53 protein-coding genes (1 of these 53 only partly in view) are annotated in these 56,600 nt (G+C 70.5%); 16 read left to right on the top strand and 37 right to left on the bottom strand.

All coding sequences use genetic code 11. The features are described from left to right. On the bottom strand, positions 1-445 hold the 5' end (the start) of the coding sequence (locus FGW37_RS20790; protein ID WP_179082431.1) for a LysR substrate-binding domain-containing protein. 557 nt of this gene lie to the left of the window's left edge; only the first 445 of its 1,002 coding nucleotides appear in the window; its start codon is at positions 443-445; its stop codon lies off the left edge, out of view. Between the two features lie 138 nt (positions 446-583). Here FGW37_RS20790 and FGW37_RS20785 point away from each other — a divergent pair, with 138 nt between their 5' ends. Continuing rightward, on the top strand, positions 584-1,138 hold the full coding sequence (locus FGW37_RS20785; protein WP_030367520.1) for a peroxiredoxin: 555 nt from the start codon (positions 584-586) through the stop codon (positions 1,136-1,138). Positions 1,139-1,149: 11 nt separating this feature from the next. Further along, a complete protein-coding gene (locus FGW37_RS20780; RefSeq protein WP_179082430.1) occupies positions 1,150-1,689 on the top strand; it encodes an alkyl hydroperoxide reductase in 540 nt (179 codons plus the stop codon). 64 nt (positions 1,690-1,753) lie between these two features. Here FGW37_RS20780 and FGW37_RS20775 read toward each other — a convergent pair whose 3' ends face one another. From FGW37_RS20775 to FGW37_RS20760, 4 genes are all read right to left on the bottom strand, one after another. Then, complete coding sequence (locus FGW37_RS20775; RefSeq protein ID WP_179082429.1) at positions 1,754-3,208, bottom strand: AI-2E family transporter; 1,455 nt, start codon at positions 3,206-3,208, stop codon at positions 1,754-1,756. Between the two features lie 149 nt (positions 3,209-3,357). After that, positions 3,358-4,080, bottom strand: a complete 723-nt coding sequence (locus FGW37_RS20770; protein ID WP_425506562.1) for an aggregation-promoting factor C-terminal-like domain-containing protein — start codon at positions 4,078-4,080, stop codon at positions 3,358-3,360. Between the two features lie 477 nt (positions 4,081-4,557). Continuing rightward, a complete protein-coding gene (phoH2, locus tag FGW37_RS20765; protein WP_179082427.1) occupies positions 4,558-5,880 on the bottom strand; it encodes an RNA 5'-3' helicase PhoH2 in 1,323 nt (440 codons plus the stop codon). Between the two features lie 391 nt (positions 5,881-6,271). Further along, positions 6,272-7,033, bottom strand: coding sequence for an isoprenyl transferase (locus FGW37_RS20760; protein WP_058046023.1), 762 nt, complete (start codon positions 7,031-7,033; stop codon positions 6,272-6,274). 110 nt (positions 7,034-7,143) lie between these two features. On the opposite strand from FGW37_RS20760, the gene mgrA reads away from it, so the two are divergent. Then, positions 7,144-8,190, top strand: a complete 1,047-nt coding sequence (mgrA, locus tag FGW37_RS20755; RefSeq protein WP_179082426.1) for an L-glyceraldehyde 3-phosphate reductase — start codon at positions 7,144-7,146, stop codon at positions 8,188-8,190. Positions 8,191-8,520: 330 nt separating this feature from the next. On the opposite strand, the gene FGW37_RS20750 is transcribed toward mgrA, so the two are convergent. The 3 genes from FGW37_RS20750 to FGW37_RS20740 form a co-directional block, all read right to left on the bottom strand. Continuing rightward, a complete protein-coding gene (locus FGW37_RS20750; RefSeq protein ID WP_179082425.1) occupies positions 8,521-9,777 on the bottom strand; it encodes an MFS transporter in 1,257 nt (418 codons plus the stop codon). A 123-nt stretch (positions 9,778-9,900) separates the two neighbouring features. Continuing rightward, positions 9,901-10,482 carry a TetR/AcrR family transcriptional regulator gene (locus tag FGW37_RS20745; protein ID WP_179082424.1) on the bottom strand — a complete coding sequence of 194 codons (582 nt, stop codon included), beginning with the start codon at positions 10,480-10,482 and terminating at the stop codon, positions 9,901-9,903. Positions 10,483-10,532: 50 nt separating this feature from the next. Continuing rightward, entirely contained in the window at positions 10,533-11,435 is a 903-nt protein-coding gene (locus tag FGW37_RS20740; protein ID WP_246430477.1) for a PDDEXK family nuclease, read from the bottom strand. 136 nt (positions 11,436-11,571) lie between these two features. On the opposite strand from FGW37_RS20740, the gene FGW37_RS20735 reads away from it, so the two are divergent. Then, positions 11,572-11,934, top strand: a complete 363-nt coding sequence (locus FGW37_RS20735) for a DUF192 domain-containing protein (RefSeq protein WP_179082423.1) — start codon at positions 11,572-11,574, stop codon at positions 11,932-11,934. Here FGW37_RS20735 and FGW37_RS20730 read toward each other — a convergent pair. The 18 genes from FGW37_RS20730 to FGW37_RS20645 form a co-directional block, all read right to left on the bottom strand. After that, the gene (locus FGW37_RS20730; protein WP_179082422.1) at positions 11,918-13,243 is read right to left on the bottom strand and encodes a hypothetical protein; all 1,326 of its coding nucleotides are present in this window, start codon (positions 13,241-13,243) and stop codon (positions 11,918-11,920) included. The two genes, FGW37_RS20735 and FGW37_RS20730, sit on opposite strands and share 17 nt — an antisense overlap. A 96-nt stretch (positions 13,244-13,339) precedes the next feature. After that, a complete protein-coding gene (locus tag FGW37_RS20725) occupies positions 13,340-14,155 on the bottom strand; it encodes a prepilin peptidase (RefSeq protein ID WP_179082421.1) in 816 nt (271 codons plus the stop codon). Positions 14,156-14,269: 114 nt separating this feature from the next. Further along, the gene (locus tag FGW37_RS20720) at positions 14,270-14,839 is read right to left on the bottom strand and encodes a hypothetical protein (protein ID WP_179082420.1); all 570 of its coding nucleotides are present in this window, start codon (positions 14,837-14,839) and stop codon (positions 14,270-14,272) included. A gap of 53 nt (positions 14,840-14,892) precedes the next feature. Next, positions 14,893-16,860: a hypothetical protein gene (locus FGW37_RS20715; RefSeq protein WP_246430476.1), complete on the bottom strand. Its 1,968-nt coding sequence runs from the start codon at positions 16,858-16,860 to the stop codon at positions 14,893-14,895. Between the two features lie 104 nt (positions 16,861-16,964). Beyond that, positions 16,965-17,585, bottom strand: a complete 621-nt coding sequence (locus tag FGW37_RS20710; protein WP_179082419.1) for an OmpA family protein — start codon at positions 17,583-17,585, stop codon at positions 16,965-16,967. Then, the gene (locus tag FGW37_RS20705) at positions 17,578-18,126 is read right to left on the bottom strand and encodes a hypothetical protein (RefSeq protein WP_246430474.1); all 549 of its coding nucleotides are present in this window, start codon (positions 18,124-18,126) and stop codon (positions 17,578-17,580) included. The genes FGW37_RS20710 and FGW37_RS20705 overlap by 8 nt, the downstream gene beginning before the upstream one ends. A 108-nt stretch (positions 18,127-18,234) precedes the next feature. After that, positions 18,235-18,960, bottom strand: coding sequence for a pilus assembly protein TadG-related protein (locus FGW37_RS20700; protein WP_179082417.1), 726 nt, complete (start codon positions 18,958-18,960; stop codon positions 18,235-18,237). A gap of 11 nt (positions 18,961-18,971) precedes the next feature. Further along, positions 18,972-19,247 carry a Flp family type IVb pilin gene (locus FGW37_RS20695; RefSeq protein WP_246430473.1) on the bottom strand — a complete coding sequence of 92 codons (276 nt, stop codon included), beginning with the start codon at positions 19,245-19,247 and terminating at the stop codon, positions 18,972-18,974. Between the two features lie 215 nt (positions 19,248-19,462). Continuing rightward, positions 19,463-20,401 (bottom strand): response regulator transcription factor, encoded by a 939-nt coding sequence (locus FGW37_RS20690; RefSeq protein WP_218650595.1) that lies wholly within the window; start codon positions 20,399-20,401, stop codon positions 19,463-19,465. 51 nt (positions 20,402-20,452) lie between these two features. Then, positions 20,453-21,781: a sensor histidine kinase gene (locus tag FGW37_RS20685; RefSeq protein ID WP_246430826.1), complete on the bottom strand. Its 1,329-nt coding sequence runs from the start codon at positions 21,779-21,781 to the stop codon at positions 20,453-20,455. A 51-nt stretch (positions 21,782-21,832) separates the two neighbouring features. Next, positions 21,833-22,702 (bottom strand): DUF5936 domain-containing protein, encoded by an 870-nt coding sequence (locus tag FGW37_RS20680; protein ID WP_179082416.1) that lies wholly within the window; start codon positions 22,700-22,702, stop codon positions 21,833-21,835. Positions 22,703-22,751: 49 nt separating this feature from the next. Further along, positions 22,752-23,693 (bottom strand): type II secretion system F family protein, encoded by a 942-nt coding sequence (locus tag FGW37_RS20675; RefSeq protein ID WP_179082415.1) that lies wholly within the window; start codon positions 23,691-23,693, stop codon positions 22,752-22,754. 17 nt (positions 23,694-23,710) lie between these two features. Next, a complete protein-coding gene (locus FGW37_RS20670) occupies positions 23,711-25,048 on the bottom strand; it encodes a TadA family conjugal transfer-associated ATPase (protein WP_179082414.1) in 1,338 nt (445 codons plus the stop codon). 67 nt (positions 25,049-25,115) lie between these two features. Beyond that, on the bottom strand, positions 25,116-25,487 hold the full coding sequence (locus FGW37_RS20665) for a TadE/TadG family type IV pilus assembly protein (protein WP_179082413.1): 372 nt from the start codon (positions 25,485-25,487) through the stop codon (positions 25,116-25,118). 3 nt (positions 25,488-25,490) lie between these two features. After that, positions 25,491-25,925: a TadE/TadG family type IV pilus assembly protein gene (locus FGW37_RS20660; protein WP_343067141.1), complete on the bottom strand. Its 435-nt coding sequence runs from the start codon at positions 25,923-25,925 to the stop codon at positions 25,491-25,493. After that, positions 25,922-27,292: a CpaE/TadZ family protein gene (locus FGW37_RS20655; protein WP_179082412.1), complete on the bottom strand. Its 1,371-nt coding sequence runs from the start codon at positions 27,290-27,292 to the stop codon at positions 25,922-25,924. The genes FGW37_RS20660 and FGW37_RS20655 overlap by 4 nt, the downstream gene beginning before the upstream one ends. Before the next feature lie 8 nt (positions 27,293-27,300). Then, positions 27,301-28,026: a Flp pilus assembly protein CpaB gene (gene cpaB, locus FGW37_RS20650; protein ID WP_179082411.1), complete on the bottom strand. Its 726-nt coding sequence runs from the start codon at positions 28,024-28,026 to the stop codon at positions 27,301-27,303. A 157-nt stretch (positions 28,027-28,183) separates the two neighbouring features. After that, on the bottom strand, positions 28,184-29,074 hold the full coding sequence (locus tag FGW37_RS20645) for a zinc ribbon domain-containing protein (RefSeq protein ID WP_179082410.1): 891 nt from the start codon (positions 29,072-29,074) through the stop codon (positions 28,184-28,186). Positions 29,075-29,325: 251 nt separating this feature from the next. Here FGW37_RS20645 and FGW37_RS20640 point away from each other — a divergent pair, with 251 nt between their 5' ends. Together FGW37_RS20640 and FGW37_RS20635 are read left to right on the top strand one after the other, a co-directional pair. Beyond that, positions 29,326-31,341, top strand: a complete 2,016-nt coding sequence (locus tag FGW37_RS20640) for a hypothetical protein (protein WP_179082409.1) — start codon at positions 29,326-29,328, stop codon at positions 31,339-31,341. 86 nt (positions 31,342-31,427) lie between these two features. Next, positions 31,428-32,003 (top strand): hypothetical protein, encoded by a 576-nt coding sequence (locus tag FGW37_RS20635; protein WP_179082408.1) that lies wholly within the window; start codon positions 31,428-31,430, stop codon positions 32,001-32,003. A gap of 21 nt (positions 32,004-32,024) precedes the next feature. Here the strand turns inward: FGW37_RS20635 and FGW37_RS20630 are convergent, their stop codons facing one another. Further along, the gene (locus tag FGW37_RS20630) at positions 32,025-32,453 is read right to left on the bottom strand and encodes a DUF3592 domain-containing protein (RefSeq protein ID WP_179082407.1); all 429 of its coding nucleotides are present in this window, start codon (positions 32,451-32,453) and stop codon (positions 32,025-32,027) included. A gap of 171 nt (positions 32,454-32,624) precedes the next feature. Here FGW37_RS20630 and FGW37_RS20625 point away from each other — a divergent pair, with 171 nt between their 5' ends. Further along, entirely contained in the window at positions 32,625-33,986 is a 1,362-nt protein-coding gene (locus FGW37_RS20625; protein ID WP_179084815.1) for a chitinase, read from the top strand. Between the two features lie 109 nt (positions 33,987-34,095). On the opposite strand, the gene FGW37_RS20620 is transcribed toward FGW37_RS20625, so the two are convergent. Continuing rightward, a complete protein-coding gene (locus FGW37_RS20620) occupies positions 34,096-35,037 on the bottom strand; it encodes a trypsin-like serine peptidase (RefSeq protein WP_179082406.1) in 942 nt (313 codons plus the stop codon). 373 nt (positions 35,038-35,410) lie between these two features. Between FGW37_RS20620 and FGW37_RS20615 the strand changes: the two genes are divergently transcribed. Further along, positions 35,411-36,724, top strand: coding sequence for a M14 family metallopeptidase (locus FGW37_RS20615; RefSeq protein ID WP_179082405.1), 1,314 nt, complete (start codon positions 35,411-35,413; stop codon positions 36,722-36,724). 105 nt (positions 36,725-36,829) lie between these two features. On the opposite strand, the gene FGW37_RS20610 is transcribed toward FGW37_RS20615, so the two are convergent. The 5 genes from FGW37_RS20610 to FGW37_RS20590 all read right to left on the bottom strand — a co-directional run bounded on the left by FGW37_RS20610 (position 36,830) and on the right by FGW37_RS20590 (position 41,598). Continuing rightward, a complete protein-coding gene (locus FGW37_RS20610) occupies positions 36,830-37,339 on the bottom strand; it encodes an RICIN domain-containing protein (RefSeq protein WP_179082404.1) in 510 nt (169 codons plus the stop codon). Between the two features lie 128 nt (positions 37,340-37,467). Beyond that, positions 37,468-39,066: a GntP family permease gene (locus FGW37_RS20605; protein WP_179084814.1), complete on the bottom strand. Its 1,599-nt coding sequence runs from the start codon at positions 39,064-39,066 to the stop codon at positions 37,468-37,470. Positions 39,067-39,129: 63 nt separating this feature from the next. After that, positions 39,130-39,543: a RidA family protein gene (locus FGW37_RS20600; protein WP_179082403.1), complete on the bottom strand. Its 414-nt coding sequence runs from the start codon at positions 39,541-39,543 to the stop codon at positions 39,130-39,132. A 7-nt stretch (positions 39,544-39,550) separates the two neighbouring features. After that, positions 39,551-40,330: an IclR family transcriptional regulator gene (locus FGW37_RS20595; protein ID WP_179082402.1), complete on the bottom strand. Its 780-nt coding sequence runs from the start codon at positions 40,328-40,330 to the stop codon at positions 39,551-39,553. After that, positions 40,327-41,598: a sugar kinase gene (locus FGW37_RS20590; RefSeq protein ID WP_425506655.1), complete on the bottom strand. Its 1,272-nt coding sequence runs from the start codon at positions 41,596-41,598 to the stop codon at positions 40,327-40,329. Before FGW37_RS20590 ends, FGW37_RS20595 begins: the two co-directional genes overlap by 4 nt. Before the next feature lie 285 nt (positions 41,599-41,883). On the opposite strand from FGW37_RS20590, the gene FGW37_RS20585 reads away from it, so the two are divergent. From FGW37_RS20585 to FGW37_RS20570, 4 genes are all read left to right on the top strand, one after another. Then, positions 41,884-43,173: an amino acid deaminase gene (locus FGW37_RS20585; protein ID WP_179082401.1), complete on the top strand. Its 1,290-nt coding sequence runs from the start codon at positions 41,884-41,886 to the stop codon at positions 43,171-43,173. Between the two features lie 129 nt (positions 43,174-43,302). After that, positions 43,303-44,934 carry an N-acyl-D-amino-acid deacylase family protein gene (locus FGW37_RS20580; protein WP_179082400.1) on the top strand — a complete coding sequence of 544 codons (1,632 nt, stop codon included), beginning with the start codon at positions 43,303-43,305 and terminating at the stop codon, positions 44,932-44,934. Between the two features lie 76 nt (positions 44,935-45,010). Continuing rightward, entirely contained in the window at positions 45,011-46,222 is a 1,212-nt protein-coding gene (locus FGW37_RS20575) for a pyridoxal phosphate-dependent aminotransferase (RefSeq protein ID WP_179082399.1), read from the top strand. A gap of 112 nt (positions 46,223-46,334) precedes the next feature. Then, positions 46,335-46,748 carry an SCO4983 family protein gene (locus FGW37_RS20570; protein ID WP_179082398.1) on the top strand — a complete coding sequence of 138 codons (414 nt, stop codon included), beginning with the start codon at positions 46,335-46,337 and terminating at the stop codon, positions 46,746-46,748. A gap of 75 nt (positions 46,749-46,823) precedes the next feature. Here the strand turns inward: FGW37_RS20570 and FGW37_RS20565 are convergent, their stop codons facing one another. Then, on the bottom strand, positions 46,824-48,656 hold the full coding sequence (locus tag FGW37_RS20565; RefSeq protein ID WP_179082397.1) for a phosphoenolpyruvate carboxykinase (GTP): 1,833 nt from the start codon (positions 48,654-48,656) through the stop codon (positions 46,824-46,826). A gap of 278 nt (positions 48,657-48,934) precedes the next feature. Between FGW37_RS20565 and trhA the strand changes: the two genes are divergently transcribed. The 3 genes from trhA to FGW37_RS20550 all read left to right on the top strand — a co-directional run bounded on the left by trhA (position 48,935) and on the right by FGW37_RS20550 (position 52,031). Beyond that, on the top strand, positions 48,935-49,693 hold the full coding sequence (gene trhA / locus FGW37_RS20560; RefSeq protein WP_179082396.1) for a PAQR family membrane homeostasis protein TrhA: 759 nt from the start codon (positions 48,935-48,937) through the stop codon (positions 49,691-49,693). A 165-nt stretch (positions 49,694-49,858) separates the two neighbouring features. After that, complete coding sequence (locus FGW37_RS20555) at positions 49,859-51,397, top strand: MFS transporter (protein WP_179082395.1); 1,539 nt, start codon at positions 49,859-49,861, stop codon at positions 51,395-51,397. Positions 51,398-51,407: 10 nt separating this feature from the next. After that, on the top strand, positions 51,408-52,031 hold the full coding sequence (locus FGW37_RS20550) for a TetR/AcrR family transcriptional regulator (RefSeq protein WP_179082394.1): 624 nt from the start codon (positions 51,408-51,410) through the stop codon (positions 52,029-52,031). A gap of 69 nt (positions 52,032-52,100) precedes the next feature. On the opposite strand, the gene FGW37_RS20545 is transcribed toward FGW37_RS20550, so the two are convergent. The 3 genes from FGW37_RS20545 to mca all read right to left on the bottom strand — a co-directional run bounded on the left by FGW37_RS20545 (position 52,101) and on the right by mca (position 55,985). Further along, on the bottom strand, positions 52,101-54,164 hold the full coding sequence (locus FGW37_RS20545) for a thioredoxin domain-containing protein (RefSeq protein ID WP_179082393.1): 2,064 nt from the start codon (positions 54,162-54,164) through the stop codon (positions 52,101-52,103). A gap of 722 nt (positions 54,165-54,886) precedes the next feature. Then, positions 54,887-55,111 carry a hypothetical protein gene (locus tag FGW37_RS20540; RefSeq protein WP_179082392.1) on the bottom strand — a complete coding sequence of 75 codons (225 nt, stop codon included), beginning with the start codon at positions 55,109-55,111 and terminating at the stop codon, positions 54,887-54,889. 4 nt (positions 55,112-55,115) lie between these two features. After that, positions 55,116-55,985 (bottom strand): mycothiol conjugate amidase Mca, encoded by an 870-nt coding sequence (gene mca, locus FGW37_RS20535; protein WP_179082391.1) that lies wholly within the window; start codon positions 55,983-55,985, stop codon positions 55,116-55,118. A 125-nt stretch (positions 55,986-56,110) separates the two neighbouring features. Between mca and FGW37_RS20530 the strand changes: the two genes are divergently transcribed. After that, a complete protein-coding gene (locus FGW37_RS20530; protein WP_179082390.1) occupies positions 56,111-56,521 on the top strand; it encodes a DUF4307 domain-containing protein in 411 nt (136 codons plus the stop codon). The last annotated feature ends 79 nt before the right edge of the window (positions 56,522-56,600 follow it).

Raw genomic sequence — 56,600 nt, 5'->3', positions numbered from 1 at the left:
GGTCGAGGTCGGGGTAGGCGTCGTGGACCAGGCGCAGGACCGTGGGCAGGAGGTAGGGCGCGACGGTCGGGATCACCCCGAGGCGCAGGACGCCGGTGAAGGGCGCGCGGGCCGCGTCGGCCTCCTCCATCAGGGCGGCGACGGCGTCGAGGACCGTGCGGGCCCGGGCGGCGAGCCGCTCCCCCGCGGGACTGAGCAGCACCTTTCTCGTCGTACGCTCGAGGAGCTGGACGTCGAGGATGTCCTCCAGCGCGGAGACGGCGCCCGAGAGCGCGGGCTGGCTCATTCCGAGGGCGGTGGCGGCGTCACGGAAGTGCAGGTGCTCCGCGACGGCGACGAAGGCCCGCAGCTGGGCGAGGCTGGGCTGGCGGGGGCGCGCCCCCGGGGCTATGGACGACACGGCCGGCACGGCCGGCGTCTGTGGTGCGTGCGGTGCAGACGACATGACTGATAAGCACCTCCGATCAACATCTCCCAGTCTAGCTATTTCCGTTATCAATGGCTCCTGTGGCAGGGTTGCTCATGTCCAACCCCGAGGGAAACTCCTGTCACGGGAGCTTCCCGCTCGCTGCAAGGAGAGCGCGTGCTCACTGTCGGTGACAAGTTCCCTGAGTTCGACCTGACCGCTTGTGTGGACCTCGACGCGGACAAGGCTTTCGCGCAGATCGACAACAAGACCCACGAGGGCAAGTGGAAGGTCGTCTTCTTCTGGCCCAAGGACTTCACCTTCGTCTGCCCGACCGAGATCGCCGCGTTCGGCCAGCTGAACGACGAGTTCGCCGACCGTGACGCCCAGATCCTCGGCGTCTCCGGCGACTCCGAGTTCGTCCACCACGCCTGGCGCAAGGACCACAAGGACCTCCGCGACCTGCCCTTCCCGATGCTGGCCGACGCCAAGCACGAGCTGATGCAGGCCTGCGGCGTCGAGGGCGAGGACGGCTACGCCCAGCGCGCCGTCTTCATCGTGGACCCGAACAACGAGATCCAGTTCGTCATGGTGACCGCCGGCTCCGTCGGCCGTAACCCCAAGGAGGTCCTGCGGGTCCTCGACGCCCTGCAGACGGACGAGCTGTGCCCCTGCAACTGGTCCAAGGGCGAGGAGACCCTCGACGCGGTCAAGCTCCTCGCGGGCGAGTGAGCTGATCTCCCATGGCGCTCGATGAGCTGAAGTCCGCCATACCGGACTACGCCAAGGACCTGAAGCTGAACCTCGGCTCGGTCATCGGCAACTCCGTCCTCCCGCAGCAGCAGCTGTGGGGCACCGTCCTCTCCTGCGCGATCGCGACCCGCTCGCCGATCGTGCTGCGCGAGCTGGAGCCGGAGGCCAAGGCGAACCTGTCGCCGGAGGCGTACACGGCCGCCAAGGCCGCCGCCGCCGTCATGGCGATGAACAACGTCTACTACCGCACCCGGCACCTGCTGTCGGACCCGGAGTACGGCAACCTGCGTGCGGGCCTGCGGATGAACGTCATCGGCAACCCGGGCGTGGAGAAGGTCGACTTCGAGCTGTGGTCGCTGGCCGTCTCGGCCATCAACGGCTGCGGCCTGTGCCTCGACTCGCACGAGCAGGTCCTCCGCAAGGCGGACGTCTCGCGCGAGACGATCCAGGAAGCGTTCAAGATCGCCGCGGTCCTCCAGGCCGTCGGCGCCACCCTGGACGCCGAGAAGGTCCTGGCGGACAACGCCTGATCTGCTCTCCTCCTCACATACGTGTGGGCCCCGGCCGTTACGGCCGGGGCCCACACGTATGTGCTCAGCCGGGTGGTCCCGAGGGAGCCCCGCCCGGGCGGGGGCCGTCCGGAACGGGCCCGCCGGGAACAGGTTCCTCCGGTGGCGCCGCGGCCAGGGCCTTGTCCTTGGCGTAGGCGCGCAGATAGCCGACGACCGTATTGGTCACCGCGGCCAGCGGAACCGCGACCACCGCGCCGCCGATGCCGGCGACCAGGGAGCCCGCGGCCACCGACAGGACCACCGCGAGCGGGTGGACGCGCACGGCGCGGCCGAGGATGAACGGCTGCAGCACGTGACCCTCGATCTGCTGCACCGCGAGCACCACGGTCAGCACCATCAGGGCCGTGAAGACGTCCTTCGTCACCAGCGCCACGACCACCGCGAGCGCGCCGGAGACCACGGCACCGACCAGCGGGATGAAGGCGAACAGGAAGATGAAGACGGCCAGCGGCACCGCCAGCGGCACCTTGAGGAAGAACAGCCCTATGCCGATGAAGATCGCATCGATCAGGGCCACTATCACCGTGCCCCGCACATAGGCGGTCAGCGTCGCCCACGCGCGCGGGCCCGCGCCCGCCACGCCCTCGCGCGCCGCCGCCGGGAACAGCTTCAGCAGCCACTCCCAGATCCGCGGCCCGTCGTAGAGCAGGAAGAGCGTGCTGAACATCGCCAGCAGGATGCCGGTCAGCACCTCCAGGATCACCTGGACGCCCTCGATGCCGGCGGTGGTGATGTCCTTGGTGTTGGCGCCGATGGCCGTGCTGAGGTTGTCGGCGATGTTGTTGATCTGGTTCTCGGTGACGTGGAACGGGCTGGTGAGCAGCCAGTGCTTCAGGTCCTTGATGCCCTGCTGCACCTGTCCTGACAGGTCGTCGAGGTTGTCCGTCACCTGCCACACCACGAACCAGCCGACCAGGCCCATGACGACGAAGCCGGAGATGAAGGTCATGGCCGTGGCGAGCCCCCGCGGCACGCCACGGCGCTTGAGCCAGGCGACGGTGGGCTGCAGCAGCGCGGTGATCAGCAGGCCGGCGACGAAGGACAGCACCACCAGGCGGACCGAGCTGATCACGCGCATCAGCACCCAGAGGGTGCCCGCCAGGATCAGCAGCCGCCAGCCGACCTCGGCCGCGACCCGCACCCCCCAGGGCACGGCGTCCACGGGGTCGGGGCGCGCGGCGACCGCGGGCGCGTACCCGGGGGGTGGCGGTACGTGCTCGGGCACGGGGTCGCCTGCGGCGGGCGCGGGGTCGCCCGCGGGGCCCGGGCCCGCGGAGTCACCGGCGGCGCCGGAATCCATCGGCAAGGAGGCGCGTGCGGGGTCGGCGGCACGGCCGGACTCGGGCGCGCCGACGGCACCGGTGGTGTCGGCGGCCGGTGCCGCGCCCTCCACCTCGGCCGTGCGCTCCTCGAGTCGCCGGGCGAGACGGGTCAGACCCGCTCCCACGCCGCCAACCCATCGTGGCAATCTGGACATTTCTCTTCCTCTACCCCCACTCCCCCGTGGCCAGGGTGAACGTTACCCCCGACGAGTGACGCGGGAAGACAGCCAAGCCCCCGGCCTGGTGAGGGCCGGGGGCTTGCGAGGGCGGGGAAGTGACCGGCGCTAGGCGCGGCCGGTGCGCCCTAGTACCACTGGTTGGCCTGCCAGAACGACCAGGCACCGCAGGGGCTGCCGTAGCGCTCGTTCATATAGCCGAGGCCCCACTTGATCTGGGTGGCGGGGTTGGTCCGCCAGTCGGCGCCGGCGGAGGACATCTTGGAGCCGGGAAGCGACTGCACCAGGCCGTAGGCACCGGAGGAGGGGTTCTCCGCCGTGTAGTCCCAGGTGCTCTCGTTGTTCACGATGTTGCTGAAGCACTGGAACTGGTCGCCGGGGACCATGGAGCGGGCCATCGCCTTGACCTCGGCGACGGAGTAGGAGCTCTTGGCGGGGAAGGCCGAGGCGTCGCGCGTCGCGGAGCGACTGCTGACCTCTTCCTTCTCCTCCTTCTCGCGCTCCTTGGCCTTCTCCTCGGCCTCCTTCTTCTTGGCGGCCTCGTCCGCGGCTTCCTTCTTCGCGGTGGCGTCCTCGGCGGCCTGCTTGCGCGCGGCCTCCTCGGCGTCCTTCTTGGCCGCGCTCTCGGCCGCCTCGGACTGCGTGTCCGCCTGCTGGGTCAGGGAAGCGGCCTGTGCCCGGACGTTCTGTCCTGCGGGGATGTCCGCGAGGAGCGTCGTGTCCGCTGCGGTCGCCTCGACCCGGTCGTTCGTACCCTGGTCATGGCCTGCAGCGACACCCACGACGGCGCCGACGGTGGTGACCGCGGTGGCGGATGCCACGGCGAATCCCCGGACCGAAATCCGGCTCACACGTTTTCCTTCCAGCATCGCCCGCATGGGTGACCTCGCGAGCGCGATCGTGCCCCTGGCGCTGGCCTCCGTAATCGGTCACAGAAGGCACGGGCCCGTGGGGCCTCCCGCGAGGGAGGTCCGCGTGACGCTCGGGCGGCATACGGCGACGCTGTTCAGTTCTGGATCTGCTCTGCACCGCCCCGAGGAGGGGACGAAGTGCCGTATGCGGGGCCTGACAGGACCCAGACTCTGCCCGACCTGGTTGCCCGGAGGCAATTCCGGGTTACGTGGGAAAGGTCACACCTCGTTTATGCCTGGGCTTTTCCGGAAAGCCCGACGCGCAACAGCGGCGCGCGGCTAAGCTCCTTGGCTTTGCCGCGCGCCGCCGGGCAACGGCCTTCCGGGAAGGGCCTTCGGGCAACGGCCTTCGGGGAAGGGCCGGATGGGCAAGCCGTCTCCTCTCCGTAGCGGACGAGCCCTATCCGGCGAGCCGCATCAGATCCGGCCTTCCTCCAGCATTTCGGTCACCAGCGCCGCAATCGGCGAACGCTCCGAACGCGTGAGCGTGACGTGTGAGAAAAGCGGATGCCCCTTCAGCTTCTCGACCACGGCGACCACGCCGTCATACCGCCCCACACGGAGGTTGTCGCGCTGGGCCACGTCGTGCGTGAGCACGACGCGCGAATTGGCGCCGATACGGGAGAGGACGGTCAGCAGCACGTTCCGCTCCAGCGACTGCGCCTCGTCCACGATCACGAAGGCGTCGTGCAGCGACCGGCCGCGGATGTGGGTGAGCGGCAGCACCTCCAGCATGCCGCGCTCGGTGACCTCCTCGATCACCTCGGAACTCGTCACCGCCGAGAGGGTGTCGAAGACGGCCTGGGCCCAGGGGCTCATCTTCTCCGCCTCGCTGCCCGGCAGATACCCCAACTCCTGCCCGCCGACCGCGTACAGCGGCCGGAAGACCATCACCTTGCGGTGCTGCCGCCGCTCCAGGACGGCCTCCAGCCCCGCGCACAGCGCCAGCGCGGACTTGCCCGTGCCGGCCCGGCCGCCCATCGACACGATCCCGATCTCGGGGTCGAGCAGCAGGTCGAGCGCGACGCGCTGCTCGGCGCTGCGGCCGTGGATGCCGAACGCCTCGCGGTCGCCGCGCACCAGCCGCACCGAGCCGTCGGCCCCGACCCGGCCGAGCGCCTTGCCGCGCTCGGACTGCAGCACCAGACCGGTGTGCACGGGCAGTTCCGCGGCCTCCGGGATGTGGACGACCTCGGCGGCGAAGAGCTCGTCCACGTGCTCGGCGGTGACGGTGAGCTCCGCCATCCCGGTCCACCCGGAGTCGGTGATCGCGAGCTCCGCCCGGTACTCCTCGGCGAGCAGGCCGACCGCCGACGCCTTGATCCGCAGCGGCAGGTCCTTGGAGACGACCGTGACGTCGTACCCCTCGGCCTGGAGGTTGCGGGCGACCGCGAGGATGCGCGAGTCGTTGTCGCCGAGGCGGAAACCGGCGGGCAGTATGCCCGTATCCGAGTGGTTGAGCTCGACCCTGAGCGTCCCGCCCAGATCACCGATCGGAATCGGGGAATCCAGTCGGCCGAATTGCACCCGGTACGCGTCCAGCAGACGCAGCGCCTGCCGCGCGAAGTAACCGAGCTCGGGGTGGTGCCTCTTGGCCTCCAACTCCGTGACCACCACCACGGGCAGCACGACCTCGTGCTCCTCGAAGCGGGACATGGCGCCTGGGTCGGCCAGCAGGACGCTGGTGTCGAGGACGTAGGTGCGCCGGTCGTTCTCACGGCGCTTCTTGCTGGTCACCACGGGTGGACGAACCCCCTCGGGGAGGTCGGGGCGCGACGGCGTCGCCGGGGAATGGGCCGGGATCGGAGCCCTTCGAGGGCCCGGCTGCGGCCCTCCGCGGGCGGCCGCGCGACCTGACAGGGCCGCTCGGTCCGCACGGTCGTCGTCCGTGTGCAAAGGGCCTCCCGGGCGGGCGGCCCCATGCCGCCCGCTGGCAGAGCGACGGTCTTAGGACAGACCGTCGGCCTGCAGGGGATATTCCCGCTGGACCGCTTGACCATGCAACGGCATATGCGGTGGCGTGGTGAGCCACCGGTCCGTCAGGAGCCGTACCTGCGGTGGCGCGCCGCGCAGCGCCCTGTGGGGGATAACCCCCACACCCCCAGCCGGATCCCTTCCCGCCGCAAACGCCTCAGGAACCGTACCGGCGGTGGCGCGCCGCGTAATCCCGCAATGCGCGCAGGAAGTCGACCTTCCGGAAAGCCGGCCAGAAGACTTCGCAGAAGTAATACTCCGAGTGCGCGCTCTGCCAGAGCATGAAGCCGGAGAGCCGCTGTTCACCGCTGGTGCGGATGATGAGGTCCGGATCGGGCTGGCCGCGCGTATAGAGGTGCTTGGTGATGTGCTCGACGTCGACCGTCTCGGCCAGTTCCTCGAAGGACGTGCCGTTCTCCGCAGCTTCGAGGACCAGCGAGCGCACCGCGTCCGCGATCTCCTGCCGGCCGCCGTAGCCGACGGCCACGTTGACCAGTATTCCGCTGGTCCCGAGCGTGTCCTGCTCGGCCTCCTTGAGCACCGACTGCGTCCGGGCGGGCAGCAGGTCCATCGTGCCGACGTGGTGCACGCGCCAGCGGCCGTCCGCGGCGAGGCCGCGCACCGTGTTCTCGATGATGCCGAGCAGCGGGTTGAGCTCCACGGCCGGGCGGTCGAGATTGTCGGTGGAGAGCATCCAGAGGGTGACGACCTCGACGTCCGTCTCGGCGCACCAGCCGAGCAGCTCGGAGATCTTGTCCGCGCCCGCCTGGTGGCCCTGCTCGGTCGTGCGGCCGTCGGCCCGCGCCCAGCGGCGGTTGCCGTCGAGGATGACGCCGATGTGCTTGGGCACCTGCGCATGGTCGAGGCGGCCTTCCACCCGGCGTGCGTAGAGCCTGTACACCAGGTCGCGCAACTTCACGTTTCCAGCCCCTCCAAGCCACGGCGGTCGCCCCGAGGGCGCCACATTACTGCCCGCGTGTCACGGGAACCCAACTCGGTCTGTCACAAGTCCGTGATAGTCAGATGCGCATGACCGATTCCACACATTCCGCTCACTACCGTGCGGCCGATTCCCGCTACGACGCGATGGAGTACCGGCGAACGGGCCGCAGCGGGCTGAAGCTGCCCGCCATCTCCCTCGGACTGTGGCACAACTTCGGTGACGACCGCAGCCTGGAGTCGCAGCGCGCCATTCTGCGCCGTGCCTTCGACCTGGGTGTCACGCACTTCGACCTGGCCAACAACTACGGCCCGCCGCCCGGCTCCGCCGAGCTGAACTTCGGCAAGATCTTCGCACAGGACTTCCGGCCGTACCGCGACGAGATCCTGATCTCGACGAAGGCCGGGTATCTCATGCACCCCGGCCCGTACGGCGAGTGGGGCTCGCGGAAATACCTGCTGTCCTCGCTGGACGCGTCGCTGCGCCGGACGGGTGTCGACTATGTCGACATCTTCTATTCGCACCGGTTCGACCCGGAAACCCCGCTGGAGGAGACGATGGGCGCGCTCGCGTCCGCCGTGCAGCAGGGCAAGGCGCTCTACGCGGGCGTGTCCTCCTACAGCGCCGAGCAGACCGCCGAGGCGGCCCGGCTGCTGCGCGCGATGGGCGTGCCCGCGCTGATCCACCAGCCTTCCTACTCGATGATCAACCGGTGGACGGAGGACGACGGCCTGCTCGACACCCTGGAGGCGGAGGGCATGGGCTGCATCGCGTTCGCGCCGCTCGCGCAGGGCCTGCTCACCGACAAGTACCTGCACGGCGTCCCGGAGGGCTCGCGCGCATCGCAGGGCAAGTCGCTGGACCCGGGGCTGCTGACCGAGGACGTGGTGGGCCGGCTGCGCGGCCTGAACGCGATCGCCGGGCGGCGCGGGCAGTCGCTCGCCCAGCTGGCGCTCAGCTGGGTGCTGCGCGATCCGCGGATGACCTCGGCGCTGATCGGCGCGTCGAGCGTCGGCCAGCTGGAGGCCAATGTGGCCGCGCTGGGGGCGCCGAAGCTGACCGATGAGGAACTGGCGGAGATCGATTCCCTCGCGGTAAGCACCGAGGGCGTCAACATCTGGGCCCGGCGCAGCTGACCCGGGGGCGGGCCGGCCCCGACATGCACACATCGTCACCGTGGGTGACGAGGGGGAAAGAAAACGGGCCGGTCCGTGGGGGGGATACGGACCGGCCCGAGGGGGGGTTTCCACCTTAACCGGTCTGAGGCCGTGCTCGTTGCACCGACAGGGGTGACGGCGCGCGGGATGCTGACACTGGGTGACCTTTTTGATCTTGAACGCGTAGTCGCGGCCGGTGCGTCCGGAGGCCCGAGGGGCCTGTCAGCACTGGGCCTACAGCGTAGAACCAGCCATTCGGCGGACAGCTCCGGTCGGCGCTTGGGAACACTTCGATAACGTCCGGAAAAATCACGGCCGACTTGACGCCGCGACGGGCCCGGGCGCGTCGATGGGCCGTTCGGCGGAGTGGGCGGCGGGACCGGCGGCGGGGCCTCCCCCGGCGGCCTCCGCAGTCTCCGCCCGCCGGGGGAGGCCCCGCCGGGTGAGATCGGGAACGAGGGTGAGGACCCCGACGACGGCCATGGCGGCGCCGAGCCACAGCGGGGAGCGCAGGCCGTAGGCGTCGATGGCCAGCCCGCCGACCGACGAGCCGATGATGATCCCGAGGGTGATGAACGAGGAGTGGATGGAGTTGACCAGCGGGCCGGCGTTGCCTGCGCGCTGGACGCGGGTGACCATCGCCGGGTTCATGGTGACGCCGACGAAGCCGACGCCCAGCAGGAAGGCCACCGTCGGGACGGGCAGGTGCGCGGTCAGAGCGAAGCCGGCGAGGAAGACCGCGTTGAGGACGAGGCCGCACAGCAGGACACGGACGGGGTACCGGTCCGCGAGGCGCCCGACGACCCAGTTGCCGACGACGGTGGCGGCGCCGTAGGCGATGAGCAGCAGGGGGACGGAACCGGCGGAGAAGCCGGTGACCTCGGTGAGGACGGGGTTGACGTAGCTGAAGGCCGAGAACGTCGCCCCGATGACGAAGGTGCTGGTCAGCAGCGCGAGCCAGAGCTTGCGGCGCTTGAAGACGGCCAGCTCCCGGCGGATGTCGCCGCTCTCGGCGGGGCGGTCCGCATCGGGGATGCCGAGGGCGGTGCAGAGCGCGGCGAACAGAGCAAGGGCGGAGATGGCCCAGAAGGCGGCGCGCCACCCGAAGTGCTCGCCGACGAGGGTGGACAGCGGCAGGCCCAGCAGGGTGCCGAGCATCAGGCCGTTCATGGCCACGGCGATGGCGCGGCCGCGCACCTCCGGACGGGTCAGCTGGGCGCACAGGGACAGCGAGACGCCGAAGAAGGCCTGCGAGGCGACGCCCGTGACGATCCGCGCGGCCATCATCGCGCCGTACGTGGTGGCGGTGGCGGCCAGGACGTTGCCGGCGAGGAAGACGGCGAACAGCGTCAGCAGGGCGGTCCTCGGCCGCAGCCGCATCACGGCGACGGTCAGGAACGGGCCGCCGGCGGCCATGGCGACCGCGAAGGCGGTGATGAGGTAGCCGATCTGCGGAACGGTGACTCCCAGCCCGTCGGCCATCTGAGGCATCAGTCCGGCGACGACGAATTCGCTGGTCACCATCGCGAAGATGCCCAGGGCTAGCAGGTACACGGCGCGGGGCATGGTGGGGTGCTCCTTGGTTCTTGGTGGGGCGGGCGTTTTGGATTGCTCAGTACAAAATCAAGGCATGCGAAGAAAAGGCATGCGAAGAAAAGAGAGAAAAGGAAAGAGAGAAGACGCGCCCCGTCAAAGGGCGTCGATCGTGGTCCGCATGATCCCTTCAAGCGCCTGCCGCCCGACACCGGCCCGGGCGGAGACGCGCATGCCGCCGATGGCCGCGATCACGAAGTGCGCGAGGGCGCCGGCGTCCTTGGCCCGGTCGATGTCACCGTCCCGCTGCCCGGCCTCGATGGCGGCCTTCAGCGCCTCGAACCGCCGCCGGTAGTCCCGCTCCAGCACACCGGCCACCTCGGGGTCCCTGGACCCCAGCTCGATACAGGTGTTGACGACCAGGCAGCCGCGGCGGTCCTCCGCATGGAGCTGCTCCTCCTCGACGATGACGCCGAGGAGCGCCCGGATCTTCTCCCGCGCGGGCATCGCGCTCTCCAGCACCGCGTCGATGTTCCCGTTCTTGCGCTCCATATAACGGAGCAGGGCCCGCCGGAAGAGGTCGTGCTTGCTCTTGAAGGTGTTGTAGATGCTGCTGCGGCCCAGGCCGGTGGCATCGCACAGATCCTGGGTCGAGGTCGCCTCGTACCCGGCGGTCCAGAACGCCTCCAACGCGGCGTCGACCGCCCGCTCCTCGTCGAACTTCCTCGGTCGGGCCATGACGGGAACCGTAGCAGTTTTGGATCAGCCATTCCAATACCTTCGGCCGCTCAGGAGCGGAGGCCGTCGAGGGCCCGCCGGATGGTGCGGATCATGAGCCGGGGCCGGTGGAAGACGTCATCCCGCGTGAAGCGGAGGACACGGCGGACCTCCGGGCAGCCGGCGAGGTCGTTGAAGCGCATGGTGTCGTTCTGGTGGGCTGCCCGCGTGCCGTGCCAGGCGAACCCCTCGATCTCGATGCCGAGCCCTGCCGCCCGGAAGAGGAAGTCCAGCCGGACCGTACGCCCGCGCGCCGTGGTGACCTCGGCCTGCGACTCCGGGTGCAGCCCCGCCCGGCCCATCTCCAGGCGGGCCTGGGACTCGGCCGGGGACCCGCTGGCCGGGTCGGTGAGCGCCAGCGCCTGCCGCGCCGCCCGGGTGCGCGGGCGGCGCGGCGCCGCTTCGAGGGCCCGCGCGACGTCGTCACGGCCCACCAGGCCGTGGGCGAGGGCGGAGTCCGCGGCGATGACGGCCTCGTCGGCGGGCAGCGCCCGCAGCAGATCGGACAGGGTCCGTACGGCCGTGGTGACCCGGACACCGCAGACCACCGTCACCTCGGCCTCCGCCAGCGGGAGGCGGTGGACGACGGCGTCCACCGCGCGCCTGCGCCCCACGCGGGAGGTGAACTCGGGCCTGCACGGCCGTATGAGCACAACGCCGTGCGTGGCGGCGGCCGAGCTGTGGCTCACGACCAGATCCGGGCGGTTCAGCTGCAAAGCCCGTAACCGCAGCCTCAGATCGGCCTTCCGGCCGGGCTCCGCCCAGGCCCCGGCGTGCAGCCGCGTCCAGCCCGCGCGGCGCAGCGACCGGGCCGCTCCGCCACGGGACAGCCCGGCGGCCACGGCCTGGGCGGTCAGCACGAATCCGCCTTGCGCGACGGCCAGTTCGCGCAGGCACGGGTGATCTGCCTTCACCCGTCAAGGACAGCGCATCTCCGCCCGTCCGGCGACCCCTGTGGACAACGGCGGCCTCTGTGGACGACGCGGAGCGGACACCGCGACCGGCGGAGTGATACAACCCTCGAACACGGAGCCGACGGAAGGACAGCACATGGGCCGCTGGCAGGACGGCCGGGCGACACTGCGCATCGCCGACAGCGCGGCCGCCACGGGACCGATCCTCCTGGAGATCGCCGCCTCGTACCGGGCGCGCACCCGCGGACTCCTAGGCCGGGACGGCATCGACGGCGCCCTCCTGCTGACGCCCGCCGGCAGCGTCCACACCTTCCGCATGCGGTTCGCCATCGACGTCGCCTACCTGGACCGCCACTTGCGGGTCCTGGCGGTCCGCACGATGAAACCCGGCCGCCTCGGCGCCCCACGCCTGCGCTCCCGGCACGTGCTGGAGGCGGAGGCGGGCGCGATGGAGCGGTGGGGGCTGCGGGCCGGGGGGCGGGTCACCGTCGAGGCATGAGGCTGCCGGTCCGGACGCGGAACCGGGCCGGGGACCGGCGGACCGGCTGCCGTGCGGCCAGCCACCACCCGCCGAGCCAGCACAGCAGGGCGCTCCCGGTGGAAACGCCCGCATAACCGATGGCGCGCAGGGTGGCCCGTTCCGTGCTGCCGTCGTCGGCCACGGCTTCGGGGTCCGCGGTGACGCCGAAGCCCGCTGCCACGGCGTCGCCGTCGTAGGCGGGTGCGGCCCCGGGCATCCCGTCGACCGCGATGCGCAAGGTGACCGGCACCGGGTGGCTCACGACTTCGCCGACCTTCGGGTGCAACCCCACCTGCAGGTAGTACCAGCCGGCGACGCGCATCGCGTTCGCCGCGTCCGACCGCCCGCGAAGGCGGTTCTCGTAGGCGACCGGAGCGGTGCTCAGCGACACCGACTTCGGCATGCCCCGGTAGTCCTCGACGGACTCCCCCACGTAACCTCGCGCCGGATTGTTGAGCCCGACCCGTACGCCGCCCGGGGCGTGAAAGGCCGGGGGCGCGAAGGCCTTGGGAACGTCTGCGACCACGGAGAGCCGCTGGCCCCAGGAGACGGGGATCCGGTAGAAGCGGGTCTGGCCGGGGAGCAGGTCGTCCTTCCAGACGCCGTTGGCCACAGGCGGGGCGTCGTTGAAGCCGGTGCCGCCGGCGACCCGGCCCGGGCTCCTGCCCGTGACCGTTGACGGGGCCGGGCCCCACTTACCGGACTTACCGGTCCCGGACGTGACGGCCAGGGTCCCTTCCTTCAGCCCCGGTTCCGTCATGTACTTGATCTCGGTCGGATAGGTGTCCCCGGTCGGCCCGGTCCGCTCCACGACCACGTGGTACCGGCCTGCGTACCCGCACCCGCCCGGATCCGGCCGGGGCCTGCGGACCGCGTAATCGGCCAGGGGCCGGCCGCTGTCCGCGTCGCGGAACTTCGCCTCACCGAAGCCGCATTCCCGCCCGTCCTCCTGCCGCAGCGCCACATGGATCCCGTCCTCGGGGCTGACGGCGGCGCCGGGTGCGGGCGCCCCGACCACCGAGACGTAGGCGTCCGACCTCGCGTCCAGGTCCACGGCGTAGAACTTCTTCTCGCCGGGGCCGATCGTGTCCGTGTACGTACCCGGACGCAGCAGCGGCCCTTGCGCGGCGGACGCGGAGCCGCTGACCCCCTTCGCGCTCGCCGCCGGCCTGTAGGCCGACCAACTACCGGCTTCCGCGGCTCCTGCCGGCCTTCCCTGCCCGAGCGGAAGCACACAGAGCGCCGCCGCGGTCGCGAGGGCAGTCCTGTGCCTGCGCCGGTACCGCATCACACGCCTCCCCGGCATCGCGAATTCGGCCCGGCCCCATCCTGCACGTGCCGGTGTCATCCGCGCAGGAATTCCGCATGGCTGCGTTCCCCGGCCTCAAGCGGAAACGCTCGCAGCCCCCAGAAGCATCCCGAGGAAGGCGCCGATCAGCATGAACGGCCCGAAAGGCATGGCCGACTTCCGGCCCGCGCGCTTCAGCACCATCAGCCCGACACCGTAGGCCGCTCCCAGCGAGATCCCCAGGAAGAAGCCGATGAACAGCACGGCCCAGCCGTACCAGCCCAGGGCGGCACCCACGACGAGCGCCAGCTTCACGTCTCCGAAGCCCATGCCGTTGGGGTGGATCAGGAAGAGGACGAAGTACACGCCGGCGAGAGCGAGCGCACCGGTGACGGCCCCGGCCCACGAGCCGCCGTGACCGGAGGCCAGGCTCGCCGCACCGAGCAGCACCACGGCTGCGCCCGCCAAGGGAAGCGTCAGGATGTCCGGCAAGCGGTGCACGGTGGCGTCGACCACGGCCAGGACGGCCGCGAACGGCGTGAGCAGCAGCCACACCACCAGCTCCGGCCGCGGCCCGGCCGCCGCCGCGAGGGCGGCGCACACCAGCGCGCAGATCAGGGGCGCCGCGACCACTGCGGGCCCGTAGGCGGGGCAGCGCCCGGACGCCTCCGGGGCGGAGGCTGGTATGGCGCCTGGCCCGCTGCCTCGTGCAGTGCCCGGCCCGCTGCCTGGTGCGGCACAACGCGCCGGGCCGAGCCATCCTCCCGCCACGCCGGTGATCGCGTGCCCGGCGGGGCACGCCGCCCGCCACGGCTCTTCGGGCTCCACGGCGAACCGGTAGGCGGCGCGGGGAACCAGGAATCCGCTCAGGGCGCCGAAGACGGCGGCGAGGAGGATGACAGACAGATGCACGTCACGACCCTACGGACCGGGTGGGGGCGGAGTCATGGGCCCGGGGGCCCAAGGGAACGCGGGGGCCGGGGGGCCGAGGGCCGGTCACCCGGTCACACGTCACCCGTCACCCGGTCACCCGGTCACCCGGACCGATTCGACGATCTTACTGATGTCGCCCTCGGACAGCTTCCCCTTCACGGCATTGATCCGCACCAGGAAGGCCTCGTCCTTCTTGTCCATGCCGACGATGTCCACGCCGGTCATCCGCGTCCCCTTCGAGGGCGTGTTCTGCTGCCCGGTGGACGTGAATTCGTAATCGATGCGCCGGGCGTCATCGGTCCCCCGGACGTCGATCTTCTTCTGTCCGCCGAGGGTCGACCCGAGCTGGACGCTGGCCTCGGCTCCGATGGCCGCCATCTCGGCCGACCTGGCCGTGGTGAAGTTGATCTGCACACCGACCTTTCCGACCGTCTCGGCCCCCTCCTTCAGGGCGGCCGCGGCCGCCGTGTGAGAGCCCCGGTCGGCAGCGCTGAGCTCGGTGAATCCCGGCGGGTAGGAGACGGTGAGCCGCTGGGCGTCCAGCGACTTCCATCCTTCGGCGGCGGAGGAGCCCGCTTCCTTCTCGCTCCCGCAGCCGGCGATCAGCACCGCCGCCAACGCGCCGGCCCCGACGCCCTTGAGGGTGCGCAGCACACGCTTCACGTCCATTTCCCTTCTCGTCTCCCGACCCCGCCGGTCACGCCGCGCCCCACCGGTCACTTCGCGCAGTAGCTGTACGGTACGTATCCGCGCTTCCCGTCCGCAGGCGCACCGAGGAACTCGGCTTCGTCCAGCTTCTGATCGCTGTGTTCCGTGGACACCTTGAAGCCCAGGCTGAGTCCCAGCGTCAGGTCGAAGCCGTACTCCGCGGCGCTCGATTCGCCGGTGTAGTGCATCTTGCTGGACATACCCTTGTCGAAGAGCAGCCGGCCGAAGGCGTCGTCATCACCGGGCCGGTTCGTCGGCGCGTGGTCGCCGAACATATAGGTGAACGGCGCGGTGTTGTCCCCGGATCCGTCCAGCCACTTCTCGGCGGTGGCCCGGTCGGCGTCTCCCTTGTCCCCCTCGGCGAACACGATCGAGTTGGTGACGACGTCGACGTCGCTCGTCTTGGAGCTGCCGCCGGCCTTGGCGCCGCCGCTCTTCTTGGCGTCCCCGTCCTTGCCGTTGTCCTTGGAGCCGCTCGCCTTGCCGCCGTCGTTGCCCTTCCTGTCGATCGTCTGGGTCATGTCGATGCGGGTGAGCTTCCCGGTCTTCTTGTCCCGGGTGACGGTCATGGTCCCGGTGCGGGCGACCGTCCCTTCGGAGGAGCCGCTGAGGCCACCGGCTTCGACGCCCGCCTTACCGCCGTACTCCATGCCGGCGGAGTACGTGTAGGCCTTGGTCCCGTTGATGTCGTTGTTCGTGAAGGTGACCTCGGGCGAGAACTTGAACTTTCCGCCCAGCTGCGCGGACAGCTTCTTCTCGTCCGCAGCGGAGAGCTTCAGGCCTGCTTCGGCGGTGGCCTCCAGACCGAGCTTGCCGTAACCGATGTGCCGGTCCCCGAGCTTCTTCTCGATCTTCTCCCGCTCCTTGGCGTACTTGTACGCCGCATACGGGTTCCCGCCGCCCATTCCCCCGTACTTCGTGGTGGTCTCCCAGGTCTTCATCACCTCGATGTCCTTGCGGAACTGCTCGGCCTGCTCGGGGCTGTCGAAAGCCCACGTATCGCCGTTGGTGACCTTGACGCCGGCGCCCAGCTCAACCTTGTCGGCGCCCAGCTTGCCGACCTTGAGACCCGGCTTCCACTCCCCCGTGGCACCGACCGAGGCGGCGTCGGTGAAGGTCAGATAGACCTTCTGGTCCTTGCCGTCGACCTTGCCGTCCCCGTTGACGTCGGTCTTCGCCTTGAAGACCTGCTGCTGGAAGCCGTACTCGTTCCCCCACTTGAACCAGGCGATCTTGGCTTCACTGCCCGCGGTATCGGACACGGTGGTGATATTGCACAGCGGAGGCTCGAAATCGGCGTCCTTCTTACCGTCCGCCTGCGACTGCCCGTCTCCCCCGCAACTGCCCCCGAACGCCCGGCAGAGCTTCTCCTTGATCTGCCCGCCGATCGACCGCCCGGCACCGGTGGCCAGCAGCCCGGCGATCACCGCGACGACGACCACGAGCATGCCGATGTAGTCCACGGCCGTCTGCCCGAGGTCGTCCCAGGGGCGCCGGGAACGCTCGCCCTTGCGCTCTTCCCACAGCCGGTCCAGGAGGAGGGCGCACATCGCGCCGAAGACCAAGGAAGCCGCCGCCATCCACACGCCTTCGGCGACGACGACGTCCCAGCTGCCGAACAGGTTCCTCAGCGTGACCGCCGCCGGGACGCCGAGCACGGCGAGGAGGTGGAGCGGGAGCGAGTGGCGGTACGGCTCCTTGTGTAACCGCGCCGCAGCCAGTCCGGCCAGGGTGATGACCACCGTGCCCGGAAGGTGGAGCAGCGCCACGCGCCGGCCGAAGGTCTCCAGCCGCTCCGGCGTCGCAAGAGCGCCCAGGGCGAGGACACCCAGCAGGTACCCGGCGCCGAACGTCACCACGAGCCCCGCGGCCCAGGACCGCATCAGCGAGAAGAGAACCCCGAACCGGGGCGTCGGCGGATCGTCATGGAAACGATTCGCCGATCTGTGCGCCCAGTTGGTGCCGGCTCCGTCCATGCCTCGCGCCCTTCCCCCTCGCGTGATCACGTGAGGGGGAGGCTAACGCCCTTATGGGAGCGGGGCTTGGGCCCAGGGACCCATTTCGAGGCCACGGCCCCCTGTCAGTTGGCGCGGGGGAAGGACACCTCCACGCGCCGGTTCTGCTTGCGGCCCTCTTCCGTGTCGTTGGACGCGACCGGAGTGTCCTCGGCATATCCGCGGATTTCGTAGCGCACCTCGGAACCGAGCGACTTGGAGAGTTCCTTCTGCACCGCGTCCGCGCGCTTCTTGGAGAGCTCCATGCCGTGCTCGTGCGTGCCGAGGTTGTCGGTGAACCCGAAGACCTGGACCTGGCGGGCGTTCTGCTTCTTGACCTCGTCCGCGATGGTCCTGATGCGGTCGTTCGCCTCGGGGTTGAGATCGGCGCTGTCCTTGCCGAAAAGGACCTCGGCCTGCAGCTGGAACTTCACGTCGGAGTTGGTGTCCTGACGCTGTTCCTGGCCGCTCTCGTCACCCACGATGCTCTTGATGTCCAGCACCTTGGGCGGCCCGAGGGTCCTGCCCGGCTCCAGTTTGAGACCGGGGTCCTTGGGATCGATTTTCCCGTTGAAGACCGAGGAGGTGGAGGGCGCCTCGTCCGCAAGGGCAGCGGGTGCGCCGACAGCTGTCAGACCCACGGTAAGAGCCACGGAAACGGTCCAGGCCGAACCCCGCCTGTGAAGCCTCTTCATGCGCTCACCCATCCGTCAGCGTCAGGACGACGGACTGGAAGGTCGGAATCTGCAGGTCCACCTGGGTCGTGGACTTCGGCGGTGCCGGGAACTGCATGTAGACCTTCTGCTCCGAATTTTCATCGATGACGGGAATGCCCGTCGTGGCCAGCGGCCGGTTCTCCGTGTCCCGCAGGGTGTAGTAGCGCTTCTTCTCCTTCTCGTCCACGAGAGTGGCGCCACCGAGGGAACTGCCACCCGCCCCTCGGATCACGTTCAGCTCCGGCCCGGACCAAACCTGCGTGTCATAGAACTTCTCGTCCGACGTGTTCTTCAGATTTCCGTTGAGCGTGACGAACCCGCCTGAACTGCGCGTCACCGATGTGATGTCGAGGACGATGCCCTTGGGGCCCTTGAGCGTGGCGATCACCTTGGTGTCGTCCGGCCGCTTGGACTGCGACTCCTGCTCGGACCGGCCGTCATCCTTGCCCGGGCCGTCCTGCTGGGCACTCCGGCCGGACTCCGGCTTCTCTTCCTTGTCGTCGCTTCCGCAGGCGGACAGCGTCAAGGCCATTGCCGCCACCAGGGCGGCACCCGCAACAGTCCGAGGTGCCCGGGCACGTCGCCACACGCTCATCACTCATCGTCCTCTGGTTGTCGTTCGCAAACCGGCGCGCATGTATCAGTCGGCAAGTCTGACGGAGAACAGGTCCGCCACTCCAGGGAGGTTCCTCGGCTCGCCGGGATTCTTGGGGTCGATATCCCAGGTACGGCCGTCGGAGCAGTGGAGTCGCAGCGGCTTCGGCTCGGTCTCCTTGCTCTTTCCCGGGTCCGGAGTCCGGTTCGTCCCGGGTTCTTTGCTGGTTCGCGGCTTCGGCGTCCGGCTGGGCTCGGGCTTTCCGGTGGCTCCGGGGTCGTCCACAGGCCTCAGCGTGCATACCCGCGGCACGATGACCGCGGTGGCGGTCGCCTTCATGTGCCGCTTCTCCGTACCGGGGACGACGGAGCCTCCGATGGACTTCTTGGACTGCAGCCTGACGGTGAAGCCCGTACGCCCGTCGCTGAGCGGTCGGCAGCCCTCGGGGCCCTCGCCCATCTGCGCTTCGTTGAGTTCCGCGAAACGCCTCGCTGCCGAGCAGGCCCTCTCGGTGAAGACGTTCTTGCCGTTGAGGGCGCGTTGCCAGGTAGCGGGATCGGTGAGGGAGGCGAGCAGACCCGCACGGAGTTGCTCCCGTGCGTCCCGCGCGGCCGCCAGAGCTGCGGCATCTGCAGCGGACTGAGCACCGTTGCGGGACACTGCAGCCTGGCCTACCGCGACATAGGCGAACGCAAGGAAGAGCAGGCCCGCCACCACCGTGATGTAGATGGGGAGAGCCTGCCCTGCCTCGCGATCCGGCCGTACGGTCAACCGAATCAGGCCTACTTGTCCGTCTCGTCCGGCTTCTTGGGCTCCTTGCCGATCTGGTCGGTTCCGTCGATCGCGTGCATGATCTTCTTCTTGATGCTGGCGCCGATGTCCGTAAGGGTGACGATGCCCGCCAGGATCGCCACCACGACCACGATCATGCCGATGTACTCGACCGCGGTCTGACCCTTGGACCGCTCCCGACGGAACATCCGGTCGACGCAGGTGTCCCGCCACTGCCCCACGTGCACCTTGGTGTCGACGGCCGCCTTCAGCAGCATGTCGTTCATGTTCTTCCCCTCCGGCTTCAACCGGCTTCGTACCGGTCTTCACATAAATCCTTGTCCCATCAGCGCCTCCGGTCGCCACCTGACCGGCCTCCCCGACGGCAGCAGAAACGTACGCCGTAACCCCACGCCTGAACATGGGCCCCAAGACCCAATCCCGGGCCCAAAGCCGCGCACGGGCCGCCTCCTTGCCCGGCCGGGCCCCCGTCCGCTGCACGTCACCCATGCGTTCTTCCTCCCCCGCGCGCCGTACCGAGCCGGAGCGCGATGGCTTGACTCCGGCTCTCGACCCGCAGCTTGGTGAAGATGCGGTTGATGTGGTTCTTGACCGTCTTCTCGCTGATGAAGCACGTCGCAGCGATCTCGGCGTTCGACATCCCTGCGGCGATGAGGTCCATCACCTCTTCCTCCCGCCGGCTCAAGCCGTACTGGGTCCGCTGAGGCGGTTGCGGCCGTTGCTGCGATTGTGACGGTTGCGGCGATTGCGGTGCAGTGGAGCGGGCGGGGTGGTGTTCCGCCGCAGAAGCGCCCCTCCCCAGCCCGTCCGGCAGTTCAGGACGGCCGCTCCCCTGTCCGGCCGACCCCCGTACGTGGGCCAGCAAGGCCGTCGACGCCGTGGCGGTGAAGTGGGCCCTGCCCTGCTTGATGTTGCTTATGGCCACGACGAGTTCGTCGGCTGTGAACTCCCCGTGGACCAGATATCCGCCGGCCCCCAGGCGCAGCGCCTCGTGCACGATTTCGGCTTCCTGGCTGTACGTCAGCATCAGAACGGTCGTCAGTTGCACGAGGTACGGGAGCGCCGAGATCCCGTCCACCTCGGGCATCCGGACGTCCAGCAGGACGATGTCCGGACGGAGCCGGTACGCCGCGTCGTACGCCTCACGGCCGTTCCCCGCCTCTGCGACGACCTGGATGTCCTGGCGCCCGGTGAGGAGGGCCGTGAGGCCGGCCCGTACGACGGGGTTGTCGTCCGCGACCACGACGCGGAGCGGGGCGGCCTCGGGAGCCGTCGTGATGCCGAAGAGGCTTCGAGGATCCTGTGGGGCCGTGGGCCCGCCGGGGACTGCAGGAGGTGACGCCGGCTGCGGCGGCGTGAGCGACGGTGGGACATGGGGGTGCGGCGGCGGTGCCGGGTGATGGGGGTGCCGGTTCTGCACGGTGCGCCCTCCTCTCGACGAAGTGTGGGCAAGTGACTGGGTGACTGGTGACTAGGGGGCCATCGACGGAACGGTGGGGCCCGCTGCCGCCTGCGCCGACGTGCCTACTCCTCCGGCAGCCGGGCCCAGCGCCGCGAGCGGGAACTCCAGGCGGACTTCCGTGCCCTCCTCCGCGCTCCCCTTGCCGATGCGGATGCGGGCACCGATGCGTGCTGCTCGCTCCACCATCCCGACCAGACCGAAGTGCCCGCTCCGCTTGAGCTCCTCCAAGGTCGTTCCGGGAGGCAGGCCGCGGCCGTCGTCACGGACGCTGATGCGCAAGGCGCCCTTGACCACGCCCACGGAGACGTCGAGCTGCGACGGGTCGGCGTGCCTGTGGGCGTTCTCCATCGCTTCGGACACGATGGTCAGAAGGTGCCGCGCAACGGCGTGGGGAACCGCGGGGACGGCCGCGTTGCCGACCGGGCGGCACGAGGCACTCAGTCCCGACCGGCGCGCGAAGTCGGCTACGCGGGCGGAGAGTTCGACAGTGACGTCCACGCCGCCGTCCAGGCCCGACTCGCGCCTGAGATCCGAGAGCAGCTCCCGGGACTCCGCCGCTGCTCGCCGCGCCGAGCGGCTCACCAGTTCGGCTTGCTCCTTCACGCGCTTCGGGTCCATACGGTCGGCCGAGTGGGCCAGTCCGTCGGCCGCGAGCGCCAGTCCGTGCAGGGTCTTGGCGACCGAGTCGTGCATCTCCCGGGCCAGGCGGGCCCGTTCGCTCTGCACCGCCTCGCTCACGGCGAGCCGGGAACGGGTGTCGGTCAGGGCCTTGCTGGCCGCACCGAAGCGCAGCAGGAGGCGCCGCAACGTTACGCCGACCGCGCCCGCAAGGATGCAGACGCCCGGCAGGAGGGCGGCTCCGTCCATGGACAGGTCGACGTGGCGGTCTCCCATGTACGCGAGGCCCACGATCAGCAGCGTGAGGGACGCGAAGATGGCCGCCCCCCGCCAGCCGTAGACGAGCCCGGCGAGCAGCGGGGTGCAGATGGTCACGTAGGCGAGCGGGCTCTCCGGCGTCGCGGTGAAGAGCATGAGCGCGCCGAAGCCGGTGTCCAGGCCTAGCAGTGCGGGGTGTTTGAGCAGCAGTGGGCCGAAGCGCTCCCAGTCGCGGATCAGGACGTACGAGCCCATGAAGGTGAACAGGATCGCTGCCCCGACCAGCCAGGTCGGCCAGCCGCGCCGCACGCCGTACAGGGCGAAGGGAGTCGCCAGCGCGATCATGGCCAGCCGGAAGCCGAAGACCTGTCTGCACAGGGCCTGCAACGCGCTGAGCTGGATCCTGAGCGCCGGCTCGTCGACCGGGAGCTCCTCAGCCCCGGATATGCCCCCGGAGACGATCGCGGCCGACGGTCCGGCGCCCGTGTGGTACGCCGTGGTCACTTCTTCCCCCTACCCCAGCAGGCCCGAACCGAAGAACATGCCCGTGCCGATGAGGATCATCGTGGCAGGAACCATGATCATCGTGACGATGGTGGTGGCCTTGGGTACGGCCTTGGCCGCCTTGCGCCGTGCATTCTGTGCGTCCGACCGACGCATGTCGTCCGCGATGGCCATCAGCGTGTCCACGATCGGCGAGCCGAGCTCCTCTCCCTGCTGCAGGGCGGTGACGAACATCGCGACCTGCTCGGAGTCGTTGCGCTTGCGCAGCTCGTCGAAGGCCTGGCGGCGGCTGACGCCCATGTCCATCTGGCGCAGGGTGATGCGGAGCTCGTCGGACCACGGCCCCTCGTACTTCTCGGCCGTACGGTCGAGGGCCTGCCGGAAGCCGAGGCCCGCGGAGACGACGACGGCGAGGACGTCGAGGAAGTCCGGCAGCGTGCGCTCGATGGCCTCCTTGCGGGCGCGGACGGCCGACCAGAGGCCGACCTCGACCCACACGGCGCCGAAGGCGAACATCAGGAGCGCCGGCAGCGTGTTGCCCCCGGCCAGCATGAGCAGGCCGCCGATGCCGCCCGTGACGCCGTAGACGAAGCGCCGCGCGGCGTAGCGGTCGATGGTGAGGCCGCCGGGGTTGCCCGCCATGTCGATGCGGCGGCGGGTCTTGTTCACGCGTTCGGGCCCCATCATGCGCAGCACCATGGGCGCGTAGCGCATGCCCAGGCGGTCGATGAGGGAGCCGGCGGCGTTGGTACGGGTGGCGCCGACCTCCAGGGCGACGGCGAGGTCCGCGGGCAGCTTGGCGTCGGCGCGGTAGAGCCGGAGGCCGTAGAAGATCCCGACGATGGAGAGGGCGAAGACGAGTGCGAGCAGGAGTCCCATGGTGCAGCTTCTCTCAGATCTCTCAGGTCTCTCAGATCTTTCAGGTCTCTCAGACGTCGATCTTGCCGAGGCGGCGGACGAGGAAGAACCCCAGCCCGTAGAGGCCGATGGACACGATCATGGCGCCCTGCCCGATCACCGAACCAGTGATTTTGTCCAGGGCGCCCGGCCAGATGCGGTCCATCATGAGCAGGGCGCCCAGCCCCATGCCGGGAACGATGTACGCCGTCGCGGTGACCTGCGAGAGCTGGGTGCGCACCTCGCGGCGGGTCTCCTTCCGCTCCTCCAGGGTGACGGTGAGGCTGCGCAGCGAGCTGACGACCGTACCGCCCGCCTTGTTGGACAGGACGAGGGTGGTGACGAGGACGACCAGCTCCCGGGACGGCAGCCGCTTGGCGAGTTCGTCCAGGGCGTCGTCGAGGGTGTGGCCGACGGCGAGCTGATCGGCGACCCTGGCCAGTTCGTCGCCGGCCGGGCTTTCGAGCTCCTCGGCGGCCATGGCGAGGGCGGTGCGCAGGGCCAGTCCGGCCTGGGTGGCGTTGGCGACGACGCGGGAGAGCTCGGGCAGCTGGTTGATGAACTTCTCGTTGCGCTTCTGGCGCTGCCAGTTGAGGTAGGCGAACGCGCCCCAGAGTCCGGCGATCGCCGCGATGGGGCCGAAGAACGGCGCCAGGAGCATGCCGGCGATCACCCACATGCCGACGGTGGCGCCGACCATGCCGACGAAGAACTGCCCGGGCGTGATGCGCAGTCCCGTGGCGGCGAGCCGGCGCTCGATCTTCTTGCCGAACGAGGTCTTGCGGATCCGGCGGTCGATGCCGCGGAAGGCCGGAAGCCGTCCGCCGGTCCGTATCTCCGGGGCCCGCTGGGTGAGCCGGTCGACCAGCGCCTCGCGCTGGGCCCTGCCCGTGGCGTACACGTGCACGCCCGCGATCGCGAGCACGCAGCACAGCAGCGTGGCACCGATCGTCAAGAGCACAAACTTGTCCATGTCCGTTGGCAGACTTCCTATTTGGCTTCTCGCGCGGCGAGCTGATCGTCGGACTCGGCCACACCGAAGGCGGGCGGGACGGGCTCGTTCTTGAGGTAGAGCCGGTCGGCCACCCGGCGCGGCAGCGGGAAGTAGTCGAACCGGCCGTACACGACGCCGTCCGCGGACATCGGGCGGGCGGTGAACCTGCTCACCGTGACGAGCTTGTAGTCCTCCCGGCCGCGGGAATCGAGGACGGCGACCTCGCTGATCTTCCGCGAGCCGTCGGCGTTACGGCTCAGCTGGACGATGACGTCCACGGCGCTGTTGATCTGGTCCTTCAGCGCCGCGAAGGGAATCTCGACCTCGGACATCGAGGCCAGCGTCTGCAGACGCATCAGGGCGTCCTCGGCGTTGTTGGCGTGGACGGTGGCCAGCGAGCCGTCGTGGCCGGTGGACATGGCCTGGAGCATGTCCAGCGTCTCGCCGCCGCGGACCTCGCCGACGATGATGCGGTCGGGCCGCATACGGAGCGAGTTGCGGACGAGGTCGCGAATGGTGATCTGGCCCTTGCCCTCGACGTTCGGGGGCCGGGACTCCAGGGTGATGACGTGGTTCTGCTGGAGCCTCAGCTCCGCCGAGTCCTCGATGGTGATGATGCGCTCGTTCTCCGGGATCAGCCCGGAGAGGGCGTTGAGCAGGGTCGTCTTCCCGGAGCCGGTGGCCCCGGAGACGATGACGTTGAACTTGGCGCGGACCAGCGCGGACAGCAGCGCCAGCATCTGCTCGTCCAGGGAGCCCAGACCGATCATCTCGCGCAGGGTGTAGGCGCGGGGGAAGCGGCGAATGGTCAGCGTCGCGCCCGACAGCGCCAGCGGCGGGATGATCACGTTGACGCGTTCGCCGGAGGGCAGACGGGCGTCGACCATCGGATTGGACTCGTCCACGCGGCGGTTGACCGTGGAGACGATGCGCTCGATGGTCTGCATCAGCTGCTCGCCCGAGGCGAAGCGGAGCGGCAGCTGCTCGACCCGGCCGGCGCGCTCCACGAAGATCTGGTCCGGACCGTTCACCATGATCTCGGTGATGGAGGCGTCCTCGAGGAGCGGCTCCAGGATGCCCAGGCCGAGCGCCTCGTCCACCACCCGGCGGATGAGCTGCGAGCGCTCGTGCGTGGAGAGGACCGGTCCCTCCCGGCTGATGATGTGGCCGAGGACGCGCTCCAGCCGGGCCCTGCGCTCGGCGGTCGCGAGCGAGGACATCTCCGCGAGGTCGATCTCCTCGAGCAGCTTGGCGCGGTAGACCGCGACGAGATGGTTCTCCTCGTGCTGCGTGCCGCCGGCCTCGGGTGCGTTGATGCGCGCCCTCAGGCTCATATTCGGGGCTCCTTCTGTTTCTGTCTTGTGCTCGGCTGAGGGCGGGTCATGGGCAGGGCAAGGCGGATCACGGGCGTGCCGGGTCGCGGGGCATCGTGACGGTCTTGGTGGTGCTGCCCAGGTCGAACCCGATGATCGAAGGGATGTGCACTTCGGCGGACACGGTGGCCTCGTCGACGCCGATCCGGCAACGGATCTCGGTCCTCTTCGCCACCCAGCCGCTGATCGCCGCCTCGCCCGCCCGCCGGCATCCGTTCTCCATCCCTGAGCGGCCGGCCGTACGTGCTGCGGCGCGCGCCGCCGTACCCGCCTGCTCCATCGCGTACATCGCGATGCCCGTCTGGATCACGGCCAGCCCGATCAGGATCAGCACCGGAAGCATGCCGATGAACTCGACCGCCGCCTGTCCCCGGTCACCGCGACCGGCGCGTTTCGCCATGCCTCATCCCTCCTTCGCCACGGCCGCCCTGCCCCTGATGGGGACGGGGAAGCTCGCGAGGCCCGGGAAGAGCACGGGTACCTCCAGCTCGACCTCGGCCTCGTACAGGCCGTTGCCGTTGCCGTAGGCGTCGCCGCAGCGGATGCCGGCCGAGTCCTGCCAGGAGGCGCCGAGGCTGCTTCTCGCTCCGTTACGGCAGGCCGCCTCGCGCGTTCCTTCGGCCGCCGTGGCTCCCATGTGGGCCCCCCGGTCGGCCGCGTGCCCCGCCTGCGTGTACGTGTAGCCGGCCAGCACGCACTCCCAGAGGAAGATCAGCACCAGGAGGATCAGCGGCAGGATGCCCAGGAACTCGACCGAGACCTGCCCCCGGTCACCTCGACGGTCACCTCCCCGCTCACCGTTCGCGGGGGCGCGCAGCCGCGCCGGCCGCATCTTCATCGCCCGTTCCCGGCCGACTCGCCGGGCGGGGAACCCGGCGATCCCTGAGGCCCCTGAGGCCCCTGAGGATCCGGGGATATGCCGCCGTCTGTCCCGTCCCCGGGACGGCCGTCCCCGTGGCGTCGGCGGAATCCCAGTGCCCCCCGGTCGCTGCGGTACCTCGCGCGCCCCTTCCTGCCGGCCGCGTGCTGTGCGGCGCTGCGCACCAGGCCCAGCTCGCCCGCCAGGCCCCACATCGCCTGCTTGACCACGCTCCGGCTGTCGAGATCCTGCATCCGGCCCGCGTCCACCACGGGCTGCAGGTCCTTGAACTGGGCGGGAACGGCGGTGCGGGCGATCCGTGTGCCGACGATGCGCTCGATCAGCGGCGGCTGGATCTCGGTATTGCGCACAGCGCGGTTGACGACGGTGATGGTCTCCTCCGCCTTGCGGACCTGGAGCCGCTCCCACATCCGCACCATGCGCTTGGCCGCTCGTACGGCGACGACGTCCGGGGTGAGGACGAGTGCTGCGATGTCCGCGACCTCGATGGCCGCGGTGTTGGCGCCGGTCATCTGTGATCCGCAGTCGATGACGACGACCTGGTACCGGCCGCGGAGCGCACTGACCAGCTGCCGGGCCGTCCGCTCGCTGACCTCTTCGGCGCGCTCTCCGTCACCCGGGGCGAGCAACAGGCCCATGCCGGTCTCGTGGTTGAAGACGACGTCCTGGAGGACGCGCGGCGTGATGTCGTGGATGTCGGCGAGGTCGGCGACGGACCGGCGGAACTGCACGTCGAGATACGAGGCGAGGTCCCCGTTCTGCAGGTCCATGTCGACCAGGGCGACGCTCCGGCCGGCGGCCCTGGCGGCGAGCGCCATCTGGATGCTGATGACCGACGTCCCCACCCCGCCCTTGGCGCCGGAGACCGTTACCACCGTGCCGCCGGGACCGCTGGGGGTCCCGACCTCGGCGGTGAGGTGCTTGCGCACGCCGACGGCCCAGTTGCCCGTGGCCCGGACCCGGGCCACGAGCTCGTCGTACGAAAGGGGCAGGCCGACCAGGCCGCGCGCGCCGGCGTCCATGGCGGCGGAGATCAGTGCGGGGCTGGTGTCCGCCGTGATCAGGATGACCCCGACCGCCGGGAACCGCAGCGCCACCTCGCGTACGAGCTCCAGCGCGGGAACCGGCCCGATCCGCTCGTGGATGAGGACGACCTCGGGAAGGTCGGCCATCGACTCGTGGGCGAGCTGCGTGAGGGTGTCGATGAGCTGGGTGGAGCTGCCCGCCGCCTGGGCGGGCTCGGTGTCCGGCAGCTGGCTCAGCAACGCCGTCACCGAGCGGGCGGCGTCCGCGTCACCGACGGCCGGGAGGATTCTTGTGGCCATCCGTTACCTCACTTGTCGCCGTTCAGGGTGTAGTCCCGCTGGTTCGGCGGGATGGTCGTGTCGCTGCCGGGCGCGACGAGCGCGAGGCGGACGTGGGAGGCGAAGGACTCGGCGTAGGCGATGCGCTGGGCGTCGAGGGTTTCGAGCGCGAAGGTGATCGGCACGGCCGAGCCGCCGGACTGCGACTCGCCCTGCTTGGGGGCCAGCGGGGTGAGCTTGCCGACGTCGATCACCTTGGCGTTGGTGACGATGACCTTGGAGCGGGGCTGTGCGGCGCTCTCCGCGCCCTCGCCCTTGCCGGTCGCGGACGCGAACGTCGCGTAGATGTTCACGGTGGCACCGGGGGTGATCTTTCCTGCGACACCCGTCACCGCGTCGATCATGATCGCGATCTCCTGCTGCCCCGGCTTGAGCGCGGGCCGGTCGGCGATCATGTCGGACTGCAGGAGCGAGCCCGCCTTGAGCGGATTGACCGCTATCTTCCCCGTGACGTCATCCAGGTTGGTCACCGCCGTGCTGGGCAGCCAGCGCTTGGGGAGCGAGACCTGCTTGAAGTCCCCGGCCTCCAGCGCCCGGTACGCGGGGACGTCCGCCGCCAGCTCGTACGCCGTGACCTCGGGCCCCACCTTGGAGTCGACGTCGTTGATCACCGAGAGAACACCGATGAATGCGGCGAAAGCGCACACAACGGAAAGGAGGAGCAGCATGATGCCGCGGCGCTGGCGTGAGTTCATGGTTGCGGACTACCTCGTTCAAGGGTGGATGCGGTGAGCGGCGGTGCGGGACGCGCTGGAGCTTGCTCGGTACTCGCTTCGTGCTCGGGAGAAGTGCCGCGAGGGCACGCCGCCTCGGCCGCGCGGCGGCGTGCGGCCGGGAGGCGCCCTCTGCGGGTCACTCGGCGGACTGCCCCTGCAGCCCGGTTTCGGGACTAACGACGCCGCTGCGCGACTGTTGGTTCGCATGAGGTGAGAGAGGCGCGGCGCAGAACACGCAGCGCTCGCCTATGAGCTCCAGCCCGCACCACGGACAGGGCTGCCGCTGCACGGAGGCTACGAGCTGCGCGAGCACCGAAGTATCCCCGATCGCCGCGACGAACTCGACCAGTTTGCCCGTTCCCCACCAGCGGAGGGACTCCTTGGGCAACTCGGCCTGGTGGAGGGCCTGGACGGCCCAGGCGGGGGCAAGGGTCGAAGTGACCCAGTCCGAGGGGATACGTCCCTGAGCCACGGTCAGGTAGGTGCCGAACTTCGGCCCTGCGAGCGTGGTGCCGTCGGTGCCGATCTTGATCAGCTGCGGCGTGGGTCCGGCGAGAACGCCGAACTGCGAACCCGGGACCCAGGACTTCGCATGGGCCTTGAGACCGACAGCCACGTGGTCGAGCTTGGCCACGGAGTTCAGCAGGGCGCCGGCGTACAGGTAATGGGAGAACAGCAGCGCCGCCGACCCGACGACACCGGCGCCGAAGTCGAACACGGAGATCTGACGCAGCTGCCGCGCGAGCACGGCCAGCGCCAGGGGCGGCAGATCCACCCGTACCAGAGCGATCCTGCCGTTCTCCAGAACCGAACGGATCGTCTGGAGCCTGCGCTCGTGCGGCACGGCGAGGGACGAGGGGTAGAGCACGATCACGTGACCGCACTGCTCCACCAGCGCCTGCATGCCGGCGAGGGCATCGTCCAGCGACTGCTCGCCCGGAGGCCGGAGCACCGCTGCGGACGGCGTCCGCCCGTCCAGCGGCGCCAGTACCAGATCAGGACTGGTAACTGCTATCGCGGTCGCCACGTCTGATTCCCTGTCCCCTCCGGCCACCCAGTGCTGCAGGCGACCGCAAATCATTCTCCCCCGTACAACTGCAGCAGCACTTTATCCGCGCCAGGGGAGCCCGGAGAACACCTGCCCTTACCGGCACGGATGCGCGGACGGAGCCGCACCCCGGCTCTTTAGGCCCGGGCCTGGGCCCGTGGGCCCATGCGCTGATGATCACCGCAGGCTAGCGTCAGCCAGAAACGATCAAGGACAGAGGGCTCGGGGGAATGAGCGGCATAGGCAAGAGTTTTGGCTCCAACCAGATGTACAGCCCCTACCGGACGCCGCCTCCGCAGCGCTCCAACGTCTTCTTCTCGGTGGTGCGCTCCTGGGCGGCCGCGGTCGTCGTCCTCTTCGCGTCCGGCTTGCTGCTCAATGCCGCGATCCTCGACGAACTCGCGACTGCGGAGCGGCTCGCCTCCTTCGGGTGGCGGGTCGCCATCATCTACGTGCCCAACACGCTGTACATCACGCTGGCCGTCTGGGCGGCGGCACGTCTCCTGCCGGACCCGCACAGGGATTCCCTGCCCCTGTACCTGCTGGCCGCGCTGGGAGTTCCGGTCATCACCTCCACGCGGACCATCGTGGAGGGCTGGGACCTCATCGTCGCCGAGGGCATCGGCATGGCGGCCGCAGCCCTCGTCCTGGGCGGTGCCGCAGGGCTCGTGCTCGGGCGGCTGCGGCGGTCGAGCGGCGGCAGCGGGGAGTACCCCTGGAACGACCTGGGCGTGACCGCGACGGAATACATCGGCATGGTCGTGGTGGTCGTGGCGGTGATGGCCGGACTGCTGGCCACGGGCGCCGGCAAGGCGATCGGCGAGCAGATCAAGGCGAAGCTCTGCAAGGCCCTGGGCGGCGGCTGTCCGGCGCCGGGCAAGGACGGAGCAAGCGCCAAGAAGCCCGATTCCTATTTCGAGCCGACGATGTGCAACACCGCCAACACCAGCAGTACGGCGGGCCAGGAGGTGAAGATTGCCTGGTTCAAGTTCGGCAACGAGTACGGCTTCCAGCAGCAGAAGTTCAAGGTCCGTGAGGTCGACAAGAACGGGAACCCCGTCCTGGGCAAGGACGGCAAGCCCGTGTACAAGGACAAGGTCCGGCTCACCTTCAGCGAGGCCGGAAAGGCCGGCGTCGCCTACTCCCCCAAGTGGGGCGCGAAGGTCGGCAAGCTCGACGAGGACGGCGAGTCCGAGGTCGAGCTGTCCGCGAGCGTGAAGGTGACGGCCGGCGACACCTGGCAGTTCGACAGCCAGGAGGAGGCCGACGAGTTCCGCGAGAAGCTGGAGAGCCTGGAGAGCGCCAAGTCCGGAATGCAGTACGCCAGGGACTCTCCCCTGGTGGCCTCGCGCGCTGCCGACAAATATCTGAAGCTGCAGAAGGAAGTCAACAACACCATTAACGCCGGCCATCTCTCCTACGGTTCGGTGGGCGTCGAGGGGGCCGGAGAGCTCAAGATGTCCGGCTCGATCAACGACGAGGTCACGGGCAAGCTCGGCGGCAAGGTCAAGGTCGCCCCGACCGCGACGATCACCAAGGACGGCATCAACAACACGACGTCCAAGACCTTCGCATTCAAGGTGGAGGGTGCCGCGACCGGCGAGGCCGGCGCCGGCGGAAGCAAGGCTTCCGCGGAGTACGGGGCCGGGGTCACCGGAGCCCTCACGGTCACCCGTGACAAGGACGGGAAGCTGAAGCGGATCATCATGACCCGCACCGAGGAGACGTCCGGCAAGGCGGGCGGCAAGCACGAGGTCTCCGACGACGAAAAGGTCCCGGACAAGAACAAGAAGGGCAAGGACAACAAGAACGCGGGCAAGTCCAAGCACAAGGGGTCGGGCAGCGCCTCGGCGAAGGACACTGTGACCGAAGTCGTCACCACCACCATCGAGCTCAACACCCCGGACAAGCAGAAGACCGCTCAGAACTGGCTGAACGGCAACAGCAAATACGGCAAACCCCTTGAGATGCTGCTTTCCGACGAGGCGCCCACGAACCGTCCCGGCGACGACGACAAGTTCGGTCAGCTGCTCTTCGACGACGGCAGGTCCAGCAGGCTCACCTACGACGGTGTGACCGATGCCGCGGAATTCGGCGCCGAACTCAACCTGGGCGTAGCCTCCTTCGGCTACACGGCCAGCTTCGAAGGCAACAAGGAAAAGGTCCGCCAGGAGGACGCAGAGTTCCTCGGCGCTCCACAGGACGGCAAGCGGAGCTATGTGCCGATGACGCTCTGCTCGAAGTAGCGGCTCCGCGCCTTTGAGCCGTGAGCCTTGAGCCGTGAACCTTGCGCCGTACTCTGCCGGACAGACCCACAGAGAGTGAGCACTCGATGATCACCACCACCGCACGCCGCGCCACGGCAGCCGCCGCGACCACCGCCCTCCTGGGCGCTCTCGTGGTCGGCTGCGGTAGTGAGAAGAGCGCCGAGGCAGCCGTCCCGGAGGGGTGGCGGACGCTTGACGCGCAGCAGGTCAGCGTCGCCTATCCGAAGGGCTTCAAGGAGCTGGCGAAGGACAAACTGCCCAAGACCGCCACGGCCGAGGCCGATCTGGTGGAGGGCGGCAAGACCGTCGCCCGCATCGTGGCCCAGGTGAAATTCATGAAGACCAGCGACCTCGATATGGCGGTGGCCGGCGCGGAGGCACCGTACGAACTCGGTGGCACGCCCAAGGGCAAAGAGGACATCAAGGTCGCCGGGGCCGGCAAGGCCGTGCGCATCGATCACGAGTTCAAGTCCAGCGGCGAGGACGACTCTCCCCCGCGGGACACGGAAATGACGGCTGTCGACATCGTCGGCATGGACAAGGACGACCGTCCTTGGGTGGTGCGCATCACCGCGCCGAAGGGGAAGCTCTCGCAGGATGATCTGGACGGGGTCATCAAGTCCGTCAAGGTAACGGGCTGACCCCGCCCCGCTGAAGCCCCTCTACTGCTTCGGCCAGACCTTCACCACGTAAAGCCAGAGCAGTACCGCACTCAGCAGAAAGAAGGCACCGCTCAGCAGCACCCCGAAAGCGCTCCCGAGCATGGGAGACAGGGTGCGCGGTCCGGTAATGGTCGCCGTCCGCTCCGGGTCGTCCGCCCGGTAGCGGACGGTGACCTTTTTGCCTTCCCGCATGAGCATGGTGGGTTCCTCGAACTCCACTGCCCGGCCGTCGGCGGTGGTGAAGCCGTAGACGTAGTGCATGCGCGTGAAGCCGTCGGCCCCCTCCGTCCCGTAGCTGCGCACGCAGCGGCCCTCCGCGCGCTGTCCGAAGAAGACGGACCTCAGCGCGGTCAGGAATTCGCGCAGGCACTTGAAGAGGACCCACGCGGTGCCCGCCACGAAGAGCAGAAGGACTATGAGGGTGGTCATGCCCCTCACCCTAAGCAGGGCGGCGCCTGGTACTCGGGCTCTCCCGGTGTCCGGACTCTTGACACGGCTAATGGTCTGGACCAACTTGTACGCCCATACGGTGGCCGCCGTCCCTCCCGATCCCCCCACTCCCCACCGGAGGCACCAGTGGATCGCTCACGCCCATCTCGTATCAGGCATCACAGACCCCGCAGATCTCACGCCCCTCACGCACCTCGCACCCCCCGCACCCCCCGCACCCCCCTCCTCGCCGCCGTCACCCTCCTCCTGGCCGGTCTCCTCCCCCTGTTCGGCGGCGCGAGCCCGGCGCAAGCAGCCGCCGACGGCAATCTCGCCAGGAATCCCGGGTTCGAGGACGGGCTCGCCGGATGGTCGTGTTCCGGCGGCAGTGGTGTTGCCGTCGGGGCGCCCGTGCACGGCGGGGGCGGGGCGCTCAAGGCCTCGCCTGCCGGGGCGGACAACGCCCGGTGTGCCCAGGCCGTCGCCGTGCGGCCCGGTTCGTCCTACACGCTGAGTGCGTGGGTGCAGGGGCCGGGCGGCGGCGAGCCCGGCGAGCCGGTTCCGGGCGCTCCGGGCGGGCTCAAGGCCGTGACCGCCACGACCACCGCCGACGGCGGCGACCCGGGCCCCGGCCCCGGCCCGGGCGGGCCCTCGGTACCCAAGCACGCGGTGACCGGCTACTGGCAGAACTTCAGCAACGGCGCCACCGTCCAGAAGATCAGTGACGTACAGAGCCAGTACGACATCATCGCCGTCGCCTTCGCCGACGCGACGGCGACGCCGGGCGCGGTCGACTTCCGGCTCGATCCCGCGCTGAACTACTCCGAGGCGCAGTTCAAGGCCGACATCGCCGCCAAGCAGGCGGCCGGCAAGAGCGTCATCATCTCCATCGGCGGCGAGCGCGGCACGGTCACCGTCAACGACGCGGCCTCCGCCGCCCGTTTCGCGGACAGCGTCTACGCCCTGATGCAGAAGTACGGGTTCGACGGCGTCGACATCGACCTCGAGAACGGCCTCAACCCGACGTACATGACACAGGCGCTGCGCGCGCTCTCGGCGAAAGCGGGCAGCAAGCTCGTCATCACCATGGCGCCGCAGACGATCGACATGCAGTCGACGTCCGCCAGCTACTTCCGGACGGCCCTCAACATCAAGGACATCCTGACGGTCGTCAACATGCAGTACTACAACAGCGGGTCGATGAACGGCTGCGACGGGAAGGTGTACGCGCAGGGGTCCGTCGACTTCCTCACCGCGCTCGCCTGCATCCAGCTCGAAGGCGGTCTCGACCCTTCGCAGGTCGGCCTGGGCCTGCCGGCCTCTCCGCGTGCGGCGGGCGGCGGGTACGTGTCCCCGTCCGTCGTCAACAACGCCCTGGACTGCCTGGCGAAGGGCACCGGCTGCGGTGCGTTCAAGCCGTCGAAGACGTATCCCGGGATCCGCGGGGCGATGACGTGGTCGACGAACTGGGACGCCGCGGCCGGCAACGCCTGGTCCGGTGCGGTGGGGCCGCACGTCCACGGGTTGCCGTAGTCCCTCCCGGCGCCCCGCGCATCCCCCTGCTGCCGGACGGGCCCGCGGGCCCGTCCGGCAGCGGATCCGGTAGCAGAGAGGAGGGGTACGAACGACGATCAGGCGACGATCAGGGCTTCGGCAGCGCACAGTCCGGCAGGCTCAGGTCCACCTTGTTACCGGCCTTGATGCACTTGGCGATGCCGTACGTCTCCTGGGCGTAGTTGATGCCCTTCCGCACGGTGACCTGGCCGTTCTCGTCGACCTCGCACGGGTTGTTCATCGTGCAGCGCTCGCCGCTCTCGTTGCCCGTGTTGTTGATGGCGACGACCTTCCCGGTGTTCGTGTCGATCACCGGCGAGCCGGACGTGCCGCCTATCGTGTTGCACGACGGGGTGTAGCGGAGCGAGTCCTTCCAGGTCCAGTCGCCCTCGCGCAGGCGGTAGACGAAGCCGTCGATGTTGCAGCTGTAGATCCGCTTCCAGAACCCGGAGACGACCTTGATCGGCGTACCGCTCACCGGGTGGTCCGCCGACAGGCTGAGCGCGTTGATCCCGTAGCGCTGCTTGATCTGCGCATATGTTGTGTTCAGCTCGTACAGCGTGACGTCCGTGTCGGTCATCGTCGCGTACGAGATCTTGGTCGCGCGCAGCGTGGCGACCTTGTTCGCGCTGGAGTCGAGCAGGCTGAACGTGCGGGTGGACGGCTTGTCGGTGATGACGTCGCCCGGGCCCGGCATGCCGGTCTCCAGGCAGTGTCCGTTGGTCATGACGAGGCCGGGGTCGTTGTCGGACGAGCTCGGCAGGCGGATCAGGGAGCCGGAGCAATTGCTGAGCGCCACGGTGCCGGCGAAGTCGACCGCCTTGGGCGTGCCCTTGGCGTACGCGGACGCGGACGCCTTTGCTTCAGCGTCCGTACCCGTGCTCGCGCCTGAGCCCGCGGCAGCAGTCGCCGCCGCAGCCGCAGCCGCTCCCCCGTCCGGGGAAACGGCGGTGGCGGTTCCGGCGCCGGCCATGGTCGCTCCGGCGAGGAGGAGGGTGGTGGTGAGCGCGCCGACGAGAGGTCTTCTCATGGGGGGTGGTTCCTCTCTGAGACGGATCCGGGCCGCCCGGGCCGGATCCGGGCCGAAGTTCCGTTCGGTTTTGACGTGTGCATTGTTGGTGCCCCTGAGGGCGCGCGCAATCAACCGGTCGCAAGTGAAAGGGAAGTTGGCCTGAATCTCCCGTTCGGACGCGTTGACCAGTTCATGACATCCTCCGACACTGACCACGCGCCCCCGGGCACTACCCGCACCCTACGCACACCCCGCACAGCCCGCACGCTATGCACCACCTGCACGAAATGCACCACCTGCACCACCTGCACGTCCCGCTCCACCTGCACGTCCTGCTCCACCCGCGCACACCCCCCACCCGTCGCACTACCGGAACCCCCCAGGAGACCGCATGCGACCCCGCTCGCACGGCAGATGGGCCACCGCCCTCGCCGCCGTGCTCACCCTGGCCCTGGCCGTCCCCGCCGCCTCGCGGGACACGGAGGAGAAGACCACCGAGGGAAGGTCCCGGGCGTACGAGGTCACCGGCCCTCGTACCGCCGCCCAGCGCACCGCCGTGGCCGCGACCGGCGCCGCCATCGACGCCGTGCGTCACGGCTCCGTCGTGATCACCGCGGATGCCGACCAGGCCGAGCGCGTCCGCCGGATGGGCTACAAGGTCAGCCTGCTGCCCGGGCCGCCGGACCGCACGGAGGGCCGTTCCCCCGAGCCGTACGACTTCCCGCCCGCCGACGCCGGGTACCACAACTACCGCGAGGCGATGGCGGAGATCGACGCCGGCGTCGCCAAGTACCCGTCGGTCATGAGCAAGAAAGTCATCGGCAAGTCGTACGAGGGCCGCGAGATCGTCGCCGTCAAGATCAGCGACAACGTGGCTGCCGACGAGGACGAACCCGAGGTCCTCTTCACCGCGCACCAGCACGCGCGCGAGCACCTCACCGTCGAGATGGCCCTCTATCTGCTCAAGGAGTTCGGCTCCAAGTACGGCAGCGACCCGCGGATCACCAAGATGGTCGACAGCCGCGAGATCTGGGTCGTGCCCGACGTCAACCCCGACGGCGGCGAATACGACATCGCCACCGGCTCGTACCGCAGCTGGCGCAAGAACCGGCAGCCCAACGCCGGATCCGGCAGCACCGGCACCGACCTCAACCGCAACTGGAACTTCAAGTGGGGCTGCTGCAACGGCTCCTCCGGCAGCACCGGCTCCGAGACCTACCGCGGCTCGGCGCCGGAATCCGCACCCGAGGTGAAGGTCGTCGCCGACTTCACGCGCAGCCGGATCGTCGGCGGCAAGCAGCAGATCAAGGCCGCGATCGACTTCCACACGTACAGCGAGCTGGTGCTGTGGCCCTTCGGCTACACGTACAACGACACCGGCCCCGGCATGACCCAGGACGAACACGACGTCTACGCGACGCTCGGCAAGTCCATGGCCGCCAGCAACGGCTACACGCCCGAGCAGTCCAGCGACCTCTACATCACCGACGGGACGATCGACGACTGGCTCTGGGGCGACCAGCGGATCTTCTCGTACACCTTCGAGATGTATCCGAACGAGAGCGGGGCGGGCGGCGGCTTCTACCCGCCCGACGAGGTCATCGGCCGCGAGACGGCGCGCAACCGCGACGCGGTGCTGCAACTGCTGGAGGCGTCGGACTGCATGTACCAGGTCATCGGCAAGGAGGCGCAGTACTGCAAGTAGGCCTGCAGCACTGCACCGTGGGCGCTCCGCTCCGCCGGGTCAACGGGCCCGGCGGAGCGGGTCAGCGGGCCCCGCGGGGCGGTTCAGCGGGCCCGGCGGGGCGGTTCAGCGGGCCCGGCGGGGCTTGGACTCGTCCACGACCGAGATCGGCCGGTCCGCCGGGTCCCACTGGTGCCACGTCGAGGAGGGGCCGTTCACGACCCGCGCGCCGTTCTTCCGGCTCGCCCATCCGTCGTCCCCCTTCACGACGGTCGCGTACGAGCCGTTGTTGTTGGCGAGAACGAGGTTGTAATAGCGCCACTGCTGGGTCGCAAGGCCCTTGACGCAGGTCCACTGCTGGATCGGGGCGCCGTAGTCCGTGCGGGAGTCCGCGATCTCCAGGCACTTGCCGCTGTTGACGTTCACGAGCTGGTACAGGGTGTCGTCGCCGGAGCCGCTCACCTCGACGAACTTCCACTCGGCACCCGGCTGGCCCTTGCAGGACCACTGCTGGGCCAGGGCGCCGTTGCTCTTGCTGGAGTTCTCTATCTCCAGGCATATCGCGCCCTGCGTGGTGACCAGCAGCGTGCTGCCGTCGTCGGCGGCGGCCTGGCCGGTGCCCGCTGCCGTCAGCACGAGAGCCGCTCCGGACACCGCAACGGTCACGAGCCGCGCAAAGGCCTTCAACTTTTGTCCCCCATCGTCCTCAAGTCATGGCCCCCGTCAGGCATGTCCTCGATCAGGCTTGAGGATATATCACCCTTTCACACCATCACACTGAGTATTCCCGCCACCGCGAACCCCGCCACCGACAGCACCGACTCCAGCACCGTCCACGACTTCAGCGTCTCCCGCTCCGGTATGCCGAAGTACTTGGCCACCATCCAGAAGCCGCCGTCGTTGACGTGCGAGGCGAAGATCGAGCCCGCCGACACCGCGACGATGACCAGCGCGAGGTGGGCCTGGGAGGAGCCGCTGCCGGAGAGCAGCGGGGCGACGATGCCCGCCGTCGTCACGATCGCGACCGTCGCCGAGCCCTGCGCGACCCGCAGTACGACCGCGAGCAGCCAGGCCAGGACGATGACCGGCAGCCCCGCGCCGTCGAACGTACCGGCCAGGGCCTGGGCCACCCCGCTGCCCTTGAGGACCGCGCCGAAGATCCCGCCCGCGCCGACGACGAGCAGGATGTTGCCCACCGGCTTCAGCGACGCGGTCGAGACGGCCTCCAGCGAGGCGCGGGACCAGCCGCGCCGCAGGCCCAGGAGCCAGTACGCCAGGAGCAGGGCGATGGTCAGCGCCACGAAGGGGTGACCGAAGAACTCCACCACCGAGCGACCCGTGCTCGGTGCGAACACCACGGAGGAGAACGTCGCGAGGAGGATGAGGAGCAGGGGTGTGCCGATGACGGCGAGCAGGGTGCCGAGCGCGACCGGGCTCTCGGGCGCGGCCGGACTCTCGGGCGCGGCCGGACTCTCGGGCGCGACCGGGCTCTCGGAGGCATCCCGCTCCCCGGGCGCGGCCCGTCCTTCCGGCGCGGCCCGTTCGCCGGGCGCGGCCCGTTCGCCGGGCGCACGGCTCTGCGCGGCCACCGCCCGCTTCGCCTCCTCCGCCGCCTCGGCCATGTCGGCCGGTACGGGGACGAAGACGCGGCGGCCGATCCACGCCGCGTACCCCCATGCCGCCAGCACCGCCGGCAGGCCCGCCGCGGCGCCCATGAGGATCACCCAGCCGAGGTCCACGTGCAGCAGCCCGGCCGCGGCCACCGGGCCCGGGTGGGGCGGCAGGAAGGCGTGGGTCATGGACAGCCCGGCGAGCATCGGCAGCGCGTACAGCAGAATCGATTTCCCGCTCCGCCTCGCGGCCGCGTACACGATCGGCGCGAGGACGAAGATGCCCACGTCGAAGAAGACCGGGATGCCGAAGAGCACCCCGGTCACCCCCATCGCGAGGGGCGCGCGCCGCTCGCCGAAGAGGGCGAGCAGCCGCGCGGAGAGGGCCTCCGCGCCGCCGGAGACCTCCAGGACCGAGCCGAGCATCGTGCCGAGTCCGATGATGACGGCGATGTGACCGAGGGTGCCGCCCATGCCCGCCTCGACGAGCGGGACCGCGCCGGACTTCTGGACCGTGCCGAACAGTTCCGTCACGGACAGCCCGGCGCCGAGTCCGACGGCGACCGAGACGGCCAGCAGGGCCACGAACGGCTGCAGCCTGACCTTGATGATCAGGAGCAGGAGCAGCGCGATGCCGAGGGCGGCGACCGTCAGGAGCCCGGCGGTGCCGGGTACGAGGGCCAGGAGCCCTCCCGTGCGTCCCTCGGCCGCGTACGTGACGGACGTGCCGGACCTGCCGGAGGTGAAGGGTATGACGGCTGTAGCTGTATCGGATGTGACGGTCACGGCGAGCACCCCCCGGCCCCGGTACGGCCGTCAGCCGAGGACGGCGAGTGCGTCGATCTCGATCAGCAGGCCGGCGGGGAGGCCGACGTAGACGGTCGTACGGGCCGCGGGGACGGACTTCAGGTCGGCGAAGTACTCGTTGTAGATCGCGTTCATCTCCGCGAAGTGGGCGGTGTCCGTGAGGTAGATCCGCATCATGATCACGTCCTCCCAGGTCGCGCCGCCCTCCTCCAGGACCGCCCTGACGTTGGCGAGGGTCTGCAGGGTCTGCTCGCGCAGGGTGTCCCCGGCGGGCGTCGGCGGCTGCCCCTCCTCCGCGGGCAGGAAGCCCACCTGCCCGGCGACCTGCAGGATGTTGCCCTTCTTCACCCCGTGCGAGAACTTCGCGGGCGGGGTGGTGTGGGTGGCGGGCGTGATGGCGATCTTCTCGGTTTTCTCGGTCATGGCGTGACTACTTCCTGACGGGTGCCGGTGGTGGTGGCGGTGGCGGTGTGGTGCCGGAGTACTCCGCACTGACGGCTTCCGCGGTGCGGCGCAGCAGCGGGAGGAGTTCGAGGAGCTCGCCCGCGCCGACGACGACGTTGGGCGCGGAGATCGAGCAGGCGGCGACGACGCGCCCGTCGGTGCCGCGGACCGGTGCACCGACGCAGTTGATGGACTCCTCGTGGCCGCCGAAGTCGGTGGCCCAGCCCTGCTCGCGCACGGTCGCGAGCTCCTTGAGGAAGGCGGCGGCGTCCGGCGTCGAACGGGCCGTGTAGGCGGGGTAGTCGAGGCGTTCGGCGACGGCGCGGCGCTCGGGCTCGGGCAGGTCGGCGAGAAGCAGCTTGGCGACGGCGGCGACGGTGATCGCGACGGGCTTGCCGATGCGCGAGTACATCCGTACGGGGTAGCGGCTCTCGACCTTGTCGATGTAGAGGACCTCGCCGTCCTCGTACACGGCGAGGTGCACGGTGTGCCCGCACCGCTCGTTGAGCGCGACGAGGTGCGGGTGGGCGATCTCGCGGACGTCGAGGTTCTCGGCGGCCTGCTGGGCGAGGGCGAACAGGCGGGTGCCGAGGCGGTAGCGCTGGTCCTGCTGCCGGTAGACCATGCCGTGCTCGTGGAGGGTGCGCAGCAGGCGCAGCGCGGTCGACTTGTGGACGTCGAGGCGGGCCGCCACCTGCTCCAGGTTGGCCGGCCCCTCGGCGAGCAGCGGCAGGATCCGCAGGGCGCGGTCGACGGTCTGGCTCATGTGCGTTCCTTCGCGGCGGCGGTCACGGTCGTGGTCTCCGTCCAGCCCGGGCCGAGGTGCAGCCTCCCCCACTCCTCGGCGCCTAGGGCCGCGAGCCGGTCGGCGAGGTCGCGCCGGGGCGGGGCGGCGAGGTCGCCGGGGGAGGTCAGCGCGGCGGCGGCCATGAGGTGGCCGTGGCGCAGCCGCCGCTCGACGCTCAGCCCGCGCAGCGTGCCGGAGAGGAAACCGGCGGCGAACGCGTCCCCGGCGCCGACGGGTGCGACGACGTCGACGGAGAGGGCGGGGACGAAGACGACTGCGTCGGCTGGGGGAGTGCCGGCGGCGCCGCGTACGTACGCCGTCGCCCCGGCGGCCCCGTGCTTGACGACGAGGACCCGCGGCTCGGGCAGCGCGGCCCGTATCGCCGCGGCGCCGCGGACGCCCCAGGCCGCCTCCGCCTCGTCCTCGCCGACGAAGACGAGGTCGCACCGGCGGGCGAGGGCGGCCAGGACGGCGGGTCCGGCGGAGGCGTTGCGCCCGGCGGGGGCATCCCGCCACAGCGCCGCGCGGTAGTTGACGTCGAAGGAGACGAGGGGGCGGCGGCCGGGGCGGGGCTCGGTGAGGTCGCGTACGAGGGCGAGGCAGCCGGCGGAGAGCGCGGCGGTGATGCCGGTGAGGTGCAGGATGCGGCCGGACCACGCGGTCGCGCGGCGGACGAGAGCCGGCGACATGGCGGAGGCGGCGGATCCGGCACGGTAGTAGAGGACTTCGGAGAGGGGAGCGGCGGAGGGAGGCCCGGAAGGGTCTGCGGGGAGCTCTGACGCGGGGGCTTCCGGCGCGGCAGGCCCGGACCCGGAGAGCCCGGGCTCGGGAATCCGGAACTCGGACAGACCGGGCTCGGACAGACCGGGCTCGGGAAACCCAGACCCGGACAGCCCCGCCTCAGGAAGCCCCGGCTCGGAAGGGCCGGGTTCGGGGCGCCCCCGCCCCGGAAGCCTCACACCCCGCTCCCCCGCCGTGCGGAAGTACACGCCCGTGGGCCGCCCGGCATCCCGCTGGACCGCCGATACGTCCACGCCGTACGCGGCGATCGCCGCCACCAGGTGGTCACCGAAGGCGTCCGCGCCGACCCGGCTCACCCACTTCGCCCGGTGCCCGGCGGCGGCCAGTGCGCAGGCGACGTTGGACTCCGCTCCCCCGATGCCGCGGTCGAAGGACGCGACGCCGGCGAGGGGGCCCGGCTCCGGCTGCGCGGGGCGGAAGGCGACCATCGACTCGCCGAGGCACACGACGTCGGCGTCCGGGAGGCCGCCTGGAGGTGTCGGGGCGGCGGCTGCGGCGGCGGCTGCGGTCACGGTCGGCCCTCGCTCCTCGGTCGGTGATGCCAGTGGTGCCAGTGGTGCCGGTTGTGTACGCGTCCTGTCACGGTCGCTCTCACGGCGCGAGATGACCGTTGACCCCGTACTTGGCGGGATGTTAGACAGCAGCCAGCGCTCTACACAATGAGCGTTGCACAGTGCGCAACAGAACTCGACATGCACATGCGACGTACACACGACTCCCCGGGAGGCTCCATGGCCACCGCCGACGCGACCACCGACGCCGTCGCCCGCCTCGCGGACACCCGCGTCGACCACCGCTTCAAGGGCCTGCCCCCGGACGCCGAGGGCCTGACCGTCGGCGCCCTGGCCGCCGAGCGCCGCTCGCTGTTCACGGGCGGCTTCACCACGCCCGTGCTCGCCCTCTCGGCGGAGGCGCTCGACCACAACCTCGCCCTCATGGAGCGCTGGTCCACCGGCCACGGCCTGGCCTTCGCCCCGCACGGCAAGACCACCATGGCCCCGCAGCTGCTGGAGCGTCAGATCGCGCACGGCGCCTGGGGGATCACTGCCGCGACGGTCTCCCAGGTCCGCGTCTACCGCGCCTTCGGCATACGCCGCGTCTTCCTCGCCAACGAAGTCGTGGACGCCGCCGCCCTGCGCTGGCTGGCCGCCGAGCTGGCCGCCGACCCGGAGTTCCGCCTGTTCACCTACGTCGACTCCGTGCGCGGCGTCGAGCTGATGGACGCCGCGCTCCGCGAGGCCGGGGCCTCCCGCCCGCTCGACGTCGTCGTCGAGCTGGGTGCCGTCGGCGGCCGCACGGGCGCCCGCACCGAGGCCGAGTGCACGGCCGTGGCCGAGGCGGTGGCCTCCGTGAACACCCTGCGGCTGGCGGGGGTCGGCGGCTACGAGGCGGAGATCCCGGGCGCCGACGGCGACCTCGTCCGCGCGTGGCTGCGCCGGCTGACCGCGCTGGCCGTCGAGTTCGACAAGGCGGGCCGGTTCGCCGGAGTGGAGCAGGTGGTCGTCAGCGCGGGCGGCAGCGCGTGGTTCGACGCGGTCGCCGAGGTCTTCGCGGAGCTGCCGGAGCTGTCGGCGCCGGTGCTGAAGCTGCTGCGGTCGGGGGCGTACATCACCCACGACGACGTCGCGTACCGGAAGAAGACCCCCTTCAACCGGCACCCGGAGGAAGGCGAACTCCGCCCCGCCTTCCGCCTCTGGGCCCAGGTCGTCTCCCGCCCGGAGCCCGGCCGCGCGTACCTCAACGCGGGCAAGCGCGACGTCCCCTACGACCTGGACCTGCCGGTGGTACGGGCGGTGCGCTCGGCACGGGACGGGTCGGTGCGGGGCGGCGAGGGCATGACCGTGATCGGGCTGGCCGACCAGCACGCGTTCGTGGAACTGGCGGAGGGCGTGGAGCTGGAGGTCGGGGACTGGGTGGGGCTGGGGCTGTCGCACCCGTGCACGGTGTTCGACAAGTGGCAGCTGATTCCGCTGGCCACGGAGGACGGCACGGTCACGGACTACGTCCGTACGTTCTTCTGACCCCGCCACGTTCTTCTGACCCCGGTGCGGGGGCCTTCCGGGGCCGAGCCTGCCCGCACCGACCCCGCCCCCCCCGCCTCCCCCACCCACTCCCACCGAGCCCCCTACCGACTGCCGAAGGGACCGCTCATGGACACCGTGTTCCGCAACGTGCGCGTCATCGACGGGTCCGGCGGGCCCTCCTACCGGGCCGACGTCGGCCTGGCCGGAGGGCGGATCGCCGAGATCCGGCGCCCGGGCGAGGGCCCCCGTCCCAGCGCCCCCCGCGTCGTCGACGCGACGGGCCTCGCCCTCTCCCCCGGCTTCATCGACATGCACGCCCACAGCGACCTGGCCCTCCTCCGCGACCCCGCCCACGAGGCGAAGGCCGCGCAGGGGGTGACCTTGGAGGTCGTCGGCCAGGACGGGCTGTCGTACGCGCCCGTCGACGACCGTACGCTCGCCGGGGTCCGCGCCCAGATCACCGGCTGGAACGGCGACGGTTCGGACGTCGACTTCTCCTGGCGTTCGGTCGGCGAGTACCTGGACCGCCTCGACCACGGCTTCGCCGGCGACGGCTTGGGCGAGGGCATCGCCGTCAACGCCGCCTACCTCGTCCCGCAGGGGACCGTGCGCGCGCTCGCCGTCGGCTGGGAGGACCGGCCCGCCACGGCCACCGAGCTCGGCCGCATGAAACGGCTCGTCGCCGAGGGGCTGGAGCAGGGCGCGGTCGGGCTGTCGTCCGGGCTGACGTACACGCCCGGCATGTACGCGGGCGACGCAGAGCTGACGGAGCTCTGCCGCGTCGTCGCCTCGTACGGCGGCTACTACTGCCCGCACCACCGCTCGTACGGCGCGGGCGCCCTCGCCGCGTACGAGGAGATGATCGCCCTCAGCCGGGCCGCCGGCTGCGCCCTTCACCTGGCCCACGCCACCATGAACTTCGGGGTGAACGAGGGCCGCGCCCCGGAGCTGCTGGCCCTGCTCGACTCCGCACTCGCCGCGGGCGCGGACATCTCACTCGACACCTACCCCTACACCCCCGGCTGCACCACGCTCGCGGCGATGCTGCCGAGCTGGGCGGGCGAGGGCGGCCCGGAAGCGGTGCTGAGGCGCCTTCGCGACGACGCGGCGGCCGAGCGCATCCGGTACGCGATGGAGGTGGAGGGCGCGGACGGCTGCCACGGGGTGCCCATCGACTGGGACGCGATCGAGATCTCCGGCGTATCCGACCCGGCCCTCGCCGCGGCGCACGTCGGAAGGACGGTGGCGGGCGCGGCCCGCGAGCGCGGCGAGGAGCCGTGGGCGACCGCGCGCCGGCTGCTGATCGCGGACCGGCTCGGGCCGACGATCCTGCAGCACGTGGGCCACGAGGAGAACGTCCGCACGATCATGCGGCACCGCGTGCACACCGGCGGCAGCGACGGCATCCTGCACGGCGCCAAGCCGCATCCGCGCGCGTACGGCACGTTTCCGCACTACCTGGGCCGGTACGCGCGGGAGCTCGGCGTGCTCTCTCTGGAGGAGTGCGTGGCGCATCTCACGTCGCGCCCCGCGGCGCGTCTGAGGCTGCCCGACCGGGGTCTCGTGCGCGTCGGGCAGCGCGCCGATCTCGTTCTCTTCGATCCGGAGACGGTGGCCGCCGGTGCCACTTTCGAAGCCCCTCGGACCCTTCCGACCGGCATTCCTTATGTCCTGATTGCGGGACGCTTTGTGATGGAAGACGGACGGCGGACGGACGTCCTGGCCGGCCGGGCCGTCCGGCGCACCGCGGCGGCGTGATCGGCCTCTTCGCGGCGGCGGCGGGGGACCCGGAAACGGCGCGCACGCCGCCCGGAGCCCCCGTATGGTGGCCGTCATGCAGGTGATCCAGTCAACGAAGCTCGCCAACGTCTGCTACGAAATCCGTGGCCCGGTGCTCGAGGAGGCCATGCGGCTGGAGGCGGCAGGTCACCGCATCCTCAAGCTGAACACCGGCAACCCCGCGATCTTCGGGTTCGAGTGCCCGCCGGAGATCCTCGAGGACATGCTGCGCAACGTGGGCGACGCCCACGGCTACGGCGACGCCAAGGGCCTGCTCTCGGCCCGCCGCGCGGTGGTGCAGCACTACGAGACCAAGGGCATCGACCTGTCCGTCGAGGACGTCTACCTCGGCAACGGCGTCTCGGAGCTGATCCAGATGTCGATGCAGGCCCTGCTCGACGACGGCGACGAGGTCCTCGTACCGGCCCCGGACTACCCGCTGTGGACGGCCTCGGTCTCCCTGGCCGGCGGCACCGCCGTGCACTACCGCTGCGACGAGCAGTCGGACTGGATGCCGGACCTGGCGGACATCGAGCGCAAGATCACCGACCGCACCAAGGCCCTCGTCATCATCAACCCGAACAACCCCACGGGTGCGGTCTACGACGACGAGATGCTGCGCGGCCTCACCGAGATCGCCCGCCGGCACAACCTGATCGTCTGCTCGGACGAGATCTACGACAAGATCCTCTACGACGGCGTCACCCACACCCCCACCGCGGCCATCGCCCCGGACCTGCTGACGCTCACCTTCAACGGCCTGTCCAAGGCCTACCGGGTGGCCGGCTACCGCAGCGGCTGGATGGCGGTCTGCGGCCCCAAGGCCCACGCCGAGAGCTACATCGAGGGCCTGACGATCCTGGCGAACATGCGCCTGTGCGCCAACATGCCCGCCCAGCACGCGGTGGCCACGGCCCTCGGCGGCCGGCAGACGATCAACGACCTGGTGCTGCCCGGCGGCCGGCTCCTGGAGCAGCGCGACGTCGCGCACGAGCTGCTGACGCAGATCCCGGGCGTGACGTGCGTGAAGCCGAAGGGCGCGCTGTACGCCTTCCCGCGGCTGGACCCCAAGGTCTACAAGATCAAGGACGACCGGCAGATGGTGCTGGACCTGCTCCGCGCCGAGAAGATCATGGTCGTGCACGGCACGGGCTTCAACTGGCCGGAGCCGGACCACTTCCGCCTGGTCACGCTGCCGAACTCCAAGGACCTGGCGGACGCGGTGACGCGGATCGGGAACTTTCTGGACGGTTACGGGCAGCCGTAACGGCAGAGCCGCCTGAAGCCCGTCGGCGGCGGCGACCCCTTCTACACACGAGACAACTTTAGACAGAATCTAAGTTAGGATGGCCTTCTGAGGTATTTCCAGGAGGCCATCCATGTACGAGCCAATCCGGACGCAATCGGTCCATTCCCTGGCCGCCCAGCGCTGGAGCAAGCGCAGCCTGCACCGCTCCCGCGAGGAGGAGCTGGACATCCGGCTCACGGGGCACCTCACGGCGCTGCTGACCGTGACCGACGAGCTCCGCGCCCTCGCCCCGTCCAGGTCACTGGACGACGCCGCGGACCGGCTGGCCGCCCTCGTCACCACCCTGCGCGGCGCCACTCCCCTCCGCGCGACCCCGTCCACCGGCCACGCCACCCCGGCCCGCATCATGGCCCTGCACCAACGCGCCCACCAGCTCTCCGGCCAGGCCCTGGTCGTCGCCTCGGCGGCGAAGGACACCGCCGGCGAGGCACTCACGGCAGAGCGTTTGCAAGCGCATGCGGAGGCCCTGGGCATCGCCGACTGATCGGAGCCGGGGCGCCTCACGAGCGCCGCCGGCAGCGGGACCCGCCCCGGAACCCCCGAGGCGGGCGTCGCGTCGTCAGCCCAGGCGCTGTACCAGCGCCCGGTACTCGTCCCACAGTTCCTTCGGGGTGTGGTCACCGAAGGTGTTCAGGTGCTCGGGGATCAGCGCGGCCTCCTCGCGCCAGACCTCCTCGTCGACCGTCAGCAGCAGGTCGAGGTCCTCGTCGGAGATCCGCAGGCCCTCGGTGTCGAGCGCCTCGCGGGTCGGCAGGACGCCGATGGGGGTCTCGACGCCCTCGGCGCGGCCGTCGAGGCGGTCGACGATCCACTTCAGGACGCGGCTGTTGTCACCGAAGCCCGGCCACACGAACCGGCCGTCCGCGTCCTTGCGGAACCAGTTGACGTAGTAGATCTTCGGGAGCTTGGACTGGTCCCCCTTGGAGATTGCAGCCTTGCCGACGTTGACCCAGTGGCCCATGTAGTCGCCCATGTTGTAGCCGCAGAAGGGCAGCATGGCGAAGGGGTCGCGGCGCAGCTCGCCGACCTTGCCCTCGGCGGCGGCGGTCTTCTCGGAGGCGACGTTGGCGCCGAGGAAGACACCGTGCTGCCAGTCGAAGGACTCGGTCACCAGCGGGACGGCGGAGGCACGGCGGCCGCCGAAGAGGATCGCGGAGATCGGCACGCCCTTGGGGTCCTCCCACTCGGGCGCGATGATCGGGCACTGCGAGGCGGGGACGGTGAAGCGGGCGTTGGGGTGGGCGGCCGGGGTGGACGAGGCCGGGGTCCAGTCGTTGCCCTTCCAGTCCGTCAGGTGGGCGGGCTGCTCCTCGGTCATGCCCTCCCACCACACGTCGCCGTCGTCGGTGAGGGCGACGTTGGTGAAGACGGAGTTGCCCCACAGGGTCTTCATGGCGTTGGCGTTGGTGTGCTCGCCGGTGCCGGGGGCGACGCCGAAGAAGCCGGCCTCGGGGTTGATGGCGTAGAGGCGGCCGTCCTCGCCGAAGCGCATCCAGGCGATGTCGTCACCGATGGTCTCGACGGTCCAGCCGGAGACCGTGGGCTCCAGCATGGCGAGGTTGGTCTTGCCGCAGGCGGACGGGAAGGCCGCGGCGACGTACTTGGACTCGCCCTGGGGCGGGGTGAGCTTGAGGATGAGCATGTGCTCGGCGAGCCAGCCCTCGTCGCGCGCCATGACGGACGCGATGCGCAGGGCGTAGCACTTCTTGCCCAGCAGGGCGTTGCCGCCGTAGCCGGAGCCGTAGGACCAGATCTCGCGGTCCTCGGGGAAGTGCGAGATGTACTTGGTGGTGTTGCACGGCCACGGGACGTCGGCCTCGCCCTCGGCGAGCGGTGCGCCGAGGGTGTGGACGGCCTTGACGAAGAAGCCGTCGGTGCCGAGCTCGTCGAGGACGGCCTGGCCCATCCGGGTCATGGTGCGCATGGAGACGGCGACGTAGGCCGAGTCGGTGATCTCGACGCCGATCGCGGACAGCGGGGAGCCGACCGGGCCCATGCAGAAGGGCACGACGTACATGGTGCGGCCGCGCATGGAGCCGCGGAAGATGCCCTGCTCACCGGTGAAGATCTCCCGCATCTCGGCGGGGGCCTTCCAGTGGTTGGTCGGGCCGGCGTCCTCCTCCTTCTCGGAGCAGATGAACGTGCGGTCCTCGACGCGCGCCACGTCGCCGGGGTCGGAGGCGGCGTAGTACGAGTTGGGGCGCTTGACCGGGTCGAGCTTCTTGAAGGTGCCCTTGCGGACGAGCTCCCCGCACAGGCGCTCGTACTCCGCCTCGGAACCGTCGCACCAGACCACGCGGTCCGGCTGGGTGAGGGCGGCGATCTCGTCGACCCAGGAGATCAGCTCCTGGTGCTGGGTGGGGGTGGTGGGAGCCGCATCACTGCGCGCCACGATCGCTCCGTCCCGCCGGAATCCACACTGGCCGGCGTAGATGTTGAGGGTTGACGGACTCGCCCGCTTCGCCCGCGAAGTCCGCTTCTGAAGTCCGCTTCTATGGATGGATGCCCCTTGGGGGCTGCGACCCAGACGCTTCGTGACTGCTCATCCGGTGCCGCCCGCACTCATTTGATCATCCGACTCCGCTGACATTCTGTCCAGGGGGCGCCCCCGTGACCATCGCCACGCGGTACTGATCCGTAACTTACGGTGGCGTAGGTAGCATGTCGGCCATGACTCCCGCGCCCGACGCAGCGCCTTCCGCGCTCCCCGTGCCCGCCGGCGCCGCGGCCGCAGCAGCCCTCCCCGCCGGGGCCGCACCCTCCGCCGCCGCCCTGTCCGCCGACCCGCCGGTCCCCGTGAAGCCGCGCCTGCGCGGCTGGCTGCACGCGGGCATGTTCCCCGCCGTGCTGATCGCCGGCGTCTTCCTGACCGCCCTCGCCGACAGCACGCGCGGCCGGATCGCGTGCGCCGTCTACGTCCTGACCGCGGGGTCGCTGTTCGGCATCAGCGCCCTCTACCACCGGGGCGACTGGAGCCCCCGCGCCAATGCCGTCCTACGCCGCCTCGACCACGCGAACATCTTTCTGATCATCGCCGGTACGTACACCCCGCTGACGATGCTGCTGGTCCCCGGCGGCCGCGGAGAAGTGCTGCTGTGGGCCGTCTGGGCCGCCGCCGCGGCAGGCATAGCCTTCCGCGTCTTCTGGGTCGGCGCCCCGCGCTGGCTCTACACCCCCTGCTACATCGCCATGGGCTGGGCCGCGGTCTTCTTCCTTCCGGACTTCCTGCGCAAGGGCGGCATCGCCGTCCTCGTCCTGGTGATCGTCGGCGGGCTGCTCTACAGCGCCGGCGGCGTGATCTACGGAATCAAGCGGCCGAACCCCTCGCCGCGCTGGTTCGGCTTCCACGAGGTCTTCCACTCGCTCACGCTGGCGGCGTTCGTCGTCCACTACGTCGGCATCTCCCTGGTGGCCTACACCCACGCCTGAGCCCGCCACCCCTCCCCCCTCCCCGCCTTCACAGGACGGCCGCGACCGCAGAGGTCGCGGCCGTTTTGTCATGCCCGAGCCGCCCTCTACCAACCCTCCGATTGACAGCGTCAATCTTTTGAGAGTTACTGTCATTTGACTCCAACTCTCTCTCGGAGGTGTGTCATGAGCACCCGTCCCGACCCCCGCCGGTGGTGGGCCCTCGGCGCCCTCGTCGCCTGCATGCTCGTCCTCGGCTTCGACGGCACGATCCTGAACGTGGCCCTGCCGGAGATGGCGGCCCAGCTGGGCGCCGACAGCGCCGAACAGACCTGGATCGCCGACTCCTACCTGGTCGTCTTCGCCGCCCTGATGCTCCCCGCGGGCCTGCTCGGCGACCGCTTCGGCCGCCGCCGGATGCTCCTGGCCGGCCTCGGGATCTTCCTCGCCGGATCGCTCTTCGGCGCGTTCGTCACCAGCCCCGGGCTCGTCGTCGCCGCCCGCGTGGTCCTGGGCGCGGGCGGCGCGCTGATCATGCCGCTCGCCCTGTCCGTGCTGCCGTCACTCTTCCCCGCCGAGGAGCGCTCCCGCGCACTGGGCGCCGTCTCGGCCGCCTCCGCGCTCGGCATGCCGCTCGGCCCGATCGTCGGCGGCTGGCTGCTGGACCACTTCTGGTGGGGGTCGGTCTTCCTCGTCAACGTCCCGCTCGTGGCCCTCGGCATCGCCGCCTGCCTCTTCCTGCTCCCCGAGACCAGGGACCCCGCCTCCCCGAAGGTGGACCTCCGGTCCACCGCCCTGACCGTCACCGGCCTCGCCGCGTTCATCACCGGCGTCAACGAGGGCCCGGCGCGCGGCTGGTCCTCACCCCTCGTGCTCGGCGCACTCGCCGCGGCCGTCCTCCTGCTCACCGCCCTGGTGCTGCGCGAGCGCCGCTCGGCCCGGCCCGTGCTGGACGTGTCCCTGCTGCGCAACCGGGCGTTCCGCTGGAACACCCTGGCCGCGGCCCTGGTGACCTTCGTCCTGACCGGTCTGCTGTTCGTCGTCCCCCAGCACCTGCAGACCGTCCAGGGCCAGGACGCCTTCGGCACCGGGCTGCGGATGCTGCCGATGATGGGCGGGCTGCTGGTGGCCTCGCGCGCCGCCGGGCCCCTCGCCAAACGCTTCGGCTCGCGCGTCGTCATCCCCGGCGCCCTGCTCCTGCTCGCCGCCGCCGCGCTGACCGGCAGCCGTACGGACGTCGGCGACGGCTACGGCTTCACCGCCCTGTGGCTGACGCTCGCCGGCTTCGGGTTCGGCTTCGGGATCCTCCCGGCCATGGACGGCGCGCTCGGCGCACTGCCCCGGGACCGGGCGGGCAGCGGCTCCGGACTGCTGATGACGCTACGTCAGGTCGCGGGGGCCGTCGGCGTCGCGGTGCTCGGCAGCCTCATCGCCGGCTCGTTCGCCGACCGCCTCGACACCGGCGGCCTGCCCCCCGCCGCGGCGAGCGCCGCGGGCGACTCCGTGGTGGCCGCGCACCAGGTGGCCGCGCGGCTCGGGGACACGGCACTCGCCCGGTCGGCGGACGCCGCCTTCGTCCACGGCATGGACCTCGCCCTGCTCGCCTGCGGCATCGCGGCCATCGCCGCCGCGGCCCTCACCGCCGCCTTCCTGCCCGGCAGGCCGGCCGGGGCGGCGCGGCCCGCGGAGGTCCGGGAAGTGGTTCCACGGAAGGCCGATGCCTGAGAATGCAGGCATGGCCTCCGCAGAAACACCTTCCGCCGCACAGGCCGGGCCCCGGCTCGGACTGCGCGAGCGGAAGAAGATCCAGACCCGTCAGGCGATCCGCCGCGCCGCCTACCGGCTCTTCGAGCAGCAGGGCTACGACGCGACGCCGGTCGACCGGATCGCGGAAGCCGCCGACGTCTCCCCCAGCACCGTCTTCCGGTACTTCCCCACCAAGGAGGACATCGTCCTCACGGACGAGTACGACCCGGTGCTGGAGGCCGCGATCCGGGCCCGCCCGGCGGCGGAGACCCCGGTCGAGGCCATCCGGCAGGGCGTCCTCGCCTCGATGCAGCGCATCCTCGACCACGACGTGACCGAGCTCCGCCAGCGCACCCGGCTCATGCGCGAGGTGCCCGCCCTGCGCGCCCGGGCCGCCGAGGGCATGACGGAGTCGGCGCGCATGCTCTGCACCGTCCTGGCCGAGCGCACCGGGCGCCCGGCCGACGACATCGAGCTGCGCATCGTCGTCAGTGCGGTCTTCGCCGCGATGAACGAGGCCCTCATGTGCTGGGTCGAGCAGGGGCAGACGGGTGACCTGATCGCGCTCATCGGCCGGACGCTGGACGTCCTGGCGCGGGGCCTGACGCTCTGACGCACGCGCGCTGATGCCCGCGTGCCGACGCCCTTGTGTGCTGCTGACGCCCCGCCTGCCCGGCCGGGCTCAGCGCAGGCTCTCCGCCAGCACCTCCGGATCCGTCGTCGGCGCGTCACAGGTGAACCCGCGGCACACGTACGCCACCGCACGCCCGTCGGCCAGCGGCCGGTGCGCGAGCAGCGGCACCTCGACCGCGGCCGGCTCGGACGCCGGCGGGGGCCCGCCCACCGCGACGGCCAGGCCGGGGGCCGTCGCCAGCAGGGCGGTGCGGTGCAGCACCGCGGTGGCCGGGTCGTCGGGCAGGCCCACGACGGCGACTTCGCGGGGCCCGTCGAGCAGGGCCTCGGCCACCGCCAGGCCCCAGCTGATGAAGCGCGGCGCCCGCGGGCCCAGCGCCCGGACGACGCCGAGCGCCCGCTCGGCCGCCTCGCGGTGGGTGGTGCTGCCGGTGTACGCGGCGTACGTCAGCAGCGCTCCGCAGGCGGCGGTCCAGCCCGACGGGGCGGCGTTGTCCATCGGGTCCTGCGGGCGGCGGATGAGCGCCTCGGCGTCGTCGGCGGTGTCGAAGAGCGTGCCGTCCGCGCCGGTGAAGCGGGTGAGGACCGTGTCCAGGAGCAGGCCCGCGAAGTCCACCCAGACGCCCTCGCCGGTGACGGCACTCAGCGCGAGGAAGCCCTCGGCGACGTCGCCGTAGTCCTCCAGGACGCCCCCGTGGGCGCCGGCCGTGCCGTCCAGGGAGGTGCGGAAGAGCCGGGCGTGCCAGTCCATGTGCGTACGGACCAGCAGGTCGGCTGCATCGGTGGCGGCCTGGACGAGGTCCGGCCGGTCGAAGTAGGCGCCCGTCTCGGCCAGCGCGGCGATGGCGAGCCCGTTCCAGGCGGCCACGATCTTGTCGTCGCGGCCGGGCCGGGGCCGCTGCTCGCGCGCCGCGAGGAGCCTGCGGCGCACGGAGTCGAGCTTGCCCGCGTCCAGGAGCTGCTCGGAGTCGGGCAGCTGAAGGACGGAGGCGCCCTCCTCGAAGGTGCCTTCCTCCGTGACACCGAAGTGTGACGCCGCGAGCAGGGCGTCCTCCTCGCCGAGCACGTCGCGCAGCTGCTGCGGCGTCCACACGTAGTAGGCGCCCTCGGCGTGCCGCCCGGTTCCGTCGTCGCTGTCCGCGTCCAGGGCCGAGGCGAAGCCGCCCTGGTCGGTGCGCATCTCGCGGACCAGGAAATCGGCGGTCTCCAGGGCGACGCGGCGGGCGAGCTCCGAGCCGGTGGCGCGCCACAGGTGCGCGTAGACGCGGCAGAGCAGGGCGTTGTCGTAGAGCATCTTCTCGAAGTGCGGGACCACCCACTCCGCGTCGACCGAGTAGCGGGCGAAACCGCCGCCCAGCTGGTCGTAGATGCCGCCCCGGGCCATCGCCTCGCAGGTGGCCTGCACCATCTCCAGGGCGCCCGCGGAGCCCGTACGGGCGTGGTGGCGCAGCAGGAACTCCAGCGTCATGGACGGCGGGAACTTCGGCGCCCCGCCGAACCCGCCGCGCACGGCGTCGAAGTCACGGGTGAGCGCCAGCAGGGCTGCGTGCACGTCCTCGGCGGACGGCGGCTGCGGCGGGGCGCCCTTCTCCGCCGCGACGCCCAGGGCGAGCGTGCGCTCGGACAGCTCCCGCACGATGCGGCCGGCGACCTGGCCGACCTCCTCGCGGCGGTCGCGCCACGCGGCGTGCACGCCCTCCAGGACCTGCTGGAAGCCGGGCATGCCGTGGCGGGGGGCGGGCGGGAAGTAGGTGCCGAAGTAGAACGGCTCGGCCTCGGGCGTGAGGAAGACCGTCATCGGCCAGCCGCCCTGGCCCGTGGCGGCCTGGACGGCCTCCATGTACACCGCGTCGATGTCCGGCCGCTCCTCGCGGTCGACCTTGACGGAGACGAAGTGCTCGTTGAGGAGGGCCGCGGTGGCGTCGTCCTCGAAGGACTCGTGCGCCATCACGTGACACCAGTGGCAGCTCGAATAGCCGACGCTCAGCAGCACCGGCACGTTCCGGCGCCGGGCCTCGGCGAAGGCCTCGGCCGACCACGGCCACCAGTCGACCGGGTTGTCGGCATGCTGGAGGAGATAGGGGGACGTCTCGTGCGCCAGTCGATTGGGCATACGCCCATCCTTGCGCACGGGGTTCCCTCCGGGGCGACGGCGACCCCGTGTCCACCCCGACCCGGCACCGCCGGAACCCGCCGACATGCCTGATCACCACCGCGGCGGACAAACCCCTCCGCCACAACGGCGAGCCGCCCGACGACGGCCACCGGCGGTGCCAGGCCCACCCCGGCAGACCCCGCACACCGACAGCCGACACCAGTCCGGCACCACCGGAACCCGCCGACGCGGCTGATCACCACCGCGGCCAACAAACCCTCCGCCGCAACGGCGAAACGCCCGACACGGCGGCCACCGGCGGTGCCAGGCCCTACCCGGCAGACCCCGCACACCGACAGCCGACGCCAGTCCGGCACCGCCGGAACCCGCCGACATGGCTGATCACCGCTGCGGCGGACAAACTCTTCCGCCGCAACGGCGAGCCGCCCGACGGCGGCCACCGGCGGTGCCCGGCCTACCCCGGCAGATCCCGCACACCGACAGCCGAACCCACCGGGGCCCTGGACCGGCCGGGCGGACACCACCCACCGGCGACGCCGGCCCGGCACCGCCGGAAAGCATCTACGCGGCTGATCACCACTGCGGCGGCAAAGCTCCCCCGCCGCAACGGCGAAACGCCCGACGGCGGCCACCGTCGGTGCCGGGACCCCGCGGCCACGGGAAGGGCAGGCCCGCCGAAAGGCGGGGGCGGTACCGGCCCCCGCCGGAGGCGAACCGCGTCAGCCCCGCCGGGCCTCGCCGGAGGCGACCGGCGCGGCGGAGGGCTCGGGCTCTTCCGTGAAGTCCACCCGCTTCATGTGCTTGTTCATGCTCTTCATCAGGAACCACACCGCCACGCCGATGACGGCGAAGACGATGAAGCCGAGGACACCGGGGGTGACCTTGTTCTTGTCGAGTTCTTCGGCGAGCGGCACCAGCTGGGTGGCGGCGAGGGAGCTCATCATGGGGTCAATTGTTGCGGATGCCCGCGAAGAGGTCGTCCTCGGGGAGGGACGTGCCGACGAGAGACTTCGCCAGCTCGTACTCCTCCGTGGGCCAGACCTCGCGCTGGAGGTCCAGCGGCACGCGGAACCAGCCGCCGTCCGGGTCGATCTGCGTGGCGTGCGCGATCAGCGCCTTGTCGCGGATCTCGAAGAAGTCGCCGCACGGCACGAAGGTGGTCAGCGTGCGCTCGCGGCCCATGGTGTGCCAGCGCTCCAGCCACTCCCCGTAGGGCGATTCCATGCCGCGCTCCAGCAGGGCGTCGTGCAGCGCCTGCGTGCGCTGGCGGTTGAAGCCCTGGTTGTAGTAGAGCTTCTGCGGCTGCCAGGGCTCGCCGGCCTCGGGGTAGCGGGCGGGGTCGCCCGCGGCCTCGAAGGCCACCATCGTGATCTTGTGGGTCATGATGTGGTCGGGGTGCGGGTAGCCGCCGTTCTCGTCGTACGTGGTGACGACGTGCGGACGGAACTCGCGGATGAGCTTCACCAGTCGCCCGGCCGCCTCGTCCACGTCCTGGAGCGCGAAGCAGCCCTCGGGCAGCGGCGGCAGCGGGTCACCCTCCGGCAGGCCGGAGTCGACGAAGCCCAGCCACTCCTGCTTGACGCCGAGGATGTCGCGCGCTTCGGCCATCTCCTTGGCGCGGACCTCGTGGATGTGCTCCTCGATGTACGGGTCGCCCTGGAGCTTGGGGTTGAGGATGGAGCCGCGCTCGCCGCCCGTGCAGGTGGCCACCAGCACGTCCACCCCCTCGGACACGTACTTGGCCATCGTGGCCGCGCCCTTGCTCGACTCGTCGTCGGGGTGGGCGTGCACGGCCATCAGTCGCAGCTGCTCAGTCAAGACTTCGTCCTCGGTCACTGGTCATGGCCCGTCTTATCGGTGTGTCGGGGCGCCTCCTATAGTGACCGAAGCAGGAGGCGTTTCATTCCTGTTCTCCCGACCAGCACCGACCCGGAGGAAAGATCATGGCTGCGGCGCGCGACGGCCTGCCCGACGGTCGCTACGGCCGCTCGGCGGACGCGCGCACGGACCGCAAGCTCAAGATCATCGGCGCCGCGCTCGGTGCCGGGCTGCTCGGCGTCATCGCCTGGTCCGGTGTGGACTACATCACCCGGTCCGACGTGACCGGGCAGCTCCTCCGCTCGAAACCCGTGTCGGACGACACGGTGGAGGCGGTCATCGAGGTCCGCAAGGACAAGGACCGCACCGCGGTGTGCACCCTGCGCTCCCTGGGCGCCGACGGAGCCGAAGTCGGTCGCAAGGACGTCACGCTGGACCGCCGCGAGGACCACTTCGCCGAGCTGGTCACCCTGCGCACCACGGCGCACGCGGCCGCCACCGAGCTCGAGGGCTGCCGCACCGCCTCCGGCCGCTGAGCCACCCGGCGCTGACCTGCACCGACGCAACGCTTGCGTTATTTCTCCCGTTTACTCCTTCCCCCTTTCCGGACGGAAT

It is taken from the genome of Streptomyces rectiverticillatus (assembly GCF_013394065.1).
GTDB classification, from domain to species: domain Bacteria; phylum Actinomycetota; class Actinomycetes; order Streptomycetales; family Streptomycetaceae; genus Streptomyces; species Streptomyces rectiverticillatus.
The sequence above is the reverse complement of the archived record's forward strand: the minus strand, read 5'-3'. Positions and strand labels throughout refer to the sequence as shown.

Bases quoted from the DNA above. Each gene is read 5' to 3' on its own strand.
- FGW37_RS20640 (WP_179082409.1), top strand. From the start codon at position 29,326: ATGAGCGGCATAGGCAAGAGTTTTGGCTCCAACCAGATGTACAGCCCC.
- FGW37_RS20675 (WP_179082415.1), bottom strand. From the start codon at position 23,693: ATGGACAAGTTTGTGCTCTTGACGATCGGTGCCACGCTGCTGTGCTGC.
- FGW37_RS20715 (WP_246430476.1), bottom strand. From the start codon at position 16,860: ATGGACGGAGCCGGCACCAACTGGGCGCACAGATCGGCGAATCGTTTC.
- FGW37_RS20780 (WP_179082430.1), top strand. From the start codon at position 1,150: ATGGCGCTCGATGAGCTGAAGTCCGCCATACCGGACTACGCCAAGGAC.
- FGW37_RS20580 (WP_179082400.1), top strand. From the start codon at position 43,303: ATGGACACCGTGTTCCGCAACGTGCGCGTCATCGACGGGTCCGGCGGG.
- cpaB (WP_179082411.1), bottom strand. From the start codon at position 28,026: ATGAACTCACGCCAGCGCCGCGGCATCATGCTGCTCCTCCTTTCCGTT.
- FGW37_RS20735 (WP_179082423.1), top strand. From the start codon at position 11,572: ATGGGCCGCTGGCAGGACGGCCGGGCGACACTGCGCATCGCCGACAGC.
- FGW37_RS20730 (WP_179082422.1), bottom strand. From the start codon at position 13,243: ATGCGGTACCGGCGCAGGCACAGGACTGCCCTCGCGACCGCGGCGGCG.
- FGW37_RS20745 (WP_179082424.1), bottom strand. From the start codon at position 10,482: ATGGCCCGACCGAGGAAGTTCGACGAGGAGCGGGCGGTCGACGCCGCG.
- FGW37_RS20600 (WP_179082403.1), bottom strand. From the start codon at position 39,543: ATGACCGAGAAAACCGAGAAGATCGCCATCACGCCCGCCACCCACACC.
- trhA (WP_179082396.1), top strand. From the start codon at position 48,935: ATGACTCCCGCGCCCGACGCAGCGCCTTCCGCGCTCCCCGTGCCCGCC.
- FGW37_RS20585 (WP_179082401.1), top strand. From the start codon at position 41,884: ATGGCCACCGCCGACGCGACCACCGACGCCGTCGCCCGCCTCGCGGAC.
- FGW37_RS20660 (WP_343067141.1), bottom strand. From the start codon at position 25,925: ATGAAGATGCGGCCGGCGCGGCTGCGCGCCCCCGCGAACGGTGAGCGG.
- FGW37_RS20570 (WP_179082398.1), top strand. From the start codon at position 46,335: ATGTACGAGCCAATCCGGACGCAATCGGTCCATTCCCTGGCCGCCCAG.
- FGW37_RS20695 (WP_246430473.1), bottom strand. From the start codon at position 19,247: ATGAACGACATGCTGCTGAAGGCGGCCGTCGACACCAAGGTGCACGTG.
- mgrA (WP_179082426.1), top strand. From the start codon at position 7,144: ATGACCGATTCCACACATTCCGCTCACTACCGTGCGGCCGATTCCCGC.
- FGW37_RS20775 (WP_179082429.1), bottom strand. From the start codon at position 3,208: ATGTCCAGATTGCCACGATGGGTTGGCGGCGTGGGAGCGGGTCTGACC.
- FGW37_RS20595 (WP_179082402.1), bottom strand. From the start codon at position 40,330: ATGAGCCAGACCGTCGACCGCGCCCTGCGGATCCTGCCGCTGCTCGCC.
- FGW37_RS20670 (WP_179082414.1), bottom strand. From the start codon at position 25,048: ATGAGCCTGAGGGCGCGCATCAACGCACCCGAGGCCGGCGGCACGCAG.
- FGW37_RS20710 (WP_179082419.1), bottom strand. From the start codon at position 17,585: ATGGGTGAGCGCATGAAGAGGCTTCACAGGCGGGGTTCGGCCTGGACC.
- FGW37_RS20630 (WP_179082407.1), bottom strand. From the start codon at position 32,453: ATGACCACCCTCATAGTCCTTCTGCTCTTCGTGGCGGGCACCGCGTGG.
- FGW37_RS20545 (WP_179082393.1), bottom strand. From the start codon at position 54,164: ATGCCCAATCGACTGGCGCACGAGACGTCCCCCTATCTCCTCCAGCAT.
- FGW37_RS20550 (WP_179082394.1), top strand. From the start codon at position 51,408: ATGGCCTCCGCAGAAACACCTTCCGCCGCACAGGCCGGGCCCCGGCTC.
- FGW37_RS20705 (WP_246430474.1), bottom strand. From the start codon at position 18,126: ATGGCCTTGACGCTGTCCGCCTGCGGAAGCGACGACAAGGAAGAGAAG.
- FGW37_RS20555 (WP_179082395.1), top strand. From the start codon at position 49,859: ATGAGCACCCGTCCCGACCCCCGCCGGTGGTGGGCCCTCGGCGCCCTC.
- FGW37_RS20665 (WP_179082413.1), bottom strand. From the start codon at position 25,487: ATGGCGAAACGCGCCGGTCGCGGTGACCGGGGACAGGCGGCGGTCGAG.
- FGW37_RS20655 (WP_179082412.1), bottom strand. From the start codon at position 27,292: ATGGCCACAAGAATCCTCCCGGCCGTCGGTGACGCGGACGCCGCCCGC.
- FGW37_RS20635 (WP_179082408.1), top strand. From the start codon at position 31,428: ATGATCACCACCACCGCACGCCGCGCCACGGCAGCCGCCGCGACCACC.
- FGW37_RS20540 (WP_179082392.1), bottom strand. From the start codon at position 55,111: ATGATGAGCTCCCTCGCCGCCACCCAGCTGGTGCCGCTCGCCGAAGAA.
- FGW37_RS20615 (WP_179082405.1), top strand. From the start codon at position 35,411: ATGCGACCCCGCTCGCACGGCAGATGGGCCACCGCCCTCGCCGCCGTG.
- FGW37_RS20530 (WP_179082390.1), top strand. From the start codon at position 56,111: ATGGCTGCGGCGCGCGACGGCCTGCCCGACGGTCGCTACGGCCGCTCG.
- FGW37_RS20750 (WP_179082425.1), bottom strand. From the start codon at position 9,777: ATGCCCCGCGCCGTGTACCTGCTAGCCCTGGGCATCTTCGCGATGGTG.
- FGW37_RS20575 (WP_179082399.1), top strand. From the start codon at position 45,011: ATGCAGGTGATCCAGTCAACGAAGCTCGCCAACGTCTGCTACGAAATC.
- FGW37_RS20620 (WP_179082406.1), bottom strand. From the start codon at position 35,037: ATGAGAAGACCTCTCGTCGGCGCGCTCACCACCACCCTCCTCCTCGCC.
- FGW37_RS20680 (WP_179082416.1), bottom strand. From the start codon at position 22,702: ATGGGACTCCTGCTCGCACTCGTCTTCGCCCTCTCCATCGTCGGGATC.